The sequence below is a fragment of the Alteromonas sp. R7 genome, assembly GCF_055755235.1.
On record NZ_JBVTQX010000002.1, the window covers coordinates 288,358 to 346,028 of the forward strand.

Sequence of the window (57,671 nt, forward strand, 5' to 3'; positions counted from 1 at the left end):
CCTTTTTTGCTTTACTCAAAAAGGGCCCCTCAAAGTGAATCCCTTTTATTAACGCTTTAATGCACTCTGGGCCGCCCGCCATTACTTCCGCAATGGCATCCGCCGCCTGAGCCATTGTTGAAGCATTATCGGTAATGATAGTTGGCAACATGGACGTTGTGCCGAAACGAAGATGAGCCAGCGCCATGGTTTCTACTATAGCGGCAGAAGGGCTATGATTAAAAAGCACACCACCACCGCCGTTCACTTGCGTGTCGAAATAACCGGGAATGAGCTTTCCGTTGTAAATACTATTGAGCTCTGCTGAGGTCGCATCGCTAATACTGACTATCTTGCCGCTATCAGCAGTAATGGTTTGGTTTTCAAGCCAACCTTTTGGCGTTAAAACCTGCTCGACAGTAATTGATTCTATCATTCGCTTTTTACTCTTTTGGCAAAGCTGATAGCGCCATATTCAGCACTTTTTAGCGGCGCTGTTAAATTAGAGGAGATAGAAGACGAAAGTAAAGGCGTGTAAACATCAGCGAGACCGCCAACCAAACATAGCGGCAATGTAGAAGCCTGATTAATCAATGCTTCACCCAACTGATTGAGGTAATTTGCTCCCTTTCGAATAAGAGATGTCGCGGCGGCACACTGGTCTCGATAAGCCTGTATAACCACTGGGGCAATATCACCAAAATCTGCAGCGTTGTAATTTGCCACCAAGGTCACTAATTGCTGAGGTGACGCTAAATTAAGGTGCTCACAAATTCGCTTCTTTAGTTCACTAACGGGCTCTACGCCGTCATAAGAAAGCAGTACATGCTTTATAGCTGATAAGCCCAACCACGCACCACTTGCATCATCGCCAACTTGCAGACCGTAACCACCTTTGTCAGTAAATATACCCTTGTCGTAACGGGTTGCCGCTGAACCTGTACCGCAAATAATAAGGGCTCCAGACTGATTGTCGTGCGCGCCCAAACAAGCGGCGTGTAAATCACTTATTACCACGGTATCGGCAAATGGGTTGTCTAACGCCAAAAAAGACTGCTTTGCTTGAGGAATATTCGCCCCTGCCAATCCAGCAGCTAGCAACACTTCTTCGCATGTAATCGGCAACGAAGCACTGTCTATTGCGTCTAACGTTGCGTCTATTACCGACCCCATTGCTTGTTCGGGGTTGGTCATTATATTTGCAGGGCCTGCCGCCCCTTCACCTAATGTATTGCCATCAATATCTTGCAACAATGCACGGCACCGGGTGCCACCACCGTCAATACCCACTACATATTTGTAACTCACGGGTTACCTGCTTCTCTAAACTATTCAATACAACTTGTTGTATGCACTTTACCACACCGATTTCACAGAATAACTTGCTTTCTTGCCAGTAACGCAGCCTTTCACGTTACCTGAAGGCTCTTATACCAATCCGCATAGATAATTGCCCACTCAGAAGCCGCTGCAAAAACGTACAGCTTAGCTCAATAGGCACAAGCGAATATGATCGAAGAACACAGCAGAGCAGTATCTTGATTAAAAAGGAAATTTACCTATGAATTTAAAAACCGTTATTGGCGCAATAACTCTAGCTTGTGTAGGTGTTAGTTCTACTCCTGCTTTTGCACAACAAGCTGGCGCTCAACAACCTCAGGGTTGGATGTGGGGTTTTGGCGTCGCAGCATCGCAAGATGTATATACCGACTTTGATAATCGCGTTGTTCCTATTCCTATTATCGGCTACACCGGTGAAAAATTACGCGTTTACGGACCATTTATTGGCTATGAACTTTTTCGCGAAAGTGGCTTTACTCTTGACGCTCAGCTTGTCCCGATATTTGCAGGTTATGAAGAAGATGACAGTGCCGTATTTACAGGTATGGACGACAGAGATTTTAGCTACGCGGCCGGAGTTGGGCTTAACTACAACACGGGTAGCTGGGTTTATTCATTGTCAACCAATGCCGATATTCTTGGTAAGTTTGATGGCTACCAAGCGTCCGCCCGTATCGGGAAAAGGTTTAGAATAAATAACGTCATGATCGAGCCGTCTATAGGCGTAAACTACCAAGACAGCAATTACGTCGACTATTACTACGGCGTACGCCCTGAAGAAGCCACGGCATTTCGAAGTGCATATAACGGCGATAGCGCGCTCAATACGGAAGTACGCGTTGCCATCTCGACCCGACAGTTTCTGGGCGGCATGACCCGTTTAGAAGTTGGCGCCACCTTCTTTGACGATAGCATCAGCGATAGCCCGCTGACAGACGATGATACCGCGCTTAACGCCATGCTGGTTTATACACGCTTTTTCTAGACTATTGCTAATAGCCTACTCTACAACCGCGTGGATAGATTAAATACAAGGTGCTAGCATCAAAAAGCCCTCATGTAAGAGGGCTTTTTAATATTGAGTTGATGCGTTTCGCTACGCGGGCTTTTTAAACGCTAGCGTTTCCCACAGTGGTACCGTAGACAAACTATGTTTATAGCTGCCAGATGTCTCTTTGGTGCTGTAAGACAAATAAATCAGCGTTTTTGAGTCGGCATCGTAAATTCTTCGAAGCTTCATGTTTTTGAAAAACACGCTCTTAGATTTTTTAAAAATTACTTCACCTGAATCTGACTTATCAATGGCGTTTAACATCTCAGCCGTAATAGGGCCGGTTTGTCTGCACGCGATTGAACTGTCTGATGGGTCCGACAAATCAAGGTTCGCTTCAATACTTGAAATATGGCAGGTTACACCTGTCACTATGGGGTCTTGAAGCGCATCAATTTTAATGTCTTTTGTGGTAAAAAGACCAAGAGACACATCGCCCACTTCGCTGTCGCTACAGCCTGCCAACGTAAACACCGACGCGGCGAGTAACCCCAGCACAGTGCTTTTCACAAAAGTGCCGCTCTTGAAAGTGCCTTTCATAGAAGTACGAGCCTCGTTTGAACTTAACCAACGTCCATTTGTTTTCATATCATTCCCACCTCTACTCTATTTATGATCTTTATTTGTTTACTCGAAATACCGAGCCTGTGATCATTTTAGCCTAACAGGTTTAACTGTGTCTTTTCCATAAGGTCGTGCTGCTTAATAAGTTGCTTGGCCTTTTCAATGTCTGGCGCAAAATAGCGGTCTTTGTCGTAAAACGGCACTTGGTCTCTTAGTAGCTGCATCAACACTTGGAGCTTTTCGCTGGTTTTAAACGGCTTCCTAAAATCTAACCCTTGGCAGGCCGCTAACCACTCAATGGCCAATATACCTGCCACGTTATCGAAAATATCTCGTAAACGCCTGGCAGCGAAGGTAGCCATAGACACGTGGTCTTCTTGGTTCGCAGACGTAGGCAACGAATCGATAGATGCGGGGTGCGCCAGGGTTTTGTTTTCACTAGCAAGCGCCGCACAGGTAACCTGCGCAATCATGAAGCCCGAGTTTACCCCACCATTTTCAACTAGAAACGGTGGCAAACCACTTAAATGCGTATCAATCATTAACGACATTCTGCGCTCCGACAGTGCGCCAATTTCAGATAGTGCAATAGCCAGCATATCTGCCGCCATTGCCACGGTTTCCGCATGAAAGTTTCCGCCAGATAGAATATCGCCAGTTGGCGTATCAGCGTCATCATTATTTTCAACAAAAACCAACGGGTTGTCGCTTACCCCATTAGCTTCCACCACCAAAATCTCTTGGGCATAGCGCATTTGCTGTAAACACGCTCCCATCACCTGTGGCTGGCAACGCAGAGAGTACGGGTCTTGTACTTTTTCACATCGTTGATGTGAATGACCAATCTCTGAGGTGTCTAGCAATGTTCTAAACGCAGTCGCCACATCGCACTGGCTTTTGTGGCCACGCACTTCGTGGATCCGCGCGTCGAACGGCACGCGGGAACCTAACGCAGCCTCAACAGTAAGCGCTCCAATACCAATAGCACTATGAAGCGCATTTTCAGTATAAAACAACCCCTGAAGTGCAAACGCTGTCGAGGCTTGCGTGCCGTTTAACAGTGCTAAGCCTTCTTTGGGTGCCAGCGCAATCGGCTGCATACCGGCTATTTCAAGGGCTTGGGCCGCACTAATTCTCTCTCCTTTATAAAAAGCTTCCCCTTCCCCTAACAGCACCACGCTCATGTGTGCTAAAGGCGCTAAGTCGCCGCTGGCGCCTACCGAACCTTTTTCAGGAATGGCGGGGTAAACTTGTGCATTAAACAAGGTAATGAGCGCTTCTATTACGCTTAGACGAATGCCAGAATAACCACGGGCCAAGGAGTTGATTTTTAACAACATGAGCAGGCGCACAGTATCTTCCTGCATAAAGTCGCCCGTACCGGCCGCGTGCGATAACACAATACTGCGCTGCAATAACTCTAACTCATCAACATTAATACGAGTATTAGCCAACAAACCAAAGCCGGTATTGATGCCATAGACAGTACGGTTTTCTTTAATGACATTAAGCACTACTTGCTCGGCGGCGTTTATAGCGGGTACTGCGCTTTCATCTAACGATAAATGAACGTGGCTTCGATGTACTTCCCGTAACTGATCTAACGTCAATGTACCTGGCACAAGATTAAGTTGCTTAACACCACCGTTTTCAGCAAAAAAAGACGAATGCGACATGACTATATCTCCCCGCCAAAGCTTTTGTTCGAGCTTGAATGAGTGCCTGTTCTATCGGGGATTTGGTTATTAGCCACGCTATTGACCATGGGAAGATCCAAGCTGTGCTTGGCAGCACAGTCTTTTGCAATGTCGTAGCCTGCATCTGCATGACGCATTACGCCCGTGGCAGGGTCGTTATGAAGAACCCGAGCAATACGCTCAGCCGCTTCGTCCGTACCGTCACAAACAATCACTACACCCGAGTGTTGGCTAAAACCCATTCCTACACCGCCACCATGATGAAGGCTTACCCAGGTTGCACCACCCGCTGTATTTAATAGGGCATTCAGCAGCGGCCAGTCCGAAACGGCATCTGAACCATCGAGCATGGCCTCTGTTTCTCTATTGGGTGAAGCTACCGAACCAGAGTCGAGATGATCCCGTCCAATCACAACTGGCGCGCTTAGCTCGCCACTGCGAACCATTTCATTGAAGGCAAGCCCCAGCTTTTGTCTTTCACCCAGCCCCACCCAGCAAATACGCGCGGGCAGGCCTTGGAATTGAATGCGTTCTTTGGCCATATCTAGCCAGTTATGTAGATGGGGGTTGTCGGGTATAAGCTCTTTAACTTTAGCGTCCGTTTTATAGATATCTTCCGGATCGCCTGACAGCGCAGCCCATCTGAAAGGCCCTATGCCCCGACAAAAAAGCGGTCGAATATAAGCAGGAACGAAACCTGGGAAATCGAACGCATGCTCAATACCCTCTTCTAGCGCCATTTGTCTAATGTTGTTGCCATAATCAAGAGTAGCAGCGCCAGCTTGTTGGAAGCCAAGCATTGCTTTAACTTGCAGCGCCATCGACTGTTTAGCACTTTTCACAACACCCGCTTCGTCTTTTTTACGCTGCGCCTCAGCTTGATCTAGCGTCCACCCCACTGGTAGATAGCCATTCAACGGATCGTGCGCACTGGTTTGGTCGGTCACAACGTCGGGAACAATCCCTTTCGCTAGCATATCGGGAAATACTTCAGCGGCATTGCCTAATAGGCCAATTGATACAGGCTTCCCAGCTTCTTTGGCTTCTTCTAGGAGTTGCATGGCTTCATCTAACGAATGCGCTTTTTTGTCCAAATAGCCCGTGCGAATTCTGAAATCTATGCGAGTTTCATCCACCTCCACAGCTACCATTGAAAAGCCAGCCATGGTTGCAGCTAAAGGCTGTGCTCCGCCCATACCGCCCAAGCCACCAGTCAAAATCCAGCGTCCTTCAGCGCTTCCTTCAAAATGCGTTTTGGCCACGCTCACAAACGTTTCATAAGTCCCTTGGACAATGCCTTGCGAGCCTATGTATATCCATGACCCTGCGGTCATTTGCCCGTACATCATCAAACCTTCTTTATCCAGAGCGTTAAAGTGCTCCCAGTTTGCCCAATGCGGTACAAGGTTAGAGTTAGCAATTAACACACGAGGTGCATTTTCGTGAGTGGGAAATACCCCAACAGGTTTGCCTGATTGAACCAGCAACGTCTCATCAGTATTTAAACGCTTGAGTACTTCTACAATTTTGTCGTAAGACGCCCAGTCACGGGCCGCACGCCCAATACCGCCGTAAACCACCAGATTTTGCGGATGCTCCGCAACGTCTGGATCCAGGTTATTCATTAACATGCGAAGCGGCGCTTCAGTTTGCCAGCTCTTCGCATTTAACGTACTGCCTCTTGGGGCACGTATTTCTCTTGTAGGGTCGAGGCGTTTCATAAACTTCTCCTAGGCATATTCTTACGTTTGCCGATTTGTTTTTTATTAGGAAGTGTCATCTTTTTAGAAAGCAATGAGTTGCTAGCGCCTTTGGCGCAATGACACTTAGAACTCCAAGTGTCCTCCCAAGCGGTATCGACTACCTGGGTGATACAGCACCGCGTGGCTAACCACTGCGCTTGAACTCGCTTTTGGACTATTATCTAAGGATGAATCTGACGTCGCCCTTAAACCGTTCTTTATCTGAGCATTCGCCGTTGACGACTCGCCAATATTGCTCTCATCGCTGGTTATTGCGCTGGGCACTCGAGAGAAGGTTCGTCGCGTAATTTTCAGGCACGGCTCTTTAGGCTTAATCAGTAGTGCTTGTGCAATATCTTTTTCAACAACCACAGCTTCTACGCTGTGATCGGCTTGTGAAAGGGGCGCGACCTGATTCAAATAAAAGTTTGCAGTTTGAGCTTTAAAATCTTTATCTAAATAGTCGTTAATCCATGCAGGGTTAACCCACCTGTCTTCATATTGAACAGGTAGGTTGTTCTCGCAGTGTACGATAATGCTATGAAATACTGGCTCTCCCACATCGATTCCCAGTCGTTGAGCAATAGCATCACTGGCTGGCGAGGTTTCCAACACCAATATCTCGTTAGTGTATCTATGCCCCCGCTGCTCTATTTCATCGCGAATGCTTTTGATCTCAAGCATTGAGCTCATAGGGCGACTATCTGACACAAACGTGCCTATGCCCTGGCTGCGCATTAAAATGCCCTCGTCCACCATTTCACTTAACGCTCTTCGCGCAGTCATTCGGCTTACACCGTGCTGCTGGGCAAGTTGGTTTTCTGAAGGCACTTGGCTACCCGGCTTCATCTCACCACTTTCGATGGCATCCAAAATTGCTGTCTTAATTACTCTGTACCGAGGTTGCATATCGTGGCCATTCACAACTAAATTGTTAATAATATGCTAACAGCATACTTGTATATACAAGTATGCACAAGTACACTGAACTCAAAATTTACACTGCGTTTCAGTAAAGATTCTGGTCAAAGCCAGACAAAGAACAAGACGACCAGTTAGACGAAAAACCAGACAAGAGGTGGCTTAGAGTGGAGCACGTTATGGGTTATCAGTACGACACGCTTATTTACAATGTTCGCATTGCGTCTATGCAAGACAACAAGTTGCCCTATGGCGAATTACCGCCACACGCCATTGCCATAAAAGACGGCAAAATTGCTGCGTTACTTCCTTGCGATGACTCACTAGACGAAGTGTTTGAGCAAGCCAAAAGCGTAATAGATGCCACTACCCTAATTCCCCAAAATGAAGGTTCAACGCCCAAACACCCGTGGCTATTGCCTGGCTTCATCGATTGTCATACGCATCTAGTGTATGGCGGCAATCGCGCCGAAGAATTCGAAATGCGATTGCAAGGCGCAAGTTATGTAGACATTGCGCAGCGCGGCGGTGGTATTAAAGGGACGGTTGAAAAAACTCGACGCTCTGACGAAAACACCCTGCTTCACACTGCGATAAAACGCGCAAAGCGACTGTGCGAAGAAGGTGTTACCACCATTGAAGTCAAATCAGGTTACGGGCTGGATTTAGACACTGAAGTGCGCATGTTACGCGTGGCTAAATCCCTTGAGCAGCATCTTCCTGTGAGTATTAAAACTACCTATTTAGGCGCTCACGCCCTGCCCAATGAATTTGCTGACGACTCAGAAGGATATATCGATTTCATTTGCAACGAGGCACTTCCTCACATTGCTTCGCAAAACTTGGCTGACGCCGTTGATGTATTTTGTGAAACTATCGGTTTTTCAACTTCACAAACAGAACGGGTGTTTAGCTGCGCACAGCAGCACGGTTTACCCATTAAAGCTCATGTAGAACAGCTTAGCGACAGCAAAGGCGCAGTGCTAGCAGCTAAGTACGGCGCACTATCGGTAGACCACATCGAATATTTAGCTGACAGCGATATTCCCTTACTTGCCCAAAGTGGCACCGTTGCCGTACTTTTACCAGGCGCTTTTTATTACCTAAGTGAAGTTCAAAAGCCGCCGGTAGACGCCCTAAGGGCGCACAATGTGCCCATGGCCTTAGCCACTGACTTTAATCCAGGTAGTTCGCCGTTAGCCTCAATCCTTACAGCGATAAATATGGGGTGTGTGCTGTTTCAACTTACGCCAGAAGAAGCGCTACGAGGCGCCACTGCACACGCGGCTAGCGCACTTGGGCTGCACGACCGAGGTGTTATTGAAGCAGGTAAGCTTGCTGACTTAACACTGTGGGATATCGAAACACCGGCAGAGCTTGCCTATTGTATTAATGGCCACCGCCCCATTGCGGTGTTTAAGGAAGGTAAACATGTTTAAGTGGCAAGGCAGAATAGACAGTGAAGACGGTGTTGAGGGCCTACGTTGGCATCAAAAAGTTAACGAACTTGAAGTGGGCGAAGATAATTCATTGGCCAACGCCGTTACCCTTGTTGGGTTTGAGAGTGATTTAGGTGTGGCATTTAACAAGGGCCGCGTAGGTGCAGCTGAGGGTCCAAACGCTATTCGCCAGGCACTTGCAAACTTGCCTTGGCACTGGCCAAACGCATCATTAGCCGATTTAGGGAATGTTACCGCTAAAGAGAACTTAGCCCAGTCGCAAACCCAATATGCTGACGCCATTTGCTATGCGCTCAAGCAAAATGATGGTTTGGTCATCGGTCTGGGAGGGGGACATGAAATTGCATGGGGTAGCTATCAAGGGGTTTTCAATGCTAAGCCCGAAAGCGCCCGCATTGGAATTATTAATTTCGACGCCCATTTTGATTTAAGAAAGCCTTCACCAAACACCAGTTCAGGTACGCCGTTCAGGCAAGTGTATGATCACTGCCAGTTACACGACACACCGTTTCATTATGCTTGTTTGGGCGTATCGAAAGCGGCCAATACAACAGCGCTGTTTAACTTTGCCAATGCGTCCAACACGCGCTATTTAACCGACTTGGCGTTAAATGATGAATCGCTGTGCATGCAACGAATAGATGAGCTGCTATCTCCGATGCTAAAAGACATCGATGAGCTTTACGTCACTGTATGTTTAGATGCATTTCCAGCCGCACAAGCACCTGGCGTTAGCGCGCCCAGTGCATTGGGAATATCCCCCACGCTTGTTATCAACACGCTACACTTTTTAGCACAACACCAAAGTACTTATGGGTATCAATGGAGATTGTGTGACGTTGCGGAAATGAACCCCAATTATGATATTGATAGCCGCACAGCAAAGCTGGCTGCACGGCTAATTTTTGAAGCGGTAGATGCAGTAAGTTCGCACACTTAAACTGTTTAACGCTTTTATGTTTACTGGCCGCCTGCCCTTTCACACGCAGCGGCGGTAAACAAGACATCGGTAGAGCTATTTAATGCTGTTTCAGCAGAGTCTTGCAGTACGCCAACAATAAAGCCCACCGCAACCACCTGCATAGCCACTTCATTGGGTATATTAAACAGGCTACAGGCAAGCGGAATAAGCAGCAGCGAACCACCTGCAACACCTGAACTTCCACATGCTGATACCGCAGCGATAACGCTTAACAATACAGCAGTAGGGAAATCTACAGAAATTCCCAAGGTATTAACCGCAGCTAGCGTCAACACGGTTATTGTGATTGCAGCCCCAGCCATATTAATCGTGGCGCCTAACGGAATAGATACCGAATAGGTGTCTTCATCAAGCTTTAAGCGTTTACACAGCGCCATGTTTACCGGAATATTCGCCGCCGAACTACGGGTGAAAAACGCCGTAATACCGCTTTCTTTCAGGCATTTGAACACCAAAGGATAAGGGTTCTTTTTGGTTGCCAGAAATACTAACAAGGGATTGGTCACAAGTGCGATAAATAGCATCGCGCCAATCAGTACCGTTAGTAAATGAGAGTAGCCAAGCAATGCTTCAAAGCCCGTTGTAGCAATGGTATTAGCTACCAAGCCGAAAATACCGAAGGGCGCGAGTTTAATAACAAAACCCACCACGGTTGTTACGCTATCTGCCATATTTTGAAGTAGCGCTTTCGTTGCCTCGCTAGCATGACGTAGACCTAAACCTAGGCCTACAGCCCACGTGAGAATACCAATGTAATTTCCATTTACTAATGCATTTACCGGATTATCTACCATGTTATAAAGCAAAGTAGTAAGGACTTCCGACACACCTTTCGGCGCAGCTTGGCTAACATCTGAAGTCACTAAGCTTAAGCTTGTAGGAAAAGCAAAGCTTGCCAACACGGCGGTGAGCGCGGCCAGTAGTGTGCCCATCAAATAAAGCACAAGCACGGGTTTGATAAAGGTTTGCTCGTTTTGCTTATGGTTGGCAATGGATGCCATGACCAAAACAAAAACCAATAAAGGAGCTATTGCTTTTAAGGCTTTTACAAATAAGTTACCCAATAGCCCTGCTGATTGAGCAGCTGAAGGTGAAAAACTCGCTATCGCAATACCGCATACGATACCAATGATAATTTGCAGTACCAAACTGCCATTCATGTAGCGCTGAAACAGGCTGGGGCGTGACGTTGAATCCATAAATGTTGGTCCATTATTATTTTGACGACGCACCATAAAGGATAACGTTACACAAATGAACCTGTTTGGTCTTAGTTACTCGCAAATAACCGTATGCTTGCCGTTTATAAGGGTTTACATGCCTTCAAGTATCTTTTGCGTATAAGACGTCCACTGGTAAAGAGGAAGTTCTCCATCAATATAATAGTCTGGCTGAATGCCTACCCCATCAATGGCCATATGCGGAATGCGTAAACTTTTAGTCAGGCTGTAATACAAAGTAAAAGTACCGCTCGGCGAATCAGTTTGATACATGTTAGAAATATCGAGTACACCTGCGGTAGTTTGCCCAAACAGCTTTACTTTTTTGCTTTGTTTAGCCGCCAGTAAGAACTGCTCAGCGGTGCTGCCATTACTTGAATCAACAAGTACGCCAATACTCTTCGGCAAGGGTTCAATTTTGTCGAATGTCTCCACCGTTACGTCTTCATCAATATTGATGTAGCTGCCGATGTGTTGATTAAGAATGTCGTACCCGTCTTTTGCCCATTGCTTTTCTTCTTCACTAAAATGAGGGTTTTGCAAAAAGCCAAGCATTCTAGAATTGTTAAGCTCGGTAGATAAGTATTCCATGCCTACAGTGCGAATAGGGTTAGTGTATAAAATAGGGAGTAAAGACGCATAGCTTACGTCACTACCACCACCGTTTCCTCGGATGTCGATAATGAGGTTTTCAGTTTTTAAAATCGTGTCTAGGTGCTTAGCGATAACCGCGTCGATGTCTTTTTTGAAGGCGTGATCGAAAGCCGGTATGCGAACTAACACAGTGTTCTCTGAAACTTTCTCGAATAGCGGAGCCTTTGTACTTAGTAGGCGAACATAGCGTGTTATTTCAGGCGACGATTCTTGTCGCGGTTCCTCTCGCGACATAACGATAAAGCTATTGCCCAACACCACTTCATTGTTACCCAAGAGTGTCATGGTATCGATTTGTCGGGCGGAGTGATCGCCCATAAAAAACGTCACTTTTGCAGTATTGTTGTCTTCAGGGTCATTAACGATGAACTTTACTTGTCCCGCCTTCCATGAAGGGTTGGTACTTTCAACGATATAAGCTTTATGGACATTGCCCTCTTTTTTTAAGGCAACCGTATAGCTTGAGAATTGCCAAATCCCCTCAAGAGTTTCGTCACGTTGGCTTTTCAAATGTTGTTTAAATGCCGATAAGTCGAAATCATGCACTACCGATTCGCGTACCGCTTCCTCTGAGCCATTCGTATTTAACGCAAGACCAATGTGCCCCTTGCGAAAAAATGTAAGCCAGTCGCTAAGCACTGTGTGGCATTGCGCTTCGCTTTTCGCGCTTTGTACTCGCGCCAAAATCGCACTATTGTGGGCCGAATAAAGGTCCTGCCCTTTTTTCTCGACGCTATATTGAAAACCGGCATCGTTGTTTTCAAACGTGCTTTTTAGCCATGCAAACTCACTTTCACACTGAAAGGTACTACCAAACGTACAGAAAGAGGCAAAAAGAGGGAATATCGCAAATCGTTTCACTAAATATGATGTCCATATCTACTTTTAATAACGATAAAGTATCATAAAACCATGATCTTGCGAGCATTTACCAAGCACATACTTGTAAGCAAACGTTTTAACTACTAATTCCTAAAGCGGTGAGTTCACCCCACCGCATAAGGTTTTTCTAGTGCACTTAAGCCCACACCGTTGCGTTTAATCACTTTAAGCTGAGTAGGAATACGCTCTTTCATGGCTTCAATATGGCTTATCACACCAATCATTTTTCCGCTGGCATTTAGGTTGTCTAGTGCATCAAGCGCCACATCCAAAGTTTCAGCATCAAGGGTGCCAAAGCCTTCATCCAAAAACAGTGAATCAATACTGGTCTTGTGACTGACCAAGTCAGATAAAGCTAAAGCCAGCGCTAGGCTCACTAAGAAACTTTCTCCACCAGACAGGGTTTTGGTATCTCGCACTACGTCACCTTGCCAGGTGTCTAATACACTTAAACCCAACCCTTCGTTTTCTTTTCGAATTAACTGATAGCGACCGTGTAATTTATCAAGCTGCTGATTTGCAAGCTGCACTAAGTTGTCCAGAGTAAGCCCTTGTGCAAAACGTCTGAATTTGTCGCCGCTGGCCGAGCCAATTAACGAGTGTAGGTAAGTAATATCGTCGTAATAGGCCTCAAACGCAGCCATCTCATCCACAAGCTGTTGCTGCCTTTCGCGGGCTTGATTGTTAGCGCTTAGCTGCTGTTCTATTTGCCCTAAAGACGATAACAGCGTGTCACGCTGCTGAGCTTGCTGGGTAATTTTCGTATCGAGCCACTGTGCACCGTGCTCTTCTAACTCGCTCTGCCACAATGCTGCGTTAGCATGGGCTTTTAGCGATTGTTGGGTAGCTAGCGCGTTTTCTAGCTTTAAGTCTGCTTGTTGTTTTTGCTGAGTTAATCGCTTTTGCAGTTCAAGTAAGGTGTTGCGGGTATCTTCGTCTAAAAGCGCATTGCTAAACGCTTGCTCATCGTCAAATGGGCTGCTCGCCAACTGACGGCTAAAGTGCTCTGTTGCCTCTGTAAGTGCTTGCTCTTTTTCGCGCAGTTGCTCATTGAGCTGGGCAATTTCGGCCTCTAAACGAGACAATATAGTGTCCGTTTGTTGCAGGCGAGATTTGCATTCACTCACGTTTCGCTCAGCCATTTCTTGGCCAGCGCTTGCCTTATTCCTTGTTTCAGCAATATCCCCTTCTGGGAATACGGTTTTGCGCGAGTCTCGCAGCGCCTTTAAACTATTATCTAGCTGCACAAGCTCTTCAGATACATCCTTTAGCTGATTCTCAGCGCTTTCGATATCACGACTAACCACTAGCAAGGCGCTACTTACCCCTTGCAACTCATCTTTAAGTTTAGCGTGTAGCTGATGATTGTGTTTATAGGTTTTAAGCGCTTCGGCTTTTTCATTTAACCACGTGGCAATTCCATCAATAGCCAAGTTGTGAATATCAGCACCGTGCGCCGTCATAGTTTCCCTAAGCGCTAAAATACCATCGTTAACCCCTTTTGTTTTATTCTCTAACTCTGCACTACGTTCTGTAAATTGCTTTTCCAAGGTTTCGCGCTGCTGCAGAGAAACTGCAAGTTCTGACTGTTTGGCTTGTAGCAACTGTTGCGCTTCATTTTTAGCCTGCAATGCAGCATTTAGAGCTTGCTCGCACTCCTCTAAACGGGTTAATTGGGCACTAATATCATCGAGACGAGTTTTAAACTGCTCCGTAAATTGAGCGACGCTTTGCGAAGTATTAATGTCGACCTTTTCAAAGCTCGGTATATCAGCGCTAAGTACGCTTGAAATCTGCTGCCACTTTTCTAGCAGCGTATCTCGTTGCCCGCTTGCCTGTTCTAGCTGCTTATTAACCTGAGCAAGAGTGAATTCAGTTTTTGTAACACTTTCTTTTGCCCGCGCCCCTTGCTGCTCAATATCATCTAACTGCTGCTTTAAGCTATCTCGCTTTTGGATAGTTTCAGGTACATCAATAACCACGCTAGACGTGGTGTGCTCGTTTGCCCCACAGACAGGGCATGGCTCGCCACTTTTTAGCTGGGCGCGCAGGTGCGCCACTTCAGCATCCAAGGCGATAAGCGCCTCTATGTCTTTTAAATTACTACGAGTTTGCTTGTAAGCATCAACCAAGGCTTGGCGGTCAGATTGCTGCTGAGCTAGTTTCTTCGCTAAGTCTTCCTTTTGCGCACCCAGCGATACTTTCTCTTGTTCTAGTGCCAAATATTGCTGTTGAATATGCCCTATCTGTAATACGTTATCCCAATGATGAAGCTTGGTATCACGCTCTTGCTGAAGACTTGCTTTACTGGTTGCATTAGCACTATTAGTATCACTTGGTTTGTCAGATAGCGCGGCCTGAAGTGCCTTTTCGCACTTGGCTACTTGCGCGTTTTTGTCATCGAAGGTCTGCGTTAACGCGCTTAACGACTCATTTGTTTTTGCGATAGCGTCATCTAGGGATGAAAGCGCCTGACGATGATTATTTACGCTTTGTGTCAGTGTTTCTAACTGCTTTTTATCATGTTCAATATGGCGCGCCGTTTCACTCCAGCCACTTATAAATTCCGCTATGCCGCTAAGTGATTGATGTTCACGTAAGTAGGTTTCCAGTTCACCAAGCTTGGTCTTGTTATCTGCCGAAGCGTTTTCGATTTCTGTGCGCTTTAGCGTTAACGCGTTTATTGACTGCCTTAAACGTGCCGCGTTTTCGTTTGCTTTTTGCTGTTCGGTAGTGAGCTGCGCTATTTGGTTATCTAGCGGAACTACCTGCTCATTTATGCGCTTTTCAAGCTCACTGCTTTGTTGCTTTGTAAGAACTAACGCTTGTTCAGCGTTCATCACTTCCAAACTGAGCTGTGCCTTTTGCGTTTTTAAGTCGGGCAACTGGGCTGCTTTCCCGTCAAGCCTTTCTTTATAACGGGTTACGTCTTGCTGAAGCCCGTTTTTTTGCAAAAATGGCAGGCGAAGCTTTTCAGCTGGCTCACTTTGGGTTAAAAGATCAAGTTCTTGTCTCGCCTCATTGATGGCGTTATTCGCGGTCTGCTGCGCTTCACTGGCTTCTTTTATGGTTTGCTCATTGGCGTTAAACGCTTGTTGCCACTGCTGTTGCTTTTGTAACTGAACAAGTGTTTGGTTAGACACGGCGACTTGGCTCTTGGTTTGTGCTTGCTCTTCTTCAAGCTGGGCGATTTGCTCGTCGCTAAGCAAGGTTACGCCTTCCAGCTTTATCGCAAACTCTTTTTTCTTTTGTTTAGCGTCACTAAATTGCTGATGTACTGCCTGTGATATCTGCCCGTAAATTTCAGTGCCAGTTAACTCTTCAAGCAGCTCGGCTCGGTCAGCCTCGTTAGCATTTAAAAACGCAGCAAAATCCCCTTGCGACAACATCATAGACTTGGTGAAACGGGCAAAATTAAGGCCAGTCAGCTTTTCAATCTCTTCACTTTTCGGCCTAACCTGGTAAGCCAATATCTTGCCGCTTTCAACTTCGGCTAGCTCAACTTCGGCACTTTGCAGATTACCGTCAACTTTCCCTCTGGCCCGACGCATACTCCAAAACGCACGATATGCTTTGCCTTTAATATCAAACTCAACCTCCGCCAAACACTCCGCCGTGCCGCGGGTCATGATGTCGTTGTTAGACGTTGAAATTGGCCCCAAGCGAGGGGTTTGGTGATAAAGCGCTAAACAAATGGCATCAAGTAGGGTGGTTTTACCTGCCCCTGTTGGGCCAGTTATGGCAAACAGGCCATTGTCGATAAACGGCGACTGGGTGAAATCTATCTTCCACTCCCCTTTTAGGGCGTTTAGATTTTTAAGGCGTAAGGTCAGTATTCTCATTGTATTACTCGCCTTTATTTTCTGTTGTGTTTGCCAATGAGGTCTCTACTGGTACTTCGGTATCTTCATCATTGGTGTGCACTTGCTCTACTGCTTCATTGAACAGCTGCCTTATCCGGTTTAAGCGTGAAGCGCTTTTCTCTGAACCGGCTTGTTCCATTGCTCGGGTGCTTTGGTCGTCATCTAGCAGGGTTGCTTGTGCCGACTCAGTTGGTGCCGACTCACTTGTTGTATTATCTTCTATGCTCTCCAATGCCAAACGCGCTTCAAATACATCGTTTACCGATAGTTCACTAAGCTGAACGTTTTGCTTTTCTGTTAGGCTATTTACCATGCGCTTACGCTTGCGTTTCAACTGTAAAATCTCAGCGTTTTTCCCTTCTAACAAGCCCTGAATACGCTGCTGTAGATCAGTCAGATAGTCTTCTTTTTCAACTTCAATGCATAACCACACTGGGTCTTTAGAGCTAATGGCGTTATCCGTTGCGCTAATGGTTTTATTAAACTCGCTAAGGGCTTTATCTACTTCATCCAATTCGCTAACGGCATCATCTGTTTGAGAAGCTAACGTGATGGCATCGCTCTTATTAATGGCCGCCTCTATAGCTTTTAAGTCCCCTTTTATTACTTCCATGGCCTGAAAGCGCGGTACCGGAAGCGTTGAGATAGTTGGCGTTGTGCTTTCTATTTCAAACGTAACCAACACCACTTGCTTTTGCGTGTTTAGTTCATCAAAACCTAGCGGTATGGGTGAGCCTGAATAGCGAATGTGTTCTGTCTTAGCGACTTTCTGTGGCCTGTGAATATGCCCAAGTGCAATATAATCGGCGGGCGGAAACCCTTTGGCGTCAAAGCCTTCAAGGGTGCCAATGTAGATATCGCGTACACTTTCTGACTGACTCACGCCTAAAGCGGTTAAGTGCCCGGTAGCAATAATAGGAATGGCAGCACTATTTTCACTGCCCTGTTCTGCTTGTTTTTCTTCAATTGAAGCGCGCAGTGACAGGGCTTCATTATAAAGCGCCCCATAATGTTGCTTTATCGCATCGCCAAGCGCTTGACGCTTGTCAGTGGCGCTTTGCCCTGCCTCACTGACAAGCACATCACGTGGGCGAATAAAGGGTACGGCACACAGTACGGCACAGGGCTGCCCATTGCGATCGTTAAGCATAATGACTTGTTCACTTAAATCGCCATACGTACTGGCTATTACGTGGCAATTTAAGTATTTCAGTAGCGCCTTACTTTCGTTTAATACCGACACTGAATCGTGATTTCCCCCCAGCACCACCAGTGTACACTGCATGCCCTGTAGCTCACCAATAAACGCATGGTAGAGCTCTCTGGCATAGCTAGGCGGCGTGCCCGTGTCGAACACATCGCCCGCGACAATAATCGCATCTATTTGATGCACTTCTACTTGTTGAAGAAGCCATTTAAGGAAAGCGGCATGTTCATTTTTGCGACTTTTCGTAAAAAAACTCTGACCTAAATGCCAGTCAGACGTATGCAATATTTTCATGTAGAAGAGAACCAGGCTTGTTGCATTGGAGATAGAGATGCTCATTCGGCGCAATGGCGCTGCTATGGAGTGTCGATGTTGATCAACGCACCGTACAGCAACTATAGAGATTTTGTGGTTTTATGACAATGGTTTGTCTGTGTTGCATGTTCACAGGGAGCAGGTAAAAAAAGAGGCACCACACGCTTTAATAAACGTCTGGTGCTCAGGATATTATTTTGATGAAAACAACCCAAAGCTAAAAGCTGGCAGAGTAATCTGTGTTTCACCGTTGTCAGAAGCGGAAATTTTAGCGGCTCCTGAAACAACTAAGTAGCTTTCATACTGCTGAGAAACCGTTACCGTTTGCTGCTCGGCTGACACGTTAAACACGACTAAAAGTGCTTCGTCATTTTGTTGCGCCAGGCCCCCGTTTGGCATTGTGTCATTCGCTACGCGGGCGAAGGCAAACACCTGCTTTTTATCATCAAAGAACTTATTTTCTTGCACTCCATATTGAAGTAACGGCTGCTGCTTGCGAATGGCAGCGTACTCTGCAATAGATTTGTACAGCGGGTGCTGAGGGTTGAAGTTGTCATTTTTGGTGGTTTGCTCAGTACCTAACAACGTATTGTCGTTATAGCTAGCTACCTTAGATGGCATCATATCGTCTCTGGCATCCACATCGTTACCATCACCGTTAAAGCCTTGCTCATCGCCATAGTAAACGACGGGTACGCCGCGAGAGAAAAACATCATGGCATGTGCCAGCATACTGCGCTGCAGCTTTTCTTCGTTAGACGCATTGGGTAAATGCTTATTTAAGAAGAAGCCCGGGCGACCCATATCGTGATTGCCTAAAAAAGTAAGCAGTTGATTAACGTTGCTGTCTTCGTCATTGTAAAGATGATCTTGTGCTATCAGCGTTTCAATGGTCGACACTGGCTTGTCTTCAAAGAACACGCCTCCCACCGCACTTTGAAATCCAAAATCAAGCACGGCAGGAAGTTTACCCTCGGTAGTGAATGAACTTAGCGCTTCAGGGTTTGGGTCATACACTTCACCAAATACATGAAAGTTCTCAATTCCCTCAGCTTTAGCGTGCGCCATAATTGCCGGTGAGAATGCTTGCCAAAATGGCAACTGAACGTGCCTTACCGTATCAATTCTAAAGCCGTCTGGTTTAAATTCACTGATAAGCTTGGTGTAAATATCAATCATCCCTTTAACCACTTCAGGGTCTTCAGTATTGATATCATCTAACCCATTAAAATCGCCATATAAACTATTTTCACCTTCAAAAGTTGTATCACCTTGATTGTGGTAAAAGCGCGGATCGTTTAGCCATTCTGGAAATTTCTCACCCTGCTCTTTTTCTGGAACAAAAGCACGGTAAGTCCCTTGCTCTTTCACTTCCTGCAAGCTGCGATAAGTGCACTGGTCTAGTCCACTTTTAAACGAACCGTCGGCGTTGTGGCACTCTTCATACTTAATCACGTCTGCCGTATGGTTAGTAATGATATCGAAAAATACTTTAATATCTTTTTTATGCGCAGTGTCAATCAAGCGCTTTAAATCGGCGTTACTGCCAAAGTGAGGGTCAATTTCGGTGAAGTCGACTATCCAATATCCATGGTGGGCAAAACCGCCTTTCTGCACCGCTTTATTACGCAAAATAGGAGTCATCCAGATAGCGGTGATCCCCATAGATTTCAGGTAATCCAGCTTTTGTTCGATGCCCGCCATGTCGCCACCATGAAACGCCCATTTAGACGTTGTGTCGAGACCTCCGTGAGAGATCGATCCTTTTGGTGCCCCGCTGTCGTTACTTACATCGCCATTGTTAAATCTGTCTGGCATAACGAAGTAGAAGACGTCTTCGCGCACGTCGCGCTTTAGGTAACTACTTTGTGGCTGTGCCGCATTGTTGCTCTCGCCACTGTTCGTCACACCGCTGTTAGGGTCTCTATTGTTAAGAGATGGGCTGCAAGCAGTTAACGCAAGCAATATTGCGGTATAGGCCATTGTCATTTTAGATGTTTTTTTAATCATCAACCTGTTCCTTAGTAGGTTAAAACTGAGCAATAATATTTTGAGCTAGCGCTTCGTCATCAAACTCGGCCATACCGCTAATTCCTATTGCACCCACTACTTTGCCTGCCTTATCTTTTACAGGTACACCACCCGCCATACCTGTGATGCGAGGGTCGGTCCAAAAGTTAACGGTTTTGCTCGTTTCTTTTGCCCACGCAGCAAGCTGACTGGTTTTTTGCCTGTCTCTGGCTGCCGTATAAGCCTTGTTCTGCGCTAGTAGACAGGTTTGCGGGCTAGTTTCATCCATACGAGAGAACGCGATAAGCTCACCCACACTGTCTACGACAGCGACAGCAATGTGTTGATTGTTTTCTTGCGCCCAATGAATGCTATCTGTAATCATTGATTGAGCTTGCGTTAAAGAAATAGAACCCATCATGGTAACTCCACCCCTTTTGCACTTACGTACAATGCGTACCAGTCTTCCCGAGTAAGCGTCACTGTAACGGCTTCTGCACTTGCTTTAATACGCTTGGGGTTTGCCGAACCAACAATTGGCTGAATGTTGCTGGGGTGGCGCATTAACCAAGCCAACACGATTGCGTCGGGCGATACACCATATTTTTGCGCTAAGGTCGCAACGAGTTTTTTAGTCGCTTCTTCTTGCGCAGTTAGCGTGGCGGGTGCTCCGGTATATTTACCCTGGCTTGCTGGCCCCCACGACTGCATTTGAATGTTGTTTTGCTTTGCGTATTGAAGTGTGCCCGCTGTGAAGTTCACATGCTGCCCATCTGGGTTACCGACATAAATACCTTCATCCACAAAGCCTAAGTTAGTAAGACTCATCTCAACCTGATTCGCAATAAGCGGCTGATTAATATAGTGATTAAGATGCTGCATTTGTACGCCGCTCATATTCGACACGCCAAAGTGCTTAACCTTACCGCTATCAAACAAGGCATCAAATGCAGCGGCAACCTCCTCTTCTTCCATCAATGGGTCTGGGCGGTGCAGCAAAAGCAGGTCGAGATATTCCGTATTTAATCGCGAAAGCGTGTTTTCAACAGAAGTGACAATCCAGTCTTTCGAAAAATCGTAACGTTTGGGCCCGTGTTCATCTTCAAAACGAATCCCACATTTAGACTGAAGCACTATCTCTTCCCGTAAGTTAGGGCGTGCTTTTAACACTTCACCAAATGCTTGTTCTGCTTTACCCATTCGGTATATATCAGCATGATCGAACACGGTAATACCGGCTTCTAGCGCAGCATCGACCGCCGCAAACGCATGCTGGGTTTGATCTTTGGTTAATGGGTTAAAGTCCCACTCTCCACCAATAGCCATACAGCCATAAACCAGCTGACTGGCGTGTGAAATGTACTGATTTAGAGGAAGGTTTTTCATATACATCGCTCGCAAAAAAGAATTAATAAAGGCCTTTCGGATAGCTCAAGTTTACGCTTGCAGTTACCACCTTTCAGCGCACAATAGCGAAATCATTATTCTTTATAGCGAATAGCTGTATTCCATATATAATCACTAACTCTACATTTTTTGATGTGACGTTGCTCAAGACGCAGTTTTTCGAGCATGTTGTGAATATTTATCTCCGATTTAATCTCGTGTAAAAAGTAACAAGCCAATGAAACCACATAAAAAAGTCGAGCGATTGATGCTGTTTAGTGCGGTAGCAGAAACCTTAAGCTTTGGTGCTGCGGCAGAGAAAATGCAAATATCGAGGGGCTACCTGTCGGAGCAAATAAGGGAGCTTGAACTTGCGTTAGGCGTAAAGTTGCTGCAGCGCTCAACACGCCAAGTAAGTCTTACCAACGAAGGTAAACAAGTGTACGCCGATACACAGAAGATTAATCGCAGCGTGGTAGAGCTAGAGCAAAATTTAGTACGTGAGCAAACGCAGCTAGAAGGAATTATCGCCATTACGGCGCCGAATATGTTTGCGCACTACTTGTTAAGCGAACTGTGTTTTTCCTTCTCGCAGCAGCATCCTGATGTTTCGTTCCATTTAGATACCAGCTATCAAAGGCACGACTTAAACCGAGGTCATTTCGACTTGGCGTTTCGCTCTACTAACAACCCGCCGCAAGATATGGTGGCCAAGCCATTATTTACTTATAGCCACACCATAGTTGCAGCACCGCAATACCTTAAGCAAGCCGGCACACCCAAAGTGTTGAGCGATTTAGATGCGCACCAGTGCTTTTGCGGCCCCGACCAAGATAACTGGCTCATAAACGGTAAGCGCACAGCGGTTAAAGGCTGGTTAAAACTTAATGATAATCTGGCGCTCATTCAGCATGTGCTGGAAGGCCGCGGCATTGCAAGACTGCCAAGCTATGTGGCGAAAAAGCATAGTAAGGCGGGTGAACTGGTCGCACTTTTTGAAGAAATTAAGCCGGGGGCGACACCGAGTGTGCTTCCAATAAAAAGCAGCAGTCAGCTGTTTGTTGTGCACCCACAGCGCCCCCATCAATCGCTAAGAATAAAAGCCTTTTTAGACACAGTTAAACAAGCACAACACGAAGGTTATTTTAGTGGATAAATACTCAAACTGTCAGCGCTTACCTTCCGCTATTCACGTGCGTAATGAGTAGCAATAAGGCTTGAAAGCTTCGCTTAGGCTTTATTATTTCTTGGCGTACTATTATCGATGTTAAAGGGTCAATCAAACAGGCTGATAAATATTATCCCAGTAGTCATCAAGTATCTTCACAGCATCGTTAAGCGCCCGCGCCACAAAAATATCGCCGTATTGTTCGACTAGTTCCATGTCCACCAGCTTATTAATAGCGTCAGTAACGTCGAAATCGAGCGCACAATCAAGCTCTTCTGAAAAGTAACTTTCTATTACACTATCAAGCGTTGCTAATGTCATTCCACCAGCGGCAATCTCGCGCTCTGCACGCACCGCGCAGAATGCAGCACCACCTTCTACAGACACTTCACTACATTTCAGCAAAAATGTATAAGCCAACAAAGCTTCTTTGCAGTCCTCTTCCTCTGCTGCATCAATTAACGTATGAAACACGCCTGCATTATTGTCTAAATTTTTAAAATAGAGATTGTCAGACAAGGCTTTCATAAACCTGATTTTTCTGTTTTTAAACTTTGTCCATTCCTTAAAGATAAAGCTGCCGAATACACCCATGCCAATACCAAAAGTTATTAGGCTTTGCTTAGTCAATTCCACTTCATCGTCTTTAAAGCCAAGCCAAAAGGCCAGAAAAGATGCCATGAGAAGTAACGACGCGCCTAACTTAGTCACTAGCACCACGGTGCCACCTATTGCCGCCGATGCACTAATGATCAACTTATCTAGCGGACGCATTTTGACTTCGCTATTGGGAAACAGCATCTCCAAGTCTGCTTTAGGTACGTTTTGGAAAAGCTTTACTATGGTGGAACCAGGTTTAAAGGTAACTGGCGTTTGCCCTTTCTCTTTGAAGTAGGCTTCATCTTTAAAAGTGATATAAACAGCCACTTTGTCGTAGTTGGTAAATGACACCTGCTTTTTTCGCAACCCGAAAAAAGTACGCAGCGTTTCAGTTTTTACCGACTCGCCCCGTCGATAAAACACCACATCTTCAAAGTCTTCGAAGCTAACCGCAAGGCGCACTTTAAACAGCGATTCTTCGTTTAATGCTGCTTCTAAATCTTCGTTTGTGACTTTTTCAAAATTGGCTGCGTTTAATAGATTGGCAAACGCACTCGAAAACGCCTTTTGGCTTTGCTTTCTCGTAGCTTCACTTGAAGGTGTAAGATCGCGGGTGTCTTTGTTTGGATCAAAGTCGTTATAGCTATCTTTCAGACCCTCAAGTTGCTCATGATATTGATAGTGTATGCGATTAACGAGCAATGTTGAGAACGTACGAAAAAGAGTCCTCTCTTGCACAATTACGTTTTCACACAATCTACTAACATCATGTTTGCGAAATGGGATAAAGCGTTCTAATGGCATCGAGTGGTCTTATTAGTTCGAGTGTTTCTTGTTAGATGGAAATAGTTACCGTACTGTAACAATGAAAACAACCACTTATAAATAAATTAAGTCTAATTGATAATGCCTTAGACATAGGCTTCGCCTAATGTCTAAACGACATAAATGTTAAATATAGTTAACATAGACTACACTAATTCTTAATTATACTTGTAATTTTCGGAGACGTTATGTTCGTATCAAGTTCTCGATACAATAATGACATTTCGGCTCTTAGGGACGAGAGCCAAGGCTTGCTTGGTACGCTGGATGCGTTCAAAAACACAATGGCCTATGCCATTTATAGTACCGATGGACAGTGCACATTTGCCTCTCCCGTATTACTTTCCATTTTGGATTACCCAAATTCAACCGCAACGTCGTTTTCCCATGCGGCAATGCGCGTTGAAGGTATTGAACCTGAGTCACAGTACAAATCGTTTTGGCAACACTTGGTCAATGGCGGCAGCTTTAGCGACACGGTTGCAAGAAAATCGGCGTTAGGTGAAACGAAGTGGCTTAAGGCAAGCTACGTAGCGGTGAATAAGCATGGCGTTACAGAAATTCATGCCATTTACCACGATATCACTGAACATGAAAACGCCTATTTTGCCGGTAAAGCAGTGACTGACGCACTAAACAAGTCGATGGCGGTGATTGAGTTTCATCCTGATGGAACAATTATCACGGCAAATGAGAATTTTACTGCAACAGTGAAATACAGTTTGGCCGACATTCAAGGTAAACACCATCGCATGTTCTGTCGCGATAAGTTTTATCAAGAAAATCCTAATTTTTGGGATAATCTTGCCCGCGGTAATTTCTCTTCAGGCCAGTTTGAGCGCGTAGATGCGCACGGTAACGCATTGTGGTTGGAAGCAACGTACAACCCCGTGTTTGACGCTTCGGGCCGAGTAGTAAAAGTTATTAAATTTGCATCTAACATTACCGATGCAATTAACGAAAAGAATGCAATCGCACAGGCGGCGGAACTCGCAGTATCAACGGCAGAAGAGACGTCTCAAATTGCCCATGAAGGTGCCTCGTCACTTCAACGAAGCGTTGAGATTTTCAATACAGCCATGTTAGAAGTTGAGCAAACCAATCAACTTATGCACGAACTGAGTGAGCAATCGCTAAAAATTGAAACCATTGTGACAACGATTAGTGGCATTGCTGAGCAAACCAACCTTTTAGCACTAAATGCCGCTATTGAAGCTGCACGTGCAGGCGATCAAGGTAGAGGATTTGCTGTAGTAGCAGATGAAGTGAGGCAGCTAGCGCAACGTACCAGCGATTCGACTGTGGAGATTGAAAGTGTAGTGGCAGAGAACAGAAAGCTTGCTGACAAATCCACGAAGAAAATGGCAGGCGTTAAAGACAGTGTTGATCAAAATAGTCAACAGATTGCGCAAGTGCAAAGCATTATTGATGAAATTCAAAAAGGCGCATTGAATGTATCTGAAACTGTATCAGGTATTCTACGCTAGCAGTCATGTTAAATTAGTAAAAAGGGCTGTTGTATCATCAACAGCCCTTTTTTTTAAACCCGCTTTTTCACACAGCCGATTTTTCGCGTACGCATACGTACAAGCCTAGCACCGTTTAATTGTGGGGGGGTTATTTTGCGTGCACCACGCTAGCAATCTGCTGCTGTTGAATATTCAGGTACTTCTTGATGCTGTCCCCGTTCTTGCCATATTGATCAACAAACGCAGCGACAGATAGTCCGTTACACGTCATGTCCTGTGCTACGTACTTTTTATCTAGCGCAGATTCTTTAATTTGTTCATGTAGCTTCCACTTGTTCCCGGTAGCGGCAGCAACGCAAAGGTTAGAGGTGACCGAATCGTCGGTAGGCTTAAATTCTACAGAAGCTAAAGCACTTCCGGTGAACACAGAGGTAAGAGCAACAATAGCGATAGCAGTAATACGTGATTTCATAGCATGATTTCCTTATTGGGACGAAGTTACGTTGTTGTGGTGTTACGCCTTGGCCACACTCATATTCACTATTACAATCACTGCGCCAACTTTATAAAGCTATTAAAATTCAAAAACTTAACTACAAACCCAGAAATAAGCACCCGCTAGAACAGTAAACGAAATACGACCTTTCAAGATAATTCGCCAAATAGTAGTATTTTTGACCACTGCGTTCTATCTGAGCCTATCGTCGTCTAAAATTTCGTTTTATTAAGCGATAAAACACACTGCTTACCTTATTTGGCTTAAATAAAAAATTGTCTTAGCTTACAATGCGCTGATGACTTATCCCGTTCCAGCTAAACAGGTTGAAACCCTGTACGAAATTAAGAAAAGCAAATTCATTGCTTGTGCCGGCTTTGCAAATTCTCGTGAAAGTGCAATGGCGCTTTTAGATAGTGTGAAACAACGGTATCCCGACGCCAGACATCATTGCTGGGCTTATGTTTTTGGCAACCCTAACTCGCCAAGTAGCGCGGCGATGGCTGATGACGGCGAGCCTAGCGGCACTGCCGGTAAACCCATATTAAATGTACTCCAGCACAAAGATATCGGCGACATCATGATTATTGTCACGCGTTATTTTGGCGGAATTAAATTAGGTGCGGGGGGATTGGTAAGGGCTTACTCGGCTGCAGCACAGCAAGCCGTAGATGCTCTTGAGGTAAGACAAGAGATAAAGCTGGAACCGCTTAGCGTAGACATCGATTTCAAACACGAGCAGTTTGTACGTCATTTGGTAGAGCAAGCTCAAGGTAAAATTGCGAACTGTAACTATGGAAGCAGTGTGGTAATAAATGTTGAGCTACCTTTAGATGCACTGGAAGACTTTAAAAAGCAGATGGCCCCCATTGCTTTTTCAGTGTCAGTTGAAAACGAGTAAGCAATAGAAAACAACAAGCAAGCGATAAAATTAAGACTAGCTTTTGACGGTTTCTATATGTAAATAAAAAAGGCTCTGAAAACCACCAGAGCCTTACCTTTTAATCACACATAACTAGTGCCTGTTAACCTTATCCTTTAAAGGTGCCTCGAATGGGGTAGTTGTTATCTGGGTTACGTATAAACTCCAAGCCTGATACGAGTTGCTCTAAGTCAGGGCGCACAAACGGCGCGTTTGCTATTTCAGCAATATGAATGTCGTTTTTTTCATTCACTACAAATAGCGCAGGTTCAGCAAAATTGTGGTCGGTTTCTTTATCTGAGCGCGGCTTGGAGATGTATAGCCCAAGTTTTTCCATATCTTCTTGCGAGAGACCGTAAGCAATAGGGAATGTAATCGACAGGTCGTCTAGATGCTCATCGAGCTGTGCTTTGCTGTCACCACTTACAGCCACCAAATCAATATTGAGCTCACGTAGACGACCTTTATAATCTTCTAATTTGTTCAGGAATTTAGTACATATTGGGCAGTGTTTACCGCGATAAACAACCACCATTTTCCAATCACATCCCTCTTCTTTATTGGTAAGCGACACCGTTTCCCCTGTCGATAGGGTTGCTGAGACATCGGGAAATGTCGTTGCTGGATGCATTTTTTGCGTATACATAAAAACTCCTTAAAGTCGGTTTAATCCTTCAAAGTACAAGCAAGATCGCGATAAGCTGCTTTGTACAGATACACATCAAAGTAAAATTCTATACGTTGTACCCAACTTTCAGATCTTTTATTTGAACAATTGTTCAAATTTTTATTATTTTTCCTATCGCGTTTTCTATACCAGTGACAGACACAAAAAAAGCAGCTCAATTGAGCTGCTTTTATTTTTTAGCCAAGTAACGGTAATCTACAAACGTAGACCTTTACTGTCGCTATCACAAAAACGAAGGTCTTCTTATCAAGACCGGTTCGCATGAGTCTAATAAAGTCTTAGTTCACATAGCCTTCATTAGCTTTCACAGTAAGTGGGTGATAGCCCGGTTTCGCTTCTTCAAATGCGCGTTTAGCAAACGCCTTGCCTTCAGGTGTTTTTGATAGCTCACGATAAAGGGGCTTAACAAGCTTATTGCGCCCTATCGACACCAAGTAGCTATACAAACGATCATAGGCAGGCTGATAGTTATTCTCTACTGCGATCATCAACCAGCTATGAGCAATTTCGTTGTTTTTAGTCGAGGTGAGTGAAAACGCTGAATCTAGCTCAGCCAGCTGTGCGTTGCTTAGCGATTCAGGCATGTTGTTTAGAAAATATAGCCACTCGTGTACAGTCCACTGCGCGGTTTCAATATCCGCCGCTTTCACGTCGCCAGAAAGCCAAGCGCTTCGTGTGTCATCGATTTTAGTGAACGCATCAGATTCTGGCTGTGGCGCTCCCTCGGGAATGCCTGGTTCAAAAATCCACGTTTGGATGCGCTCCGCGTCTAGCTTATCTGGATACTGCTTTAACAAAGTATCATCTAAATAAGCAATAAAGGTGTCGGTAGTAATGCTCTTAAAAGCAAAGTCTTTAAAGTACTGCATTAAGAAAGCATCAAAGTTTTCTCGGCCAATCTTTTGTTCAATTTCACGTAAGAACAGTGCGCCTTTTTCATAGGGAATATTTGAGAAAACATCGTCCGGATTGCGACCACGAAGGTCGATAGCCAGGATCTCATCATTTTCCTCTAATGCAGCAACATCATTCTCCAGGTCTTGATAACCAAGCACCGCTTCTTTTTTAAAACGATCGTGACCGTAGATCATTTCCATAATTCGGTAAGTTAAGTAGGTTGTGAAGCCCTCGTTTAGCCACAGATCACGCCATGTAGCGTTTGTTACCGTGTTACCAGACCAGCTGTGCGCCAATTCATGAGCAATCAATGAAACCAAGCTTTTATCACCAGCAATGACCGTTGGGGTGATAAACGACAAACGAGGGTTCTCCATACCGCCAAACGGGAATGACGGTGGTAGAATTAGCAGATCGTAACGGTCCCATTGGTAAGGTCCATAGGTTTCTTCTGTTACTTCTAACATCGCCTCTGTATCTTCAAATTCTTTCGCTGCACTTTCAAGTAACGCAGGCTCAGCATACACACCGGTACGCTCACCCATGGCTTTAAATTCTAAATCACCTATAGCCAACGCAATAAGATACGAAGGGATAGGCTGTGGCATGGTGAACTCATATTCACCATCGCGCTCGGTGGTAGGATCGTTTGACGCACTCATCACCGCCAACAGCGCTTCAGGTGTCTTAATGATCGCGTCATAGGTTACGCGTACTTGCGGTGAGTCTTGAAGCGGAATGAAGCTTCGCGCGTGAACCGCTTGCGCTTGGGTAAACAGAAACGGGTGCTTTTTACCTGCAGTTTGCGCTGGCGTTAACCATTGTACGCCAGACGCTTCAGATGAGGTTGAATACGCAACCGTTACTGCGTTTGCGGAACTAGGTAACGTAATCGTAAGAGGTGTACCTAAATCAGGGTCAACCTCTCCCATTTCAAAAGGAACACTTTCACCGTCTACGGTAACACTTTGAATGTCTAATGCTCGCGTATCTAACACCAATGTGTTGTTGTCGGGCTTTTCACGCTTTACATCAAGCGTTACGTCGCCAACAAGCTGCTTGGTCTCAAAGTTTGCAGTTAGGTTTAGACTGAGATGGGTAACCCGAATCTCATTAGGGTTCGCGAAGGAGTGATAATCTACCCCAGAGGCAATAGCCGCGTCAGCTTGGTTTGCTACTGCAACATTTTGTGCTTCAGTGTCTGAAGTCGAGCCTACGCTGACGGCTTGATCTTTGTCTGTCTTGGCTGCGTCTACATTGCTGTTGTCGCTGCATGCGAACAAAACAGGCGCGCATACGAATGTAGCCAGTAATCCGTATTTTTTCATATAACTTCCTAAAGGATGATTGATACGATCTCAGTGTATCAATCTGTTATATGACTGGCGACTCTAATTCGAAGAGCTGCGTTGTAACTGCGCTATATTTCGAAAAGCAGTAAGGGTTAACATGAATAAGTGCAGGACAGCTACGCCATCTGACGAAGGCGTAGCTATCCGACGAGGGCATTAACTATCTGCGTTAACCGCTGACTCGTTTGCCGTTTAATTAAGCAAGGCTAATATCTACTTCAATGTTACCGCGGGTCGCATTTGAGTATGGGCATACTTGATGTGCAGTTTCCACCAAGCCTTGCGCTTGTGCTTTGTCCATATCGCCCAAATCTACCGTCAGTTTTACTGCAATAGCAAAGCCTTGTTCAATAGGTCCAATTGCAACGTTGCCAGTTACACTAATGTCATCGGCCAGCTTAATTTTTTGCGATGCAGCCACATGCTTAAGTGCACCGATAAAGCACGCCGAATAGCCCGCTGCGAACATTTGTTCAGGGTTCGTCCCTTCTCCACCTGCACCGCCCAACTCTTTGGGTGTAGAGAGTTTAAGGGCTAGCTTACCATCACTTGATTTCGCTGTTCCTTCACGACCACCCGTTGCTGTTGCACTTCCGGTATAAACGACTTGTTGAAGTTTATGCATAGTTACTCTCCTCATAGGTTTATTTAAACAACTACTTTGCATGCAAAATAAATTATCACCAAACCAACTTGCAGATCAAGTGTTTTGTATGCAAAATATCATTATTAAGAAAAAGCCGTATCGATAAGGGTTAAGCGTCATGTCAGAATTATTAAAGTTGGAAAATCAGCTTTGCCACCGTTTTTATACGCTGTCGAATGCATTCACTCGTGCTTACCGCCCCCTTCTTAAAGCGCTGGATATCACCTATCCTCAATATGTGACTTTAATGGCGCTTTGGGAAGATGACGACATTACTATTGCCGAGCTTCTGGAGAGAACGGCCATAGACGGTGGTGCTATGTCGCTGATTCTCAAAAAGCTACAAGACAAAGGCTTTTTAGTTGTCACTAAAGATAAAGCCGACAAACGCGTTAAGCGCGTTCAACTCACTGAAACGGGCAAGAAGAAGAAAGCCATAGCAGAAGACGTACCTGCGCAAATGCTCTGCAAGCTCAATGGCATGACTGCAGATGAAAGCCGTACGTTAAAAGTCCTACTGGACAAATTAGGCGGCTGTTTCGAGAATGCAGATTTAAACTAGTCCGGATAGATAATCACTACTCAGCCCTACATTCCCAAGCATTGCTAGGAAACTTGCCAGCGCCTTGTGAGTGGGCAATTATCTATGCGTATTGGTATTTTAACCTCTTTTTGTAATCTGATTGTCATCAGATTTTTGACGTTTTCTGTTATTATTTTCGCATTGAGCGAACAAGTGTGCGCTATAATTGTCCTAGTGGACGTAGTAGGGAAAATGCTGAACTGCGCGCTTCAATTGAAAGCGCTAGTCGCTGAAATGATCGCATGTCTTATCGAGAAAGTGCGACAACAGGCTTTAAAGACATTTACTACCCATTATTCTTAGAAATAAAAAAACAGGAGCTGTGATGATCCAAGAACAGACTCAGACACAGGCTGTGCCGCAATCAAAAAGCATTCCTGCAAAAGCCTACTCTGTACTGGAAGAGTGGCTGAACAGTATTAGTCATGGGGTTGGCTTTATTGCTGCTATCGTGGGGTTAGTATTTATGTTGTATCGAGCGGAAGATACGCTCGCGTTAACCACTGCAGCTATTTATGGCTCTACACTCATTCTGGTGTTTTTAAGCTCAACCCTTTATCACGCCATTTCCCATCAAAAGGCAAAGGGATGGCTTAAGCTATTTGACCACAGCGCAATATACTTATTGATAGCAGGTACTTACACACCATTGCTACTGGTTTCGATTGGTGGCGTGTTGGGTATTACTATGACCGCAATTATCTGGAGCTTGGCAATTGGCGGCGTGGCGTTTAAGCTCGTCGCGCAGCACCGTTTCCCAAAGGTATCCGTGATGACTTATTTGCTGATGGGATGGATTGCACTGGGTCTTATCTACCCTCTTTATGTCGCCCTTCCCGGTGCTGGCCTATGGTTATTGGTAGCAGGCGGGCTGTGTTTCAGTGTAGGCGTGTGCTTTTACGTGGCAAAAAAGGTAAAGTACACCCATGCAATTTGGCACATGTTCGTGATTGGCGGATGTAGCTGCCACTACTTTTCAATTTATTATTTTGTCGTTTAACAAAAGGCCCAAATTAAGCTGCTATGCCAAAACCATGTAAAAACTTATGCTAACAAACAAGCAAGACGCCGAGAAAAAGGAAAACAGCACTACGTTGACACCAGGTATTGCGTGGTTTTCACTACACGCAGGACAAATATGCTTGGGTAAAAAGCCCGTTGAAAGTGACTTTGAACGCCTTAAGTCACTGGGTGTTACCCATATTGCAACGGTTCAGACCAGTGAAGAACATGCGCCAGTTATACGCGACAATTCTGTCGCAGCTGGGCTAGAGTGGCTATGGGTTCCCTTTGTACACCCATCGTCGGAATCGCCTACTGAGGATACGCATCTTCATCAATACCTTCATGAACTATCTCAAATGTTGACCGAAGGAGCGAAGATATACTTACACTGCGATGGCTCACAGCATCGCTGTAGCCTTTTATTCTATGCACTTTGCCACTATTGCCGTGTTCCATCTAATAGCGCTTACAATGCGCTGCACAGCTTTGGCGCTAGTGCGGCAAATAACCTTAAGAGATCTGAACTCACATGGGCAGCAGAATTAGGGCATATTGCACCTAAAATGTAGGCCAATAAAAAGCGCCTTCGTTATCAACGTTCATTAACGAAGGCACGCGTGCTGTTTTAACAAAGCAAAGCGTTCATAAGTGCGCCGAGCTTATTTATTTAAAACTGATAAATATTAGCGTTGGTGAGAAGTTTATTCGCGTCTATTTTTTCTTGAACACAGCGCACTATATCAGCACGAGTAAATACATAAATTCGGTCTTTGCGCTCGCGGCTCTCGTCCATCTCGAGTTCTTTCAGCACCATGCTGATATGTTCATTTTCCGGCAGACCGCGTAAGCCTGACCCAAATCTGCATAAGGTCTCGCTCATGCCCGACTCAAAACCGGCCAGAAACGTTTTGTAAGCTTGCTGCTGCTGCGCTTTACGCGCCTCCATTTGTTTAGTCTGCTCTTTTTCAATTGCTTTAAGCTCATCCTTCATGCTTTTTTCTTTCGCTTCTAATTGCTTAAGCTGCTCTCCAGACTGCTCTTTTTGCGCGAGTAATTCTTTTTTTCGCGCCTCGTCAGCGTGACGCAATTCAAAGGTAATATCTCGCAGTTCACGCTCTACTTCTCTTGCTTCCCAGGCAAGTTCACGCTGCATGTTGCGCAAGTCGCGTAAGCGACTATTGTTGTCAGCAAACGCCTGAGAAAAACGATGGCTGGTTTCTTCTGCGTAAGCTTCCCACTCTCTGGCTGCTTCAAACACAATGTCATCAACATCACTAAACGAATTTGCAGACGGAACTGGTGGTGCAGGCGGTGCAGGTGGTACGGTGGCAACTAATCCTTCTACCAGCGTTTCTATCTCTCGTACCCAGTTACCGCTTTGGCCTCTTACTGAAAAAGTAAATACCGCCCCCTGCCCAGCAAGATAGCTGGTTTCAATTTGACTCACTCTCCAAGAATCAGTTGCGGCATTTTGTCGTAAGGACGTTTTGAGTACCCCAGACATTATTTCTAATTCATTCGATAGCGTGTCATATTTTTGCGCACTTTGTGCGTTCGCAAGACCACCAGCAGCAGAGCAAAGTAGTAAAGCAGTTAATAAACGTTTCATAATTTCACCTAATTACATTAATCATCTAGCGACGACTGTGGATTGTTTGTTTCATACGGCATGGTTAATGGCACTTCAGAACGGCTGTTAGGTAAATTTACCGCGCTGTACCCTATTTCAATGTCATCAATTTCATCCTGTAGACGCGTAAATTGGCGTGCATAGAATCTTTGATCATCAATACGCTGCTCGTTGATAAATTTAATAAGCTCGGCAAAGTCGTGTTTGCGTTCTTCCCTACTCGACGCTAACAAGTACTTAGTAAGCTCTGCACTGCTTTGTTGCTGCTGTGTAGATAGCGCCTGAGCGTATTCTTTGAATAGTGTTTGGTTTGCTTGTTGATAGAAATCACGTTGCTCACCTAAAGCTTTAGCAACTTCCTGCGTAACGCGCTGCTCAACCATTTCATCTACTGTGTTGGCGCTTTTGTTTGAAAACGTAAGCGCTATACCGTTATCGCTATACGACAGCTTTGCGCCGGTGAGTACGGCTAACAGCGCACAGGCCGACATGGCCATGGCACACGCTGGGAAGCTAAACCAAGACGACAGCGAACGTGGTTCATCTTTCTTAAAAAAGGTCTGTTCTTTGTCCCACTGGGGAAGTGCCGGAGCAACGAAGCTTGCACTTGCGCTGTTCAAACGGGCGCTATTTTTTACCGCCTGCGCGAACTCAGCATCTGAATCACACAACGCGTTAAACTGCTTTTCTTGCTCGCTATCAAGCGAGTTGTCCAGATAAGCTGAGAATAAGGCTTCTTTGTCATATAAGGTCATTATTCCAACTCCAACTTCAACTTTGCCAAGGCTGCGTAAAGTCGCGACTTAGCGGTATTTACTGAGATATCCATTTGCTGTGCAATTTCTTCGAACGTGAAGTGGCCGAAGAATTTCAATTCCACCACAGCTTTTTGGCCTAAAGGTAAAGTCTGCATAGCCTGCGTTAACGCTCTACTCTCTCGGTCGCTATAAAGCTGCATTTCTGGGTATGGTGCACCGCAAAGCGGCGCCTGTATGTCGTCAATGTCTGAATGCGGCTTTCGCTTGCGATACAGCTCAACACAGCGGCAGTGGGCAATGCGATAGAGCCAACTTTTAAAACTGCCCTCACCTTTAAAACAGGCAAGACTGCGAAACACAGAGATAAAAATCTCCTGCATTAAATCTGCTGCATCATGGCTATTCCCTGTCATTCGAATACCGTATTGATACATAGCGGTTTCGTAGCGAGATATAAGCGTAAACCACGCTTTTTTATTACCCTTTAATGCCTGTTCCACGAGTTTTTCATCTCGTTTATTAAACACGCCGTTCCCCGTTTTTACGCTCTGTTTTTTTACTTAACCATTAAGTCGATAAGCTTTGCAAAAAAGTTTGTTTAATTGATAAATAAATTGTCATTTAGGGAATAACGCCAATGAAACTGTGCTTTAAGCGATGGATGAAGAACTTCTTTGGGGTTGGTGCACAAGACAATAATTGATGTCAGCAATAAAAAAGCGGCTGAACCTATAGGCTTAACCGCTTTAGATAAATATGAAAGGTAGCGCACTCAGCGCCAAGGTTATTTTAGTGTAGGAATAGGCAACAGTGGCGAGATAATTTCACCGATACGACGAAACAGCTGCATACGCGTAGTGCCTGAACGCCATACTAAGCCAATCTCACGAAACCCCTGCTCTTCAGCGGGGAAGCTCTTAAGACCTGTGTGCTCAAGAATAGACTGGTTTATCGCAAGTTCAGGTAAGAAGGTGTAGCCCATTTTGCTATTCGCTAATTGCACCAAGGTATATAAGCTGCTTGCCGCTACGCTGCTAATTTGGTCGCTGTGCTGAAGATTGCACGCACTTACCGCATGCCCGGTCATACAGTGCTCTTGCTGAAGTAAGAAAATACTCTTTTTGGGCAAGGTTGAAATGTCGACAGGGTTAGGTAGTTGCTCAGCCATATCTTTGTGCGCAATAAGATGGAACGGGTCATGCCCTAAGACCATCTGTTTACAACCTGGTGTTTCCATTGGCAACGCTAGAATAAGTAAGTCTAACCTGCCGTCGGTCAATTGCTGTAGCAACTTCTCCGTTGTGTCTTCCTGCATTTCTAAGTTGATCTCGGGTAAAAATGCAGAAAACGCCCCCATCATGCCTTCAAAAAGAAACGGCGCAATGGTTGGAATAACACCTAGTTTTAAAGTGCCTCGCTGCCAATTACCCGCGTTTTGCGCATACTCAACCAGCTCTCCCGCTTCCTGAAGTAGCACTTTACTGCGTTCAACAATATCTAGTCCCAACGATGTAAACACAAAGGTTTTATGTTCACGCTCAAGAAGTTGGCTTCCGAAGTGCTCTTCAAGGTTCTGAATGGCCGTACTCAATGTTGACTGACTTACGTTACAGCGCTGTGCAGCACGGTGAAAATGTTGCTCTTGATGTAGCGTCACCAAATAGTGCAGGTGCTTAAGATTAGGCCATTTCATGGGCATCTCACAATTATTTAAAAAGGGATTAAAAAATATTGGATTAATCTAACATAAAGATTAAATAGCGCCTAGGGTTGATACCCATGGTTAACGAGAGCAATCTTCTATTATTCGCAGCTGTACGTACACAACACCCTAAAAAAGAGGTAGATAATTCTGTTTATTGTGCAATCTATAAGAAGCTTTTGAGAATTTGACATTTCCCGCTGGAAAGCCCCCATAAGTAGCGTTAGGATTAAATTAAAGCGTTATACGCAACATATTTTTACAGCGAAGTAAGACCCGCTCTTGTATCATTCAGTCAATAGAGCGATTAACTATTGAGGGCAGTATGAAAGGACATTATAAGAACATTTTATGTGTATTAAGCGACTCTCATCGTCAAGATGATACGGTAGCCCAAGCACTGCATATCGCCAAAGCGCACCAAGCCTCGCTTACCATTATGCTTTCGTTAGAATCTTTGCCGCCCAACGCCAGTATGGTCATGGAGTCTTTCTCTTATGTTGATTCTCAGCAAACCATGGAAACCCAAGCCCAGCATTGGTTAAAAGAACAAGCGGAAAGCTGGGGAAAACACTATCCTGTGTCTACCGCGGTAACGGTAGGTCAGCCGCTTATTGACGTTGTGCGTTATGTAAAAAAGAACAACATCGATCTAGTAATTAAACGGGCAGAAGAGAGCTTTCTAGATAAGCTATTCGGAAGCTTAGATATGCGTTTATTCCGCAAATGCCCTTGCCCGGTTTGGATCATTAACCACAAGCCTCGCAGTCAGTACAAAAACGTAGTTGCAGCACTGGATTTGAACTATCACTATCCACAGCATGAAGTGTCTATTAGGCGCGATCTTAATCGCGACATTTTGCGTCACGCAAGCCAAATAGCCTTGTTAGAGTTTGCACAGCTACACATTGTTCACGTTTTTGATGCGGTTCCTGAGAACATAGCAAGAGACGGTTTCATATCGGTTGATAACGATAGAATGGAAACCGATCTTGCAAAAATCCATGCCGAGCGTGAATCGGAACTAGACAAATTGCTTGAAGAACTAGGCAATGAATTGGATGACAATGTATTAGAGTATTTGAAACCTCAGAAGCACATTGTTCACGGTTACCCTCGAAGAGAAATTGCAGCCACAACCACATCCCTTGATACCGACATTATTGTTATGGGCACAGTGGCACGTTTAGGTGTGCCTGGCTACATCATGGGTGACACCGCAGAAGAAACTATCCATCAGCTTAAGTGCGCCGTTGTGGGTGTTAAACCCCGTGGCTTCGAAACGCCTATCTCTATTGATTAAAGAAAACATTCCACAAACAAAAAGGCCGTGCTTCACTTCAAGCACGGCCTTTTTTAATTCTTTTCGCTTAATACGAACGTTTGTAAGCGCTGTGTTTTACGCTACGCCAAACGACGCTTTAAGAATGTAGAAGAAAATAATCGAGAGGATTGCGCCTGCAGGCAACGTAACAATCCACGATACGACGATATTTCTCACAATGCCTAGGTTAAGCGCTGATACACCACGCGCCAGACCTACACCTAGTACCGCTCCTACAAGCGTTTGGGTAGTCGAAATAGGTAAACCCGTACCTGATGCGATAACTACCGTACACGCTGCAGCGAGTTCTGCTGCAAAACCGCGGCTTGGTGTTAAGTGTGTAATACCTTGACCAATGGTCTTGATAACGCGATGTCCAAATAGCGCAAGACCCGCAACAATACCTAAACCACCAAGAGGAAGGATCCAAGGTGCAAGCGTAGTGCTAGAGTTAATTTCGCCGCCACTACTTACTACGCTAACTACCGCAGCCAATGGTCCAATAGCGTTAGCTACATCATTTGAACCGTGGGCAAACGCCATACAACAGGCTGTTACTACCATTAGAAGTGCGAATACTTTCTCAACGTTAGCCGCCTGTAGGTCTGCATCTTCAGAACCGCTGAACTTCATACGGCCGATAAACCATTTACCCAAGAAGCCTAACGCCACGGCAATAGCAATCGCCAGCACATATCCGTTAACAGCGCTTAGCTCTAAACCAACGTGCTTAAGGCCTTTCTTGATAGTAACAAGCGACATCACAAAGCCCGCTAATGCCATATAGAACGGCACATAACGCTTAGCATTTGCAAACGGAGAGGCAGTTTGGAAGATGAGCTTGTGCGCGCTCATGAAAATAAGATAAGCAATGATGCCTGAAATAGCTGGGGTTACTACCCAACTACCAACAATACCACCCACTTTGTCCCATGCTACTGCGTCCATGCTGACGCCAGTGGCAGTAAAACCGATGATTGCACCGATAATTGAGTGAGTGGTAGATACAGGCCACCCCAACCATGACGCTACCGCAAGCCAGATTCCAGCTGCAAGTAGTGATGAGATCATGCCTAATACAAGGTATTCAGGTATGTCTATAAAATAGGTTGAGTCGATAATCCCTTTTCGAATGGTAGACGTTACTTCGCCACCTGCTAGGTAGGCGCCAGCAAACTCAAATATCATTGCAATGATAATGGCTTGTTTTATGGTTAAAGCTTTAGAACCTACTGACGTACCCATTGCGTTGGCAACGTCATTCGCTCCAATACCCCATGCCATGACGAAACCAACGCCGGCGGCAAGGATTATAAGAATTAGGCCATAACTTTCAAAAAATTCCACGGATAATCGCTCCCGATCTAAACGCGATTTAGGCTGGACGCTACTTGAGTAAGTAGCATGATCTCTTCACCACAAAGGCTAGAGAATGAAGTTAAAGACAAATTGTGTTTTATCATAAGGTTCGATTAAATTTTGCACGATCTGTTCTTGGCTGCGGCGCATGATAACGTAATCATGTTAGAAGCCATAGCGAAAATCACTGAAAAACGATAAAAGTATGCGGAATTATTTGAATGCGATGATAAATCCACCAAATATTTCAGTTTTATGACAAATAAATTTCGCATGTATCCATATTTGAATATCAATACGCAAAATCGTACTGACCATTTGGACAGGATTACGTCAAATCTTCCAATTTTTGTTGCATATTTTCCAACGGTGTATGCCTAACATCGGTACCCCGAGTAAGATAAACCACATACTCACACACATTCTTACATCTATCGCCAATACGCTCTAACGAGCGCATTGCCCACAAAACATCCAACCAATCCTGCATGTCATCGGTACTTTTCTGCATTTCGGAGGTGGTATACGACAGCAGACGCTTGTATTCACTATCAATGCGGTTGTCTTGGTCGTACACTTCTAATGCCGCAGCCTCATCCTGACGAGCAAAAGCGTCGAATGTGCCGCGCATCATGGCGGCCACGCGCTCGCCAATGAGTAACATGCTGCTCTTAATGGTATCTGAGCTCGGCAACTTATTGCGCGTTACTAGTTTGGCTATACGCTCGATTTCATCGCCCATTCGCTCTATATCGGTAATGGCTTTGGAAATGGTCATAATTAAACGTAGATCGCTGGCAGTAGGATGACGTTTTGCAATAATGCGCAAGCACTCTTCGTCAATTTGAATTTCCATGGAGTTAATTTTTAAGTCGTTCAACACCACTTTTTCAGCCAGAGCGGCATGATTGTGCTTTACCGCTTTTAACGTATCCACCAGCTGCTGTTCAACTTCGCCCCCCATGGTTAATACCGAGTTACGCAAGTTTTCCAACTCGATATTGAACGTACCCGAAATATGCGTGTTTAAGGCTACCTGTCGCATGGTGTTTTCTCCTCGCGGCGTAAGCATAACGAATAACGACAATCAATCGTGCCGCTACCTGTGGCAGAACTATCGTGACAAACCGCTACGTCTTGCCAAACTTCTGCATTGCGGTACAAACCCGTGTGAGAACACACACCTACTGCTACCTTATCCATATCGCCCCGTTATGTAGTCTTCGGTTTGCTTCTTCTCTGGCATAGTAAACAGCGTATCGCTGTCTGCATATTCTATCAGCCTGCCCTGATGGAAAAAGGCGGTGTAGTCGCTTACCCTAGCCGCTTGCTGCATGTTGTGCGTCACGATAATAATGGTGCATTGTTTCTTTAATGCATCCATCAGTTCTTCGATAAAAAGCGTGGTCAGAGGGTCAAGGGCCGAGGTGGGTTCATCAAGAAGTAGAATGTCGGGCTTCAACGCCAGTGCTCTAGCAATCACCAAACGCTGCTGCTGACCGCCAGATAAGACATGCGCAGATTCAAATAAACGATCTTTAACCTCGTCCCACAGCGCCGCCTGTTTCAGTGCGCTTTCCACCGCGTCGTCTAAGTGTCGACGAATTTTAACGCCTTGAAGCTTAAGCCCGTAGCACACGTTCTCATAAATGCTCATAGGAAAGGGGTTGGGTCGCTGAAAAACCATGCCCACGTTCGTTCTTAGGCGTGACACATTTACTTTGCGGCTATTGATGTTTTGCCCATCAATAATAATTTCACCATCGTATTTGCAACCGTCATACAAATCGTTAAGGCGATTGAAACAGCTAATGAGTGTAGATTTACCGCAACCACTTTGACCAATTAACGCTGTGATTTTGTTTTTTGGGATCCGCATGCTGATGTCATTTAACACATGCTTATTGCCAAACCACAGGTTGAGGTTTTTAACCTCTACCGCAGTTTGTTCTTCACCAATGTCGTTAACGTTTAGCGTATTGTGTTCAAACAACTTCAACATGTTACAAAACCTGTATTATCCTTTGAGATAGCGTTTGCGCAGGCGCGCTCTAAGTACAACTGCCAGAATATTTAATACAAACACCACCACGAGTAAAAGCAAGCAAGCGGCAAACATCATGCTTGCGCTCTTTCCATCAGTTTGGCTGTGAAACGCTCCGTCATAAATAAGTACGCCCAAATGCATAAACTGCCTATCAAGGTGGAGATAAGGAAACTCTCCATCTATGGGCAAGGTTGGCGCAAACTTGACCGCACCCACTAACATAAGTGGCGCTACTTCACCTGCCGCCCTCGCAATCGCCAGAATTACGCCAGTCATAATACCCGGAGACGCAATAGGCAATACGGTACGCACTATAGTCTCAATTTTGGTAGCCCCTAATGCGTAACTGCCCGCTTTCAATCCTTCCGGCACCCTGCGCAAGCCTTCTTCAGTCGCCACAATCACTACAGGTAAGGTCAAAATTGCCATGGTTAAGGCAGCCCAGAAAACGCCAGGGCTTCCCATTGTGGGTGCTGGCAGTGTGTCACTAAACAATAGCTCATCAATACTGCCGCCCAAGGTATAAACAAAGAAACCAAGGCCGAATACGCCGTAAACAATAGAAGGTACACCTGCCATGTTGCTTACACTGACACGAATAATGGTGGTAAGCGCCGTGTTAGGTGCATATTCGCTCAAGTAAACAGCGGCTAATACACCAAAGGGCGTTACGATGATGGTCATTAAGAATACCATGAGTACAGTGCCAAACAACGCAGGGAAGACGCCACCAGAGGTATTCGCTTGTTTAGGCGAATCGGTGAGAAAAACACCGATTTCCGAAAACGCCACCTGCCACTTTTCCCATGTACTTAGACGACTGACAAAATCTACATCTTGAATACTAGATATGGGAATAACAAACGGCGTTTCGTCAGCAAAACTTACCAATAAGGTATATTCAGCTCGTGTTGCTTCTAACGCTTCCACACGCTTTTGGTATTCGTCAAACGATGCCACTAAACGCTCTCTTGCTGGCGCGTCGGCAACAACATTACGTTTATCAAATTGAGATAGCGCTTCGTGAATAGGTGCAAGGTGTTGCGTATTTAAATCTTCAATTTGAGCGCTTATTTGAGCCACTTCCTCTAGCACAATGTCAATGTTACCAAGAGGTTGAGGCGGTTTAGATGGCACGACGATGTATTCAGGAATTGCCAACACACGCCTGCCGTCTAACAGTTTTATTTCTGCGCTTTCGCTTGCAAGTAGAGAAGTCTCTATTTCCACTCGAGATAACTGGATTTGAAAGCCATAAGGATGCTGAGCATCTGAGAACTTAAGTGTCACATCCTCATTTGTTGATTCATCAAATAGGTTCGCAAGCACCGAAAACCTTGTGCCGTCTTGATGCGTACCGGTAACCGTATAGATGGGCTCTGGCCAAAAATATGCCGTACCTCGAAAACTAATAAGTATAAGAACGCTAACTAGCGCAATAAGCAGCAGGCTGGTGAAAAAAGCCGTTAAGCTAATGACTAACGATTGACGCTGTACCGCACTTAACCCAAACGTTGTTCGATTAACCATAGTACGCCCTACTTCTTATACGCTGTCGCAATAGCTCTGCCATGGTGTTTACCAAGAAGGTAAACAGGAACAAAATACACGCGGTGAAAAATAGAATTTGATAGTGCGCCGATGATACATCTGCTTCTGGAAGTTCAATTGCCAAGTTAGCAGTAAGTGCTCGCAAACCTTCTATCAAGCCCCAGCTGGAGATTGGCGTATTTCCCGTCACCATAAGGACTATCATAGTTTCACCAAACGCGCGGCCGAAACCTAGCATAATCGCGGCAACAATACCCGGTAGTGCAACGTGAAGCACAACATGAAGTAAGGTCTGTAGTCGTGTGGCGCCTAAAGCAAAAGAGGCGTGTTTTAAATCATTTGGAACGCCGTTTATGGCATCTTCAGCAAGGGAATAGATACTAGGTGATATGGCCACACCTAACGCTAACGCTACCACTATAGTCGTTTTCCCGATGGGACTATCGGACTCAGCCGCAAGCATTGTAAACCCGTCTACCCCCATTATCGAGAAAATAAGCGAAGGCGCATACTCCACGCTAATAAAACCTAAAAGGAACACTCCGCTTATAGCAAATAGTAGCTCTGCTCCGTGTCTTAGCTTCTTTGGTAAGTATTCCGCAACAGGGCGCTGTACCAGGGCAACGACAATAAGCACAAAAGGGATAACGATTAGGAAAAAGGCAAAGGAAAATAAAAACTGCTCAGCTTTTGGCGATAACCAAATGGCTGCGATGAAGCCAATAAGTACACTGGGAATCGCTTCGAGCAATTCGATAGCCGGCTTAATAACGTTGCGAAGGCGGCTTTTAGCAAAAAACGCGGTGTAAATTGCGGCACCGATAGCAACCGGAATAGCAATAAGCAGCGCTAAAAGAGAGGCTTTAATACTGCCTATTAATAGCGGCGTTAGGCTAAACTTTGCCTCTTGAAAATCAGAGGCACTGGTGGTTTGCCATACGGTTTCTTCCGTTTCATACCCTTCGTAATGCTGCGGTTCAAACAGAGAGGCCCATGTAGTAACACCGCTTAAGTGCTTGCCTTCCCATACTGATAAGGTGCTATCTGAATAGCCATAAAGCTTATTGCCGTACCAAATGATATTCTCAGCAGAACGCTCTATTTGTTGTGATGCCACTACATCGCCCGATACACGGTTTACCAACAACACTCTTGCTTTGTCGGTCAGCACAGCCACTAAGTTCATACTGGCATGTTCTGCCACATCCTTAACGTTCTCTCCTGGTAACGCTACTTGGTAGGTTTGTTCAAAGGTAAGGCCTTTATCGCTTTTGCTCAGCACCCAACGAGTAAGTGTCTGTGTATTGCTGTTCATTAGGAAAAAGGTGCGGTCTTTAGCAAGCGGAAATACAATCTTCTCATCTAATGACGCTGTGATGTTTCCTGCTATTGGCAGTAGTGACGCACCTTCATCCGTGAGCCTATTTAGGAAAAGGGCATCATCCACTTGGAGTAACACGCTCTGACTGCCGGGTAACAATACGAGTCTGTCTATATTATGAAACCGTTTATCCACCACCTGTGTAGGACGAAGCCGATTTACCCAACGGATAAACACTTTATTGTCTTGAACGATAGAAACCACTGCCCATTTTGAGGACAGTGCAATGCTCCAGTCACTGCGTCTCTCCCACTCATCTTTGGGAAGCGCGAACGTAATGCTGTTCGACAACGCCGCTTGCGGCGTACTTGTGGCAATATCCTCTGCGCTACCGTCGGTCATATTGAACGATCTAACCGGTAAAACTCTCACTTGGGCGTTGGGAGAAACGTCTACGATATAGTTCTCTCCCATCACACTGTGGGAAGACAGTCTATGCTCACAAGGACGGATATAATCGTGATTACTTACCAGAGCATCGCCTTTAAGCAACTTTAATCCCAATCGACAGTCAGACTTCCTAACCAGCATTGGCTGACTGTTAATAATGTCGCCTGCGCTGATAATTTTTTCGTTATCTGGCGTTTTCAAGCTCAACAGATGATTTAAGCTAGGGGTATATGCCAACGGCAGAGCTTGGCTGATTAGATGGGTAATAAGAATAACTAACGTCAACAAAACAAGGCCGCCGAAGCCGGTCACTACATAGCGTGACCACCTGTCGCTTCGCTGGCGTTTTTTGTTTGTGCTATTGCTGTCGAAAGTCATGCGGCTGTTTAGTAATTCTTATTTTCGAAATTCTTCATTTTTAAGAAGAATAACCCTAAATTGCACTGGTGAGCAGTGTAAGTTTTGTTATGCTAATAGCAAGTGAAAGTTTAAAGCATTACCTTCGCGCAACCTACTCTGCGCCTATGGTATTACCCAACAGGAAGACGATCAAAGTTTTTCTCTACACGCCCAATAAGGAGCATCGTATGCAATCATTGGTTATAAGCATTATGGGTAAAGACAAGCCGGGTTTAGTAGACACACTGGCTAAGTGTGTATACAAACATGAGGGCAACTGGCAAGGATCGAGCTTTGCGCATATGGCGGGAATGTTCACCGGTTTTGTAGAAGTACATGTTGCCGATGAGAACAAACAGGGCTTAATCGATGCGCTAGACGCCATTAAAGATTTGTCGGTGCAATCTGTAGCGGTAGCGAGCAGTGAAAATAACAACACCACCAAATTGACGGTTGATGTAATGGGCAATGACAAAACCGGTATTGTCCAAGAGCTTACTTCTATTTTAAACCAGTTCAATTTGAATATTCTCACCTTTGCTTCACACTGTGAAAGCGCGCCTAACTGGGGCAGCCTGATTTTCAAAGCAAAAGCAGAAATTGCGGTGCCAGAAGATTTTGACGACGGCGCATTGCAAGACTCACTGGAGTCGTTGGCTAACGATTTGGTGGTGGATATTACCGCGAAGCGATAAAAACAAGGGCGTATTTGTGGTGCCATACACTATCCCGCGTATCACAATTACGAACTCATCATATTGAAAGTTAATGGAATAACCACAACGCAATGCGTGCGCACTTGCACCAGAATACGTGTTGTCACAGTAGTGTCACTGACTGATGGCAGTCTTTGACCATTTTTATGAACGTGAATTGAGACATTATGGATAACGACGTTTTATATTATCCCAAAGAATTAAGCTGGCTTGCGTTTAACGAACGCGTATTGCAAGAAGCCGCAGATAAAAACAATCCCGCCGTGGAGCGAATTCGTTTTCTTGGTATTTACTCAAATAACCTAGATGAGTTTTATCGCGTGCGCGCCGCTGACGTGAAACGACAAATTACCATTGCGCAAAATGACGGCAATGAAGAGGAAGCTGAACGCCAAACCGCTCTTATGGCGCTTATTCAGAAAAAGGTAGTCCAGCTTTCTGAAAAGTTCGACCAAATTCATAAGGATGTGGTTAAGTCCCTAGCTCGCTACAACATACATATTCTTCGAAAAGACGATTTAGACGATTATCAAAAGCAGTGGGTACGCAACTTCTTCGTTAACAAAGCACTGCGTCACATTGCACCTATTTTAATAGATAAGAAGACCGACCTACTTAGCCGTTTGAACGGTACTTCAGTGTATTTATATGTGGCGCTTAGAAGAAAGGACCGCAATCCTAAATTTGCGGTTATTCAGGTTCCTACCTCTGAAATGTCGCGCTTTATGCTGATCCCACCGCAAAAAAGCCGCAAGAAGAAGAGCATTATTATGCTCGATGACATGATTCAGCTGTGTATCGAAGACATTTTCCGCGGTTTCGTGAAGTTCGACGAAATTGAAGCATTCTCGTTTAAAATGACGCGTGATGCGGAATATTCTATCAACGAAGAAATTGACGAAAGCTTCGTTGAAAAGATGTCTGAAAGTATGAAGCAGCGCCTTATCGCTGAGCCTGTGCGTGTTATCTACGACACGAACATGCCAGAGGACATGAAATCTGACTTGCGCAAGCGACTTAAGATAACGAAGCTAGATACCATGCACGCTGCTGGGCACTATCGTAACTTTAAAGACTTTATTGGCTTCCCTAATGTGGGTCGAGAATATTTAGAGCATACGCCGCTGCCTGCTATCGACAGCAAGGCATTCTCTAAGTACAACACCGTTTTCGATGCCATTACTGCACGAGACATACTACTATACTACCCGTACCATCGCTTCCTACACTTCACCGAGTTTTTGCGTCAGGCGGCTTTCGACCCGAATGTTAAGACCATACGTATTAATATTTATCGTGTTGCCAGTAATTCACGCATTGTAAACTCGTTGATTGACGCAGTAGACAACGGCAAAAAAGTAACCGTTGTGGTAGAACTTCGCGCCCGTTTTGACGAAGAGGCAAATATCGAATGGTCTAAGCGCATGACTGATGCAGGTATACGCGTTGTACTTGGCGTGCCTACTCTTAAAATTCACTCTAAACTTTGTATTGTGACCCGTGAAGAACGGGGCAGTTTGGTGAACTATGCGCATTTCGGTACGGGTAACTTCAACGAGAAAACAGCAAAGATTTATACCGACTACAGCTTATTCACCCGTAATCAAGAACTCGCCGATGAAGGCGTGGCGGTATTCGATCTTATTCAATACCCTTACCGACGCTACAAGTTCCAGCATCTTCAAATATCGCCATTAAACGCCAGAACCAAAATTCAGTCGTTAATTCGTCAAGAAATTCAGCATTTGAACCAAGGCCAAAAGGCACAAATCACTTTCAAAATTAACAACCTTGTTGATAAAGAACTCATTGATGATTTGTACCGGGCTAGCCAGGCGGGGGTTAAGATCCGCGGTATAGTGCGCGGTATGTGCTCACTTAATCCGGGGATAAAAGGAATAAGCGAAAACATCGAAATTATCTCTATTGTTGATAGATTTCTCGAACACCCTCGCGTGATGATTTTTGAAGGTGGCGGCGATAGAAAAGTGTATATCTCTTCTGCTGACTGGATGACCCGTAACATGGACAACCGCATTGAAGTAGGTTGTCCAGTGTATGATAAAGGTCTTCAACAGCGCATTGTTGATATAATGGAGCTACAATTTAAAGATACCCTGAAGGCTCGAGTGATTGACAAGGATCAGAGCAACAAGTACGTTCGCAGGGGAAATCGTAAAAAACTTCGTTCTCAGATAGAAATTTATGACTATTTGAAGAAGCTAGAAGACACTTTGTAGGATAGAAAATTAGTACATGACCCAGCACGAATCAGTTTTTAATGACGTGGAAACCCGCGAAGTCAATAAAGTCGCAGCACTAGACATTGGCTCAAATAGTTTTCACTTAGTAGTAGCACGCATTGTTGCTGGGTCTGTGCAGATTCTGCATAGAGTTAAACAAAAAGTACGCTTGGCCGAAGGTCTCAACGACGACGATATCTTGTCTGATGAAGCGATGGAGCGTGGGCTTGCTATGCTAAAAGTAGTAGCAGAGAGCCTTAAAGGTTTTGAGCCCGACTCCGTGAGAATTGTCGCCACTCATACGTTGCGCAGAGCGCGTAACGCCCGCGATTTTATCAGCGCAGCAAAAGATATCCTTCCCTACCCTATCGAAGTCATTTCTGGTGTAGAAGAAGCGCGACTTATTTATTCAGGCGTTGCACATACTAACCACTCCGACGGCCAACAGCTGGTTATTGATATAGGCGGTGGCTCTACTGAGTTCGTTATTGGCGAAGGTTTTACGCCTTTACTTTGCCGCAGCCTTCAAATGGGCTGCGTAAGCTATACCAAACGGTTTTTCCCTGACGGTGAGCTAAAGCCAAAAGCCTTTGATCGTGCTATCACGGCTGCACAGCAAGAGCTTGAGTTAATAGATAATAAATATCGCAGACTGGGCTGGGTCCAGTGTATCGGTACGTCTGGTACCATTCGTTCGCTGTTTATACTTTGTCAGCAAGACAGACCCAATGGCCACGATATTCCGGTGACACTTAAAAGTTTGCGCAATTTAATGAAGCAATTCATAAGCGCAGGGCATATAGACAAATTAAGCTACCCAGATTTAAGTGAAGATCGTCGTGTGGTTATTGCTGGCGGCCTCGCTATTCTTATCGCCGTTTTCAAAGCCCTAGAGATTGAAGGCTTGGTGTACTCGCCTGCCGCCTTGCGCGAAGGCGTGCTTTATCAGATGGAAGATGAGCTTCATCACGCTGATATTCGCGGCAGAACCGCTAGTAGTTTGGCAACCCGCTACGATGTAGATACGTCCCAAGCCACTATGGTGCTTAATACAACCCTTTCACTTTTCAACGATGTTGAAAAAGCATGGAAACTTAAAGGGCGTGACTTTAAAAGCATGCTCGGCTGGGCAGCTTTACTTCACGAAGTCGGCATGCAAATTAACTCTCGAGGCATACAAAAACACAGCGCCTATATTCTTGGTAATGTGGACATGCCTGGGTTTACGCAGGAACAACAATTACTGCTAGCTACGCTCGTGCGATTCCATAGAAAGAAAATTCGAACCAATGAATTGCCCGCATTTAATCTTTTCGATGAGCAGTCGGTTAAGCATTTAATCGCGTTACTGCGTTTGGGTGTACTGCTTAATATTAAACGCCAAGAGGGTTTTGTACCTGACCTCGTTGTTAATGTAGAAAAGAACGAACTGACCATTACCTTCCCCGATGGCTGGTTAGATGAAAAACCTATTATCTCAGCTGACCTGCTACGAGAAAGCCACTACTGGAAAGCGCTTGATTTAAAACTCACAGTTGTTCCTGATATCGAGCAATTACATCCCGCGGTAGAATAAGCAAGTACCGACTATCAGCACCTCAAATTGAACATTTTATAGGCAAATATCAGTATTATTTGCCTATAAAACCGGTATACTACGCATTAGCATTACCTTATCTAAAACCTCCAATTGATGTTATTTTTTATAGGTTCTTAACAGTAGTTATGTTTCGTAGTATCTGGATTTTTTTGTTGCTGATTGTAAGTTCATTTGCCTTCGCATCGTCCAACCATGTCTACTTTCTAACCGAGGTCACCCCACCCTATTACTGGATTAATAAGGATGGAAAAGCACAAGGCGTCAACGTAGACCTCGCAAACGCACTAGAACCTCTGCTGCCATTTAGCAGTTCGTTGGAACACATGCCGTGGGCCCGTGCAGTACAAGAAACCCTCGATAATCCCAATCTGGTACTTCTATCTTTATTGAAAACACCGAACAGGGAAGATGAATTTGAGTGGATTTCATCAGTAAATCACATGCAAGCCTCGCTGATCCGCTTAAAGCAGAAAGAGACAGCACACGTCAATTCCTTAGACGACGCGAAGCAGTTCCGAGTAGGCTCAATACGCGGCTATGGCTCAGCATCGTTTTTGCAGCAAGAAGGTTTTGAAGAAAATAAAAACCTCGCTTTGGTTGCTGAGCCAGCACTACTGTGGAAGCTTTTGTATATGGGGCGCATCGACTTTGCATTAGCCAATTTTGAGACAGGAAAGTATGAAATCAGCGACGCAGGCTTTAACCCTAACGACGCAACGAGCGAATATGTTATCGAAGCATTGGGTGCTGATCTTTTTGTTGCCACTGGCCTTAAGACTGAGCAAGACAAAGTAAGCTCACTTAAACATGCGCTTTCGATTTTAAAAGCGAATGGCGAATATACTCGAATACTAAAAAAATGGGGCCTTGAACCGATTGAGTCGGCGCATTAGCCCCACTTAGTCTCAGCACACTAATTATTGAGCTTCAACTTGCGTACTTTGTGACTGCACGCTGTCGTATTTTTTAAACCACGCCAAGATATTTTCAACTTTACCAATCATTCTAGATGGCTTAGAAGCAATCCCGTGCGGCGATCCAGGTACTTTTACCAGCACGCTATCAACCTTTTGAATCTTTAACGCTTGATAGAACTGCTCGGTCTCAGACATTGGCGTGCGCTTGTCCTCCACTCCCGTGATCAGCATGGTGGGGGTCGTTACATTGCCTACTAGCGATAGCGGTGAGCGCTTCCAGTAGTGCTCTACATTGTCCCAAGGCTTACCCGGAAATTGGAAAGGGATTTGATATAGACCTGAATCGGCAGTCAGCACTTTCGATAACCAGTTGATAACGGGTTTAGCGACTACGGCTGCTTTAAATCGGTTAGTAAGGCCAATGGCATAGGCTGATGCAATGCCGCCTGCTGAACCACCAGTAATAAACAGTCGCTCTGGATCAGCGATGCCTTTTTCAATAAGCGCATCTACGCCCGACATATGGTCTGAGAAGTCATATTCCGAACTGTATTTCCCTTGAAGTAGCAATGCAAAGCGTTCTCCATAACCTGTACTACCTCTGTGATTATCATAAAACACCACGTAGCCCTCTGCAGCCATGCGCTGCAGTTCAGCAGTGAAAACAGGGCCATAGGCGAGATTAGGTCCGCCGTGAATTTCTAAGATAAGCGGATACGTTTTCGAGCTGTCATAGTTTGGCGGCAGAATGTACCACCCCTGGATTTCTTCGCCATCAATAGAAGACGGATAGACAATTTCTTTTACTTCGCCAAGTTGCTTATGACCTAGTACGTCTTCGTTTAGTGCAGTAAGCTGTCGCTCGTTTCGCGTAGTGACATATAAATCAGCGGGGCGATCGGTACGTCCTTTGGTATACGCCACTACATCATCAACAGCGTGATAAGTGCCAAACACATAAGGTCGTCCTAACGTAGTACCGCCCAGCCCCTTAGCTACGGCTTTTACGCTGCCCGATAGCGATACCACATCCACCTGCGCTAAACCGCGAACCGACTGCTGAAAATAAACGTGCTTATTATCTTTCCAGTGAAAGTTAGACACTGAATTATCAATGTCTTTTGTTAAATTTTGAGCATCTGTACCATCGCTCTTCATCACATATAAATAGCTATTTTTGTACATCACTTTTTCGTCATCGCGGCGTGCGTAAGCAATGTGCTTTCCGTCAGGCGATACGACAGGCGATGATTCAAGGCCTTTGTCGTTGGTAAGCTGTGCGATATTACCCGTCATATCCACAGAAAAGATGTCCCCCTCAACAGGCTCATACTCCCAATTTTCACTGCGGTTGGCAGAGAAATAGATTTTGTCGCTATCAGGAGAGAAACTTAAGCGCCCATTGTGGTGATAGTTCCCTGAAGTAAGCTGTCGTGCTGTGCCTCCGTCAGCAGGAACAATAAAAATATGGGTGTAAGCAGGTTCAAGAATGCCTCGGCCATCGGCTTGATAGCGCGCTTTGGTAATATATTGAAAGCTAGGAGACCACTTTGCACCGTCAGGCTTTTTAGGCATTTTAATGTCTAGCGGCTTTTCCTTGGCATCAACGCTCATAGTGAAAGCAATATGCTTACCATCTGGCGACCAAGTGATGTTACTTGGGTTTGAGGTGACATTTGTTACGAGTGCCGTTTGCCCTGTATCCATCCAACGCACATACAATTGCGGTTTACCTTCTTCATTAGAAAGGTAAGCCAATCGGCTACCGTCTGGTGACCAGCGAATAGAATAGTAACTCTTTTTCGACGACAGTAAAGGGCGGTGTGACTTTCCATCAACCGACGCTAGCCAGACGTTCGCTCGACTGCTGTCCGACATAATGTCGTTTGAACGGCGCACATACGCAACATATTTACCGTTTGGCGACACCTGAACTTCGCTCACGTATTCCAAATTAAAAATATCTTCCGATTTAAAATAGCGTTCAGAGTCGGTAGTAAGAGATTCTCTCTCATTGCTTGCAAGCGCTGTGGCTGGCATAGCTAGTGTGCCTACGCTAAATAGTGCAGCCCATATAGCAAACCGTTTTTTGACTGACGGGTACCTGTGATTTCTCGTTAAAGACATATCTCACCTTAATCTATTTGTTCTTATCCGTTCTTTTTTATGGGGTGATCACGTTGTAGTGATGCATTTATCGTCTCCATATTACTGAATATATTCAGCCAATAAAGATTAAACGTTGAGCGACATCGCTAGGCGATTAAGCGCAGTACACAGGGGCGCTGGCTTTAGCCGAATGGTTAGTTGCGTGATAGCAGTAAAGTGCTAACTTCTATATAAGGCTTAAAGGTAATGCCCATGAATAATCCACACGGCGAGTTTGAATGTAGCGTAAGCGGTCAGTTGCTGCTCTTCTCAGCGCGCGGACCGTGGAATGACGAAACCATGAGAAATGGCGTAGTAAAGATGTCTTCTGACATTTCAAAATTCGAAAAGGGCACTAAATGGGCACAAGTAAGCTGTCTTTACGGTGAAAGCCTGATGCCCCCTTCCACCTTTGATATTTTTGTAAAACAAACTCGGGTAAGAAAAACCCGCGGCCTGTCGTTTCTTGCCGTGGTGATATTAGATACCGACATTATGCTGACAACTAAGCACCAGATTTCTCAGTGTTATGACGCTGCCGAGGTTCCTTATGGCTTTTACGAAACGGTAGAAGAAGCTTTGGAAGCGATGACGAATAATGGCTATGATTTTGATAGTGACGAAGCTGAGCGCTTTTTTGCCCGCTTTAACTTTACGCGTTAACATTTAACACCGCATGCGTTCTGCTTTTGTCACACGTTGAGTCTGAAATTCACCGCCAGCTTTTGATAAAGGCGAAAAAAGGAGAGCGAGCGCTCTCCTTTTGATTTTAAGATTGCCATCCGCCTCCGAGTGCCTGATACAAATCGACCAGTGCGGCCATTTGCTGCTGACGAGTTTCTATAAACTCGCTACGCGCTTCCAGTGCTTCTCGTTGCGCAAGCAGCACCTCTAAATATTCACCATGAGCTGACGAAAAGAGCCTATTGGCAATATCAATCGACTGTTCGAGTGAAGCAATTTGATGACGCCGTGCTTCAGCACTTTTCTCCAAATTATCAAGCTTCGATAAACTGTTTGTTACTTCAGCTACCGCCGTTAAAACGGTCAGTTCATATTCGTAAGCCGCTTCAATTTGTTCGGCGCTGGCATTTTGATAAACCGCCTCAATCGCCCTGCGGTTTATTAATGGCGCAAAAACATCACCAGATAAGGAATATGCCAATGACTCAGGCACATTAAACAAGTAACGACTATCAAACGCCGATAAACCTACCCCTGCTTTTAGCTCAAAAGAAGGGTAGAAGTTGGCTTTAGCCACATCGATATTTAACTCTGCTGCTTGGAGCGTGAGTGCAGCTTGTTTTATATCAGGGCGATTGTCTAATAGCGCAGAGGGTACACCCACCTGCGGGCTTTTTAGCTCGGCGCTGAGCAACACGTTACTGTCCCTTTGAATGGGCTGTGGAGTGCGTCCTAATAACAGATTGAGCGTGTTCTCTTTCTCTAGGATTTCCTGCTCAATCAAGTAACGCTCGCTCTCGTTTTTCTTCACTTCCGCGTTAAATCGCGCAACGGGTAGCGATGACGCCCGCCCGTATTCTTTCAACGCATTAATAGTGTGAATAACATTGCGCTGTAGCGAAATGGTTGAGTCAAGATTCTCTAGCTTGTTATCTAGCGCCAGCAGTTCATAGTAAGTACGCGCAACTTCAGATACTAACTGGGTAACGAAAAAGTTCTTACTTTCAACCGACGCCAAGTATTCAAGCGAGGCCACTTTAGACGCATCTCTCAGCTTATGCCAAACGTCAATTTCCCACGACGCATTAAGGCCTAGTTTTAAGTTTGCCAGCGGGTCGGGAAATTCTTTATCCTCCTTGATATTTAACTGTTCTTCTACTGCGCCTTCCCGGGTATATTCGCCTACCTTTTCGGTTTCAGCGGCTCCCCCCGCAGAGAGTCGAGGCAAATATTCCCCTTCCCGTGCGTACACTTCATTCGACGCCATATTAATGCGTTGAATTAATATAGACACCTCTTGGTTGTTCTTAACCGCCGTTTCCACCAGCGCAGAAAGTGTAGGGTCGTTAAACCACTCACTCCATTGAATATTTGCTTGTGTACTCTGGTTAATCCCTTGACCAGCCTGAGTATCCACTTGCGAAACTTTCGCGTTAAACTGCTCTGGCAAATCTAGATTAGGGTTTCGCGTTTCAATGGTAGGGATGGCACATGCCTGTACTAACAACGCACTACTAAGCGCTAACCACAGCGGCTTATAAGTAAATCGCTTTTTATTTGTCATCGCTTAGCACCTCATCGTTATAGTGGTAAGTTTCAGTAAGAGGGACATGATCTTCGTTTTTGATTAATGACTTACCTTCTTCAAGTTTGGCGAACAAGTAGTAAAGCCCAGGAATAACCAGCACACCAAAAATAGTGCCGAACAAAGTACCGCCTAAGGCAGAAGCACCAATGGTTCTATTACCCACTGCGCCTGCCCCCGTTGCAATAACAAGCGGAATTAGCCCTGCTACAAACGAGAACGATGTCATTAGGATTGGACGAAAGCGCTGTTTGGCCGCTTCAACTGCCGCGTCAGCAATCGATAAGCCCTGCTGATTTTTTTGCACTGCGTATTCCACAATAAGCACGGCATTTTTGCCGAGTAACCCAACCAGCATAACTAAGCCAAGCTGCGCATAAACGTCGTTGGCCAGCCCCATTCCTTTTAGAAACAGGAATGAGCCGAGAATACCGGTAGGTAGTGAAAGAATGACTGCAAAAGGTAGAAGCAGACTTTCGTATTGTGATGCCAGCACGATATATACAAACAACAATACTACGGCAAAGATAACGATGGCTTCATTGCCTCGTTTAGCCTCGTCAAATGACAAGCCTTCCCAACCTATGTCATATCCTTTTGGCAGGGTTGCAGCCGCTACTTCCTCAACTGCTTTTATCGCTTGCGCCGAGGTATACCCTGCTGCAGGCTCTGCACGAATTGCTGCCGAGGTATAAAGGTTGTAGCGTGTAATTTCATTAGGGCCTTGGGTTTTAATCAGCTTCATAAAGGCCGAGTAAGGCACCATTTCACCCTCTTCGTTTTTCACGTAGTAATCCAATAAGTCACTGGGATAACGACGATATTCCGGTGCACTTTGTGTGTACACTTTGAAGAAGTTATTAAAGCGCGTGAAGCCTTGCTCATAAGTACTACCAATAAGAATATTCAAATTCTCCATGGCCGCGCCAATAGATACCCCTTTCTGCATTGCAGCTTGGTTATCTATCTCAATTTTGTATTGAGGATAATCGGCCGCGTAAAACGTGAATAAACCTTTTAGCTCATCACGTTTACCAAGCTCTTCCATGAAGGCTTTGTTGATTTGGTCGAACTCTTGATAGTCGGTAGTGTTGGTTTTATCGAGTAAACGAAATGATAACCCCGACGACGCGCCATAACCCGGCACAACAGGCGGTTCGAAATACTCAATCACTGCACCTAAGTGGTGTGTTTTGGCTTCTAGTTCTTCAATAATGTCACGTACCGACTGTTCGCGATTAGCCCAATCTTCAAGGTTAATCAAGCAGGTACCAGCATTTGAACCTCGTCCTTCCGTGAGAATTTCATAGCCAGCAAGCGAGGACACCGAGGAGACGCCTTCAACGTCCAGCGCCAAGCTTTGCAACTCTCGCGCTACTGTATTCGTCGCTTCAAGGGTACTGCCTGGCGGTGTTTGAATAATGGCATAGATTTGCCCTTGGTCTTCACCGGGAATAAAGCCTGTAGGTAATGCCTGATTAACGCCAAAGGTACTTACCACAAAGCCCGCAAGCAGCACTACAGTAACACTGCGGCGTGTAACGATAGCTTTAATAATGCCTGTATAACGACCGGTTAACTTATTGAAATAATAGTTAAATCCATCAATAAACTTGCTTAATGGCGTTGCCTTTCTTGTGTGTGAATGTGGGTTTTTAAGCAACATCGCACACAGCACTGGCGTTAATGAAAGCGCCACAATACACGAGATGATAATTGACGATGACATGGTAATAGAGAACTGGCGATAGAAGACACCTACCGGGCCCGTCATAAAAATAAGGGGCACAAAAACCGCCGTCATCACAAGTGTAATTGCGATAATAGCTCCCCCCATTTCACCCAGTACTTGTTGGGTCGCCATATAAGGGGTTAGGCTGCTGCTTTCTTCCATTTTCGCGTGAACGGCCTCCACGATAACAATAGCGTTATCCACCACAATCCCTATAGCTAGTACCAATGCGAACAGAGTAATAAGGTTTATGTTCACCCCTGTGGCCTGCATGCAGAAAAACGTCCCTACCAGTGAAACCGGCACAGCAAGAAGCGGGATAAGTGTGGAGCGCCAGTCACCCAGAAAGATGAACACCACCAAGGAAACCAAAATAAAGGCTTCAAACAAGGTATGCAGCACTTGTTCAATAGAGGCATCTAGAAACTTGGAAACATCGTAGTTGATTTCGTACTTCATGCCTTCTGGAAACGTTTTTTCTAGTTCAGCCATAGTGGCTTTCACCTGAGAAATAACCTCGTTGGCACTACTTCCGTAGTTCTGCTTAAGTACTATGGCAGCGGAAGGATATCCGTCTTTGTTCGAATAAATATCGAAAAATTCACTACTTAACTCAACATCGGCAATATCACCTAATTTGAGCAAGCGACCGTCGGAATCGGCGCGAATAATGATATTTTTATATTCTTCAGGCTCGTCGTAACGTCCTTCGTAAATAAGCACGTATTCTTTGGACTGAGCAGTAATGCCTGAGCTTCTGCCAAGTCGCCCAGGGCGTCCAATCAAGCTTTGCTCGTCTATCGATTCCATGATCTCATTTACAGAAACATTGTAAGCACGCATGCGATCAGGCTTTAACCAAATTCGCATGGCGTACTGGCGACTTCCCAATATTTTTGCACTGGCAATACCGTTTACCCGCTGTATCTCTGGGATAAGGTTGATATTGGAATAGTTGTACAGAAACTTTTCATCAGCCGTTTCGTCCGTGCTATAAACGTTTATGTACATCAACATGCTAGGCTGAACCCGCTCTAGTACCACCCCTTCTAACTGCACGAGCTGGGGCAGCCGGTTCATGATCTGGTCAAGCCGCGTTTTCACATTAATGAGCGCCTGATTCGGATCTACATCTAAATCGAAGATAACTTGAATGGTGGCTTCACCCGCGCTGGTCGCATCAGACACGATGTACTTCATGCCCGGCACACCGTTGATTGAACGCTCAATGGTAACCAGCGATGACTTCACCAATACATCAGCGCTCGAACCGGGATATGCCAGAGAAATAAGCACTCGCGGCGGAGCAATATCTGGAAACTGTGACGTGGGTAGGCTAAACACCGACAACACGCCCAAAAATATAATCATCAGCGATAACATGATGGCCATCACTGGACGTTTAATAAAAACTCCAAACATAGCGCCCCCTTATTCTGCGTGCAATGACAGTTCAGCTAATGTGTCGCTGGCTGAAATAAGTTCAGGCTCTATCTCATCGCCGTTCGAAACTCTTCGCAGTCCTTCAATCAAAATAGTGTCGTCCGGCGCTAGTCCGTCTGAAACCAGATAGATGTTAG

47 protein-coding genes and 1 pseudogene (2 of these 48 only partly in view) are annotated in these 57,671 nt (G+C 45.2%); 16 read left to right on the forward strand and 32 right to left on the reverse strand.

From position 1 onward, the window contains the following. Positions 1-415: the beginning of an N-acetylglucosamine-6-phosphate deacetylase gene (gene nagA / locus AC0J2X_RS04090; RefSeq protein WP_472995804.1), read on the reverse strand. The gene continues 728 nt to the left of window position 1, outside the view; the window shows 415 of its 1,143 coding nt (coding positions 1-415); its start codon is at positions 413-415; its stop codon lies beyond the left edge, outside the window. Beyond that, positions 412-1,287, reverse strand: a complete 876-nt coding sequence (locus AC0J2X_RS04095; protein ID WP_472995805.1) for a glucosamine kinase nucleotide-binding domain-containing protein — start codon at positions 1,285-1,287, stop codon at positions 412-414. The genes nagA and AC0J2X_RS04095 overlap by 4 nt, the downstream gene beginning before the upstream one ends. A 253-nt stretch (positions 1,288-1,540) precedes the next feature. On the opposite strand from AC0J2X_RS04095, the gene AC0J2X_RS04100 reads away from it, so the two are divergent. Continuing rightward, entirely contained in the window at positions 1,541-2,305 is a 765-nt protein-coding gene (locus AC0J2X_RS04100; protein ID WP_283649101.1) for a MipA/OmpV family protein, read from the forward strand. 111 nt (positions 2,306-2,416) lie between these two features. Here the strand turns inward: AC0J2X_RS04100 and AC0J2X_RS04105 are convergent, their stop codons facing one another. From AC0J2X_RS04105 to AC0J2X_RS04120, 4 genes are all read right to left on the reverse strand, one after another. Then, positions 2,417-2,959: a CreA family protein gene (locus AC0J2X_RS04105; protein WP_039230722.1), complete on the reverse strand. Its 543-nt coding sequence runs from the start codon at positions 2,957-2,959 to the stop codon at positions 2,417-2,419. Positions 2,960-3,027: 68 nt separating this feature from the next. After that, a complete protein-coding gene (gene hutH / locus AC0J2X_RS04110; RefSeq protein WP_472995806.1) occupies positions 3,028-4,611 on the reverse strand; it encodes a histidine ammonia-lyase in 1,584 nt (527 codons plus the stop codon). Between the two features lie 2 nt (positions 4,612-4,613). Further along, positions 4,614-6,353, reverse strand: a complete 1,740-nt coding sequence (hutU, locus tag AC0J2X_RS04115; RefSeq protein WP_472995807.1) for a urocanate hydratase — start codon at positions 6,351-6,353, stop codon at positions 4,614-4,616. Between the two features lie 105 nt (positions 6,354-6,458). After that, positions 6,459-7,283, reverse strand: a complete 825-nt coding sequence (locus AC0J2X_RS04120; protein WP_239300029.1) for a UTRA domain-containing protein — start codon at positions 7,281-7,283, stop codon at positions 6,459-6,461. A gap of 191 nt (positions 7,284-7,474) precedes the next feature. On the opposite strand from AC0J2X_RS04120, the gene hutI reads away from it, so the two are divergent. Continuing rightward, positions 7,475-8,734: an imidazolonepropionase gene (gene hutI / locus AC0J2X_RS04125; RefSeq protein WP_472995808.1), complete on the forward strand. Its 1,260-nt coding sequence runs from the start codon at positions 7,475-7,477 to the stop codon at positions 8,732-8,734. Next, positions 8,727-9,695, forward strand: coding sequence for a formimidoylglutamase (hutG, locus tag AC0J2X_RS04130; RefSeq protein ID WP_472995809.1), 969 nt, complete (start codon positions 8,727-8,729; stop codon positions 9,693-9,695). Before hutI ends, hutG begins: the two co-directional genes overlap by 8 nt. 20 nt (positions 9,696-9,715) lie before the next feature. Here the strand turns inward: hutG and sstT are convergent, their stop codons facing one another. The 7 genes from sstT to AC0J2X_RS04165 all read right to left on the reverse strand — a co-directional run bounded on the left by sstT (position 9,716) and on the right by AC0J2X_RS04165 (position 21,274). After that, entirely contained in the window at positions 9,716-10,936 is a 1,221-nt protein-coding gene (sstT, locus tag AC0J2X_RS04135; RefSeq protein WP_039224946.1) for a serine/threonine transporter SstT, read from the reverse strand. Positions 10,937-11,050: 114 nt separating this feature from the next. Then, positions 11,051-12,472, reverse strand: a complete 1,422-nt coding sequence (locus AC0J2X_RS04140) for a S41 family peptidase (RefSeq protein ID WP_069943812.1) — start codon at positions 12,470-12,472, stop codon at positions 11,051-11,053. Between the two features lie 125 nt (positions 12,473-12,597). Further along, on the reverse strand, positions 12,598-16,335 hold the full coding sequence (locus AC0J2X_RS04145; protein ID WP_168533291.1) for an AAA family ATPase: 3,738 nt from the start codon (positions 16,333-16,335) through the stop codon (positions 12,598-12,600). Positions 16,336-16,339: 4 nt separating this feature from the next. After that, positions 16,340-17,857 (reverse strand): exonuclease subunit SbcD, encoded by a 1,518-nt coding sequence (gene sbcD / locus AC0J2X_RS04150; RefSeq protein ID WP_168533293.1) that lies wholly within the window; start codon positions 17,855-17,857, stop codon positions 16,340-16,342. Between the two features lie 213 nt (positions 17,858-18,070). Continuing rightward, positions 18,071-19,888: an alpha-amylase family glycosyl hydrolase gene (locus tag AC0J2X_RS04155; RefSeq protein ID WP_168533295.1), complete on the reverse strand. Its 1,818-nt coding sequence runs from the start codon at positions 19,886-19,888 to the stop codon at positions 18,071-18,073. A gap of 19 nt (positions 19,889-19,907) precedes the next feature. Beyond that, positions 19,908-20,309, reverse strand: a complete 402-nt coding sequence (locus AC0J2X_RS04160; protein ID WP_472995810.1) for a GlcG/HbpS family heme-binding protein — start codon at positions 20,307-20,309, stop codon at positions 19,908-19,910. Then, positions 20,306-21,274 carry an aldo/keto reductase gene (locus tag AC0J2X_RS04165; protein ID WP_039224623.1) on the reverse strand — a complete coding sequence of 323 codons (969 nt, stop codon included), beginning with the start codon at positions 21,272-21,274 and terminating at the stop codon, positions 20,306-20,308. Before AC0J2X_RS04165 ends, AC0J2X_RS04160 begins: the two co-directional genes overlap by 4 nt. 238 nt (positions 21,275-21,512) lie before the next feature. On the opposite strand from AC0J2X_RS04165, the gene AC0J2X_RS04170 reads away from it, so the two are divergent. Beyond that, a complete protein-coding gene (locus tag AC0J2X_RS04170) occupies positions 21,513-22,430 on the forward strand; it encodes a LysR family transcriptional regulator (RefSeq protein ID WP_239300045.1) in 918 nt (305 codons plus the stop codon). A gap of 123 nt (positions 22,431-22,553) precedes the next feature. Here AC0J2X_RS04170 and AC0J2X_RS04175 read toward each other — a convergent pair whose 3' ends face one another. Further along, entirely contained in the window at positions 22,554-23,846 is a 1,293-nt protein-coding gene (locus AC0J2X_RS04175) for a TMEM143 family protein (protein WP_168533302.1), read from the reverse strand. A 665-nt stretch (positions 23,847-24,511) separates the two neighbouring features. On the opposite strand from AC0J2X_RS04175, the pseudogene AC0J2X_RS04180 reads away from it, so the two are divergent. Both AC0J2X_RS04180 and AC0J2X_RS04185 read left to right on the forward strand, forming a co-directional pair. Continuing rightward, positions 24,512-24,823: pseudogene (locus AC0J2X_RS04180) on the forward strand (PAS domain-containing protein); the annotation flags it as partial. 123 nt (positions 24,824-24,946) lie between these two features. Beyond that, a complete protein-coding gene (locus AC0J2X_RS04185) occupies positions 24,947-25,354 on the forward strand; it encodes a methyl-accepting chemotaxis protein (protein ID WP_321825600.1) in 408 nt (135 codons plus the stop codon). Positions 25,355-25,484: 130 nt separating this feature from the next. Here AC0J2X_RS04185 and AC0J2X_RS04190 read toward each other — a convergent pair whose 3' ends face one another. Further along, entirely contained in the window at positions 25,485-25,808 is a 324-nt protein-coding gene (locus AC0J2X_RS04190) for a DUF3718 domain-containing protein (protein ID WP_014978455.1), read from the reverse strand. 322 nt (positions 25,809-26,130) lie between these two features. Here AC0J2X_RS04190 and AC0J2X_RS04195 point away from each other — a divergent pair, with 322 nt between their 5' ends. Further along, complete coding sequence (locus tag AC0J2X_RS04195; protein WP_110288437.1) at positions 26,131-26,733, forward strand: YigZ family protein; 603 nt, start codon at positions 26,131-26,133, stop codon at positions 26,731-26,733. Between the two features lie 130 nt (positions 26,734-26,863). Here the strand turns inward: AC0J2X_RS04195 and AC0J2X_RS04200 are convergent, their stop codons facing one another. The 3 genes from AC0J2X_RS04200 to AC0J2X_RS04210 form a co-directional block, all read right to left on the reverse strand. Next, the gene (locus AC0J2X_RS04200; protein WP_014975770.1) at positions 26,864-27,400 is read right to left on the reverse strand and encodes a redoxin domain-containing protein; all 537 of its coding nucleotides are present in this window, start codon (positions 27,398-27,400) and stop codon (positions 26,864-26,866) included. A 320-nt stretch (positions 27,401-27,720) separates the two neighbouring features. Then, positions 27,721-29,667, reverse strand: a complete 1,947-nt coding sequence (locus AC0J2X_RS04205; protein WP_472995811.1) for a M1 family metallopeptidase — start codon at positions 29,665-29,667, stop codon at positions 27,721-27,723. A gap of 220 nt (positions 29,668-29,887) precedes the next feature. After that, complete coding sequence (locus tag AC0J2X_RS04210) at positions 29,888-30,316, reverse strand: organic hydroperoxide resistance protein (RefSeq protein WP_342325953.1); 429 nt, start codon at positions 30,314-30,316, stop codon at positions 29,888-29,890. Positions 30,317-30,455: 139 nt separating this feature from the next. Here AC0J2X_RS04210 and AC0J2X_RS04215 point away from each other — a divergent pair, with 139 nt between their 5' ends. The 3 genes from AC0J2X_RS04215 to AC0J2X_RS04225 all read left to right on the forward strand — a co-directional run bounded on the left by AC0J2X_RS04215 (position 30,456) and on the right by AC0J2X_RS04225 (position 32,494). After that, positions 30,456-30,899: a MarR family winged helix-turn-helix transcriptional regulator gene (locus tag AC0J2X_RS04215; protein WP_283626759.1), complete on the forward strand. Its 444-nt coding sequence runs from the start codon at positions 30,456-30,458 to the stop codon at positions 30,897-30,899. Positions 30,900-31,245: 346 nt separating this feature from the next. Continuing rightward, positions 31,246-31,920: a PAQR family membrane homeostasis protein TrhA gene (trhA, locus tag AC0J2X_RS04220; protein WP_283626760.1), complete on the forward strand. Its 675-nt coding sequence runs from the start codon at positions 31,246-31,248 to the stop codon at positions 31,918-31,920. A gap of 46 nt (positions 31,921-31,966) precedes the next feature. Next, the gene (locus tag AC0J2X_RS04225; protein WP_039224611.1) at positions 31,967-32,494 is read left to right on the forward strand and encodes a protein-tyrosine phosphatase family protein; all 528 of its coding nucleotides are present in this window, start codon (positions 31,967-31,969) and stop codon (positions 32,492-32,494) included. A gap of 98 nt (positions 32,495-32,592) precedes the next feature. Here the strand turns inward: AC0J2X_RS04225 and AC0J2X_RS04230 are convergent, their stop codons facing one another. From AC0J2X_RS04230 to AC0J2X_RS04245, 4 genes are all read right to left on the reverse strand, one after another. After that, positions 32,593-33,534, reverse strand: coding sequence for a hypothetical protein (locus AC0J2X_RS04230; RefSeq protein WP_283626761.1), 942 nt, complete (start codon positions 33,532-33,534; stop codon positions 32,593-32,595). Between the two features lie 17 nt (positions 33,535-33,551). Continuing rightward, complete coding sequence (locus AC0J2X_RS04235) at positions 33,552-34,310, reverse strand: hypothetical protein (protein ID WP_472995813.1); 759 nt, start codon at positions 34,308-34,310, stop codon at positions 33,552-33,554. Beyond that, positions 34,310-34,840, reverse strand: a complete 531-nt coding sequence (locus AC0J2X_RS04240; protein ID WP_283632259.1) for an RNA polymerase sigma factor — start codon at positions 34,838-34,840, stop codon at positions 34,310-34,312. Before AC0J2X_RS04240 ends, AC0J2X_RS04235 begins: the two co-directional genes overlap by 1 nt. Positions 34,841-35,097: 257 nt before the next feature. Further along, complete coding sequence (locus tag AC0J2X_RS04245; RefSeq protein ID WP_014948406.1) at positions 35,098-36,006, reverse strand: hydrogen peroxide-inducible genes activator; 909 nt, start codon at positions 36,004-36,006, stop codon at positions 35,098-35,100. A gap of 334 nt (positions 36,007-36,340) precedes the next feature. Between AC0J2X_RS04245 and AC0J2X_RS04250 the strand changes: the two genes are divergently transcribed. After that, the gene (locus AC0J2X_RS04250) at positions 36,341-37,318 is read left to right on the forward strand and encodes a universal stress protein (protein WP_014975760.1); all 978 of its coding nucleotides are present in this window, start codon (positions 36,341-36,343) and stop codon (positions 37,316-37,318) included. Between the two features lie 96 nt (positions 37,319-37,414). On the opposite strand, the gene AC0J2X_RS04255 is transcribed toward AC0J2X_RS04250, so the two are convergent. The 6 genes from AC0J2X_RS04255 to AC0J2X_RS04280 form a co-directional block, all read right to left on the reverse strand. Further along, positions 37,415-38,686: an inorganic phosphate transporter gene (locus AC0J2X_RS04255; RefSeq protein ID WP_039224609.1), complete on the reverse strand. Its 1,272-nt coding sequence runs from the start codon at positions 38,684-38,686 to the stop codon at positions 37,415-37,417. 340 nt (positions 38,687-39,026) lie between these two features. Further along, complete coding sequence (gene phoU / locus AC0J2X_RS04260; protein ID WP_014948403.1) at positions 39,027-39,743, reverse strand: phosphate signaling complex protein PhoU; 717 nt, start codon at positions 39,741-39,743, stop codon at positions 39,027-39,029. Continuing rightward, positions 39,731-39,901, reverse strand: coding sequence for a hypothetical protein (locus AC0J2X_RS04265; protein ID WP_155279850.1), 171 nt, complete (start codon positions 39,899-39,901; stop codon positions 39,731-39,733). Before AC0J2X_RS04265 ends, phoU begins: the two co-directional genes overlap by 13 nt. Beyond that, positions 39,894-40,700 (reverse strand): phosphate ABC transporter ATP-binding protein PstB, encoded by an 807-nt coding sequence (pstB, locus tag AC0J2X_RS04270; RefSeq protein ID WP_014948402.1) that lies wholly within the window; start codon positions 40,698-40,700, stop codon positions 39,894-39,896. The genes AC0J2X_RS04265 and pstB overlap by 8 nt, the downstream gene beginning before the upstream one ends. 15 nt (positions 40,701-40,715) lie before the next feature. Next, positions 40,716-42,275 carry a phosphate ABC transporter permease PstA gene (gene pstA, locus AC0J2X_RS04275; RefSeq protein WP_472995814.1) on the reverse strand — a complete coding sequence of 520 codons (1,560 nt, stop codon included), beginning with the start codon at positions 42,273-42,275 and terminating at the stop codon, positions 40,716-40,718. Next, entirely contained in the window at positions 42,268-44,445 is a 2,178-nt protein-coding gene (locus AC0J2X_RS04280) for an ABC transporter permease subunit (RefSeq protein ID WP_061484792.1), read from the reverse strand. Before AC0J2X_RS04280 ends, pstA begins: the two co-directional genes overlap by 8 nt. Positions 44,446-44,654: 209 nt before the next feature. On the opposite strand from AC0J2X_RS04280, the gene AC0J2X_RS04285 reads away from it, so the two are divergent. The 4 genes from AC0J2X_RS04285 (at position 44,655) to AC0J2X_RS04300 (ending at position 49,918) form a co-directional block, all read left to right on the forward strand. After that, entirely contained in the window at positions 44,655-45,161 is a 507-nt protein-coding gene (locus AC0J2X_RS04285; protein WP_014948399.1) for a glycine cleavage system transcriptional repressor, read from the forward strand. A gap of 188 nt (positions 45,162-45,349) precedes the next feature. Then, positions 45,350-47,422 (forward strand): polyphosphate kinase 1, encoded by a 2,073-nt coding sequence (ppk1, locus tag AC0J2X_RS04290; RefSeq protein WP_014948398.1) that lies wholly within the window; start codon positions 45,350-45,352, stop codon positions 47,420-47,422. Positions 47,423-47,438: 16 nt separating this feature from the next. After that, complete coding sequence (ppx, locus tag AC0J2X_RS04295; protein ID WP_014948397.1) at positions 47,439-49,001, forward strand: exopolyphosphatase; 1,563 nt, start codon at positions 47,439-47,441, stop codon at positions 48,999-49,001. 149 nt (positions 49,002-49,150) lie between these two features. Then, positions 49,151-49,918, forward strand: coding sequence for a transporter substrate-binding domain-containing protein (locus AC0J2X_RS04300; protein ID WP_171338474.1), 768 nt, complete (start codon positions 49,151-49,153; stop codon positions 49,916-49,918). Between the two features lie 24 nt (positions 49,919-49,942). Here the strand turns inward: AC0J2X_RS04300 and AC0J2X_RS04305 are convergent, their stop codons facing one another. After that, positions 49,943-52,069 carry a S9 family peptidase gene (locus tag AC0J2X_RS04305; protein ID WP_472995815.1) on the reverse strand — a complete coding sequence of 709 codons (2,127 nt, stop codon included), beginning with the start codon at positions 52,067-52,069 and terminating at the stop codon, positions 49,943-49,945. 234 nt (positions 52,070-52,303) lie between these two features. On the opposite strand from AC0J2X_RS04305, the gene AC0J2X_RS04310 reads away from it, so the two are divergent. Continuing rightward, positions 52,304-52,753 carry a hypothetical protein gene (locus AC0J2X_RS04310; protein ID WP_069943792.1) on the forward strand — a complete coding sequence of 150 codons (450 nt, stop codon included), beginning with the start codon at positions 52,304-52,306 and terminating at the stop codon, positions 52,751-52,753. 106 nt (positions 52,754-52,859) lie between these two features. Here the strand turns inward: AC0J2X_RS04310 and AC0J2X_RS04315 are convergent, their stop codons facing one another. The 3 genes in view from AC0J2X_RS04315 to AC0J2X_RS04325 are tightly spaced (at most 9 nt apart) and all read right to left on the reverse strand, a layout consistent with a single transcriptional unit that may run on beyond the window. Then, positions 52,860-54,338: a TolC family protein gene (locus tag AC0J2X_RS04315; RefSeq protein ID WP_069943791.1), complete on the reverse strand. Its 1,479-nt coding sequence runs from the start codon at positions 54,336-54,338 to the stop codon at positions 52,860-52,862. Next, the gene (locus AC0J2X_RS04320; protein ID WP_081333960.1) at positions 54,328-57,513 is read right to left on the reverse strand and encodes an efflux RND transporter permease subunit; all 3,186 of its coding nucleotides are present in this window, start codon (positions 57,511-57,513) and stop codon (positions 54,328-54,330) included. Before AC0J2X_RS04320 ends, AC0J2X_RS04315 begins: the two co-directional genes overlap by 11 nt. 9 nt (positions 57,514-57,522) lie before the next feature. Further along, positions 57,523-57,671: the end of an efflux RND transporter periplasmic adaptor subunit gene (locus AC0J2X_RS04325; RefSeq protein WP_014948392.1), read on the reverse strand. 937 nt of this gene lie beyond the right edge of the window; only the last 149 of its 1,086 coding nucleotides appear in the window; its start codon lies beyond the right edge, outside the window; it ends in the stop codon at positions 57,523-57,525.

Coding starts and splice junctions, on each gene's coding strand:
- AC0J2X_RS04170 (WP_239300045.1), top strand. CDS start 21,513: ATGAAACCACATAAAAAAGTCGAGCGATTGATGCTGTTTAGTGCGGTA.
- hutI (WP_472995808.1), top strand. CDS start 7,475: ATGGGTTATCAGTACGACACGCTTATTTACAATGTTCGCATTGCGTCT.
- hutU (WP_472995807.1), bottom strand. CDS start 6,353: ATGAAACGCCTCGACCCTACAAGAGAAATACGTGCCCCAAGAGGCAGT.
- AC0J2X_RS04305 (WP_472995815.1), bottom strand. CDS start 52,069: ATGTCTTTAACGAGAAATCACAGGTACCCGTCAGTCAAAAAACGGTTT.
- AC0J2X_RS04210 (WP_342325953.1), bottom strand. CDS start 30,316: ATGCATAAACTTCAACAAGTCGTTTATACCGGAAGTGCAACAGCAACG.
- sstT (WP_039224946.1), bottom strand. CDS start 10,936: ATGGATTCAACGTCACGCCCCAGCCTGTTTCAGCGCTACATGAATGGC.
- AC0J2X_RS04185 (WP_321825600.1), top strand. CDS start 24,947: ATGTTAGAAGTTGAGCAAACCAATCAACTTATGCACGAACTGAGTGAG.
- pstB (WP_014948402.1), bottom strand. CDS start 40,700: ATGTTGAAGTTGTTTGAACACAATACGCTAAACGTTAACGACATTGGT.
- ppk1 (WP_014948398.1), top strand. CDS start 45,350: ATGGATAACGACGTTTTATATTATCCCAAAGAATTAAGCTGGCTTGCG.
- AC0J2X_RS04155 (WP_168533295.1), bottom strand. CDS start 19,888: ATGATTAAAAAAACATCTAAAATGACAATGGCCTATACCGCAATATTG.
- AC0J2X_RS04265 (WP_155279850.1), bottom strand. CDS start 39,901: ATGGATAAGGTAGCAGTAGGTGTGTGTTCTCACACGGGTTTGTACCGC.
- AC0J2X_RS04195 (WP_110288437.1), top strand. CDS start 26,131: ATGACTTATCCCGTTCCAGCTAAACAGGTTGAAACCCTGTACGAAATT.
- AC0J2X_RS04175 (WP_168533302.1), bottom strand. CDS start 23,846: ATGCCATTAGAACGCTTTATCCCATTTCGCAAACATGATGTTAGTAGA.
- AC0J2X_RS04120 (WP_239300029.1), bottom strand. CDS start 7,283: ATGCAACCTCGGTACAGAGTAATTAAGACAGCAATTTTGGATGCCATC.
- AC0J2X_RS04225 (WP_039224611.1), top strand. CDS start 31,967: ATGCTAACAAACAAGCAAGACGCCGAGAAAAAGGAAAACAGCACTACG.
- hutH (WP_472995806.1), bottom strand. CDS start 4,611: ATGTCGCATTCGTCTTTTTTTGCTGAAAACGGTGGTGTTAAGCAACTT.
- AC0J2X_RS04165 (WP_039224623.1), bottom strand. CDS start 21,274: ATGAAAAACCTTCCTCTAAATCAGTACATTTCACACGCCAGTCAGCTG.
- AC0J2X_RS04160 (WP_472995810.1), bottom strand. CDS start 20,309: ATGATGGGTTCTATTTCTTTAACGCAAGCTCAATCAATGATTACAGAT.
- sbcD (WP_168533293.1), bottom strand. CDS start 17,857: ATGAAAATATTGCATACGTCTGACTGGCATTTAGGTCAGAGTTTTTTT.
- trhA (WP_283626760.1), top strand. CDS start 31,246: ATGATCCAAGAACAGACTCAGACACAGGCTGTGCCGCAATCAAAAAGC.
- AC0J2X_RS04145 (WP_168533291.1), bottom strand. CDS start 16,335: ATGAGAATACTGACCTTACGCCTTAAAAATCTAAACGCCCTAAAAGGG.
- AC0J2X_RS04285 (WP_014948399.1), top strand. CDS start 44,655: ATGCAATCATTGGTTATAAGCATTATGGGTAAAGACAAGCCGGGTTTA.
- AC0J2X_RS04215 (WP_283626759.1), top strand. CDS start 30,456: ATGTCAGAATTATTAAAGTTGGAAAATCAGCTTTGCCACCGTTTTTAT.
- AC0J2X_RS04235 (WP_472995813.1), bottom strand. CDS start 34,310: ATGACCTTATATGACAAAGAAGCCTTATTCTCAGCTTATCTGGACAAC.
- AC0J2X_RS04300 (WP_171338474.1), top strand. CDS start 49,151: ATGTTTCGTAGTATCTGGATTTTTTTGTTGCTGATTGTAAGTTCATTT.
- AC0J2X_RS04200 (WP_014975770.1), bottom strand. CDS start 27,400: ATGTATACGCAAAAAATGCATCCAGCAACGACATTTCCCGATGTCTCA.
- AC0J2X_RS04105 (WP_039230722.1), bottom strand. CDS start 2,959: ATGAAAACAAATGGACGTTGGTTAAGTTCAAACGAGGCTCGTACTTCT.
- pstA (WP_472995814.1), bottom strand. CDS start 42,275: ATGGTTAATCGAACAACGTTTGGGTTAAGTGCGGTACAGCGTCAATCG.
- AC0J2X_RS04205 (WP_472995811.1), bottom strand. CDS start 29,667: ATGAAAAAATACGGATTACTGGCTACATTCGTATGCGCGCCTGTTTTG.
- AC0J2X_RS04230 (WP_283626761.1), bottom strand. CDS start 33,534: ATGAAACGTTTATTAACTGCTTTACTACTTTGCTCTGCTGCTGGTGGT.
- AC0J2X_RS04310 (WP_069943792.1), top strand. CDS start 52,304: ATGAATAATCCACACGGCGAGTTTGAATGTAGCGTAAGCGGTCAGTTG.
- AC0J2X_RS04250 (WP_014975760.1), top strand. CDS start 36,341: ATGAAAGGACATTATAAGAACATTTTATGTGTATTAAGCGACTCTCAT.
- AC0J2X_RS04190 (WP_014978455.1), bottom strand. CDS start 25,808: ATGAAATCACGTATTACTGCTATCGCTATTGTTGCTCTTACCTCTGTG.
- AC0J2X_RS04315 (WP_069943791.1), bottom strand. CDS start 54,338: ATGACAAATAAAAAGCGATTTACTTATAAGCCGCTGTGGTTAGCGCTT.
- AC0J2X_RS04320 (WP_081333960.1), bottom strand. CDS start 57,513: ATGTTTGGAGTTTTTATTAAACGTCCAGTGATGGCCATCATGTTATCG.
- ppx (WP_014948397.1), top strand. CDS start 47,439: ATGACCCAGCACGAATCAGTTTTTAATGACGTGGAAACCCGCGAAGTC.
- hutG (WP_472995809.1), top strand. CDS start 8,727: ATGTTTAAGTGGCAAGGCAGAATAGACAGTGAAGACGGTGTTGAGGGC.
- AC0J2X_RS04245 (WP_014948406.1), bottom strand. CDS start 36,006: ATGAAATGGCCTAATCTTAAGCACCTGCACTATTTGGTGACGCTACAT.
- AC0J2X_RS04100 (WP_283649101.1), top strand. CDS start 1,541: ATGAATTTAAAAACCGTTATTGGCGCAATAACTCTAGCTTGTGTAGGT.
- phoU (WP_014948403.1), bottom strand. CDS start 39,743: ATGCGACAGGTAGCCTTAAACACGCATATTTCGGGTACGTTCAATATC.
- AC0J2X_RS04280 (WP_061484792.1), bottom strand. CDS start 44,445: ATGACTTTCGACAGCAATAGCACAAACAAAAAACGCCAGCGAAGCGAC.